The sequence below is a fragment of the Sphingobium chungangianum genome, from assembly GCF_977014255.1.
The window spans coordinates 688,754-746,129 of the sequence record NZ_CDRNIV010000002.1 but is presented as its reverse complement, the minus strand read 5'-3'; the positions used below and the strand labels follow the sequence as shown (position 1 = coordinate 746,129).

At 62.8% G+C, this 57,376-nt stretch carries 51 protein-coding genes (2 of these 51 cut by a window edge); 29 read left to right on the top strand and 22 right to left on the bottom strand.

The window, feature by feature from the left end; all coding sequences use genetic code 11:
- From ACWNC0_RS03435 to ccoS, 9 genes are all read left to right on the top strand, one after another.
- Window positions 1–746: the 3' portion of a Crp/Fnr family transcriptional regulator gene (locus ACWNC0_RS03435; RefSeq protein ID WP_449469607.1), read on the top strand. 22 nt of this gene lie to the left of the window's left edge; the window shows 746 of its 768 coding nt (coding positions 23–768); its start codon lies off the left edge, out of view; its stop codon occupies window positions 744–746.
- Between the two features lie 175 nt (window positions 747–921).
- Window positions 922–2,580, top strand: a complete 1,659-nt coding sequence (gene ccoN, locus ACWNC0_RS03430; protein ID WP_449469606.1) for a cytochrome-c oxidase, cbb3-type subunit I — start codon at window positions 922–924, stop codon at window positions 2,578–2,580.
- A gap of 13 nt (window positions 2,581–2,593) precedes the next feature.
- Entirely contained in the window at window positions 2,594–3,340 is a 747-nt protein-coding gene (gene ccoO / locus ACWNC0_RS03425) for a cytochrome-c oxidase, cbb3-type subunit II (RefSeq protein ID WP_449469604.1), read from the top strand.
- Window positions 3,337–3,507: a cbb3-type cytochrome c oxidase subunit 3 gene (locus ACWNC0_RS03420; RefSeq protein ID WP_449469602.1), complete on the top strand. Its 171-nt coding sequence runs from the start codon at window positions 3,337–3,339 to the stop codon at window positions 3,505–3,507. The genes ccoO and ACWNC0_RS03420 overlap by 4 nt, the downstream gene beginning before the upstream one ends.
- The gene (ccoP, locus tag ACWNC0_RS03415) at window positions 3,500–4,420 is read left to right on the top strand and encodes a cytochrome-c oxidase, cbb3-type subunit III (RefSeq protein ID WP_449469600.1); all 921 of its coding nucleotides are present in this window, start codon (window positions 3,500–3,502) and stop codon (window positions 4,418–4,420) included. Before ACWNC0_RS03420 ends, ccoP begins: the two co-directional genes overlap by 8 nt.
- Before the next feature lie 132 nt (window positions 4,421–4,552).
- Window positions 4,553–5,983, top strand: coding sequence for a cytochrome c oxidase accessory protein CcoG (ccoG, locus tag ACWNC0_RS03410; protein WP_449469599.1), 1,431 nt, complete (start codon window positions 4,553–4,555; stop codon window positions 5,981–5,983).
- A 2-nt stretch (window positions 5,984–5,985) separates the two neighbouring features.
- A complete protein-coding gene (locus ACWNC0_RS03405; protein ID WP_449469598.1) occupies window positions 5,986–6,432 on the top strand; it encodes a FixH family protein in 447 nt (148 codons plus the stop codon).
- Window positions 6,432–8,564: a heavy metal translocating P-type ATPase gene (locus ACWNC0_RS03400; protein ID WP_449469596.1), complete on the top strand. Its 2,133-nt coding sequence runs from the start codon at window positions 6,432–6,434 to the stop codon at window positions 8,562–8,564. Before ACWNC0_RS03405 ends, ACWNC0_RS03400 begins: the two co-directional genes overlap by 1 nt.
- Entirely contained in the window at window positions 8,561–8,701 is a 141-nt protein-coding gene (ccoS, locus tag ACWNC0_RS03395; RefSeq protein WP_196226890.1) for a cbb3-type cytochrome oxidase assembly protein CcoS, read from the top strand. Before ACWNC0_RS03400 ends, ccoS begins: the two co-directional genes overlap by 4 nt.
- A 224-nt stretch (window positions 8,702–8,925) precedes the next feature.
- On the opposite strand, the gene ACWNC0_RS03390 is transcribed toward ccoS, so the two are convergent.
- From ACWNC0_RS03390 to ACWNC0_RS03375, 4 genes are all read right to left on the bottom strand, one after another.
- Window positions 8,926–10,869: a flavin-containing monooxygenase gene (locus tag ACWNC0_RS03390; protein WP_449469594.1), complete on the bottom strand. Its 1,944-nt coding sequence runs from the start codon at window positions 10,867–10,869 to the stop codon at window positions 8,926–8,928.
- Window positions 10,870–11,037: 168 nt separating this feature from the next.
- On the bottom strand, window positions 11,038–12,117 hold the full coding sequence (locus tag ACWNC0_RS03385; RefSeq protein WP_449469593.1) for a Rieske 2Fe-2S domain-containing protein: 1,080 nt from the start codon (window positions 12,115–12,117) through the stop codon (window positions 11,038–11,040).
- Between the two features lie 17 nt (window positions 12,118–12,134).
- The gene (locus ACWNC0_RS03380) at window positions 12,135–13,328 is read right to left on the bottom strand and encodes a flavin-dependent monooxygenase (RefSeq protein WP_449469591.1); all 1,194 of its coding nucleotides are present in this window, start codon (window positions 13,326–13,328) and stop codon (window positions 12,135–12,137) included.
- 17 nt (window positions 13,329–13,345) lie between these two features.
- A complete protein-coding gene (locus ACWNC0_RS03375) occupies window positions 13,346–14,263 on the bottom strand; it encodes a VOC family protein (protein WP_449469590.1) in 918 nt (305 codons plus the stop codon).
- Between the two features lie 271 nt (window positions 14,264–14,534).
- Here ACWNC0_RS03375 and ACWNC0_RS03370 point away from each other — a divergent pair, with 271 nt between their 5' ends.
- Window positions 14,535–15,221, top strand: coding sequence for a hypothetical protein (locus ACWNC0_RS03370; RefSeq protein ID WP_449469589.1), 687 nt, complete (start codon window positions 14,535–14,537; stop codon window positions 15,219–15,221).
- A 42-nt stretch (window positions 15,222–15,263) separates the two neighbouring features.
- On the opposite strand, the gene ACWNC0_RS03365 is transcribed toward ACWNC0_RS03370, so the two are convergent.
- The 8 genes from ACWNC0_RS03365 to mgtA all read right to left on the bottom strand — a co-directional run bounded on the left by ACWNC0_RS03365 (window position 15,264) and on the right by mgtA (window position 23,401).
- Window positions 15,264–15,647, bottom strand: a complete 384-nt coding sequence (locus ACWNC0_RS03365) for a group II truncated hemoglobin (protein WP_449469587.1) — start codon at window positions 15,645–15,647, stop codon at window positions 15,264–15,266.
- Window positions 15,648–15,863: 216 nt separating this feature from the next.
- Entirely contained in the window at window positions 15,864–16,556 is a 693-nt protein-coding gene (locus ACWNC0_RS03360; RefSeq protein WP_449469586.1) for an ABC transporter ATP-binding protein, read from the bottom strand.
- Entirely contained in the window at window positions 16,553–17,803 is a 1,251-nt protein-coding gene (locus tag ACWNC0_RS03355) for an ABC transporter permease (RefSeq protein WP_449469585.1), read from the bottom strand. Before ACWNC0_RS03355 ends, ACWNC0_RS03360 begins: the two co-directional genes overlap by 4 nt.
- On the bottom strand, window positions 17,800–18,798 hold the full coding sequence (locus tag ACWNC0_RS03350) for an efflux RND transporter periplasmic adaptor subunit (protein ID WP_449469583.1): 999 nt from the start codon (window positions 18,796–18,798) through the stop codon (window positions 17,800–17,802). Before ACWNC0_RS03350 ends, ACWNC0_RS03355 begins: the two co-directional genes overlap by 4 nt.
- Window positions 18,799–18,859: 61 nt before the next feature.
- Window positions 18,860–19,354, bottom strand: coding sequence for an Hsp20/alpha crystallin family protein (locus ACWNC0_RS03345; protein WP_449469581.1), 495 nt, complete (start codon window positions 19,352–19,354; stop codon window positions 18,860–18,862).
- Window positions 19,355–19,394: 40 nt separating this feature from the next.
- Window positions 19,395–19,709 (bottom strand): hypothetical protein, encoded by a 315-nt coding sequence (locus ACWNC0_RS03340; RefSeq protein ID WP_449469579.1) that lies wholly within the window; start codon window positions 19,707–19,709, stop codon window positions 19,395–19,397.
- An 85-nt stretch (window positions 19,710–19,794) separates the two neighbouring features.
- On the bottom strand, window positions 19,795–20,784 hold the full coding sequence (locus tag ACWNC0_RS03335) for a zinc-dependent alcohol dehydrogenase family protein (protein WP_449469577.1): 990 nt from the start codon (window positions 20,782–20,784) through the stop codon (window positions 19,795–19,797).
- A gap of 10 nt (window positions 20,785–20,794) precedes the next feature.
- A complete protein-coding gene (mgtA, locus tag ACWNC0_RS03330) occupies window positions 20,795–23,401 on the bottom strand; it encodes a magnesium-translocating P-type ATPase (RefSeq protein ID WP_449469575.1) in 2,607 nt (868 codons plus the stop codon).
- A 163-nt stretch (window positions 23,402–23,564) separates the two neighbouring features.
- Between mgtA and ACWNC0_RS03325 the strand changes: the two genes are divergently transcribed.
- On the top strand, window positions 23,565–24,569 hold the full coding sequence (locus tag ACWNC0_RS03325; protein ID WP_449469573.1) for a lysylphosphatidylglycerol synthase transmembrane domain-containing protein: 1,005 nt from the start codon (window positions 23,565–23,567) through the stop codon (window positions 24,567–24,569).
- Between the two features lie 14 nt (window positions 24,570–24,583).
- On the opposite strand, the gene ACWNC0_RS03320 is transcribed toward ACWNC0_RS03325, so the two are convergent.
- A complete protein-coding gene (locus ACWNC0_RS03320) occupies window positions 24,584–27,265 on the bottom strand; it encodes a bifunctional acetate--CoA ligase family protein/GNAT family N-acetyltransferase (RefSeq protein ID WP_449469572.1) in 2,682 nt (893 codons plus the stop codon).
- Between the two features lie 197 nt (window positions 27,266–27,462).
- Here ACWNC0_RS03320 and ACWNC0_RS03315 point away from each other — a divergent pair, with 197 nt between their 5' ends.
- From ACWNC0_RS03315 to ACWNC0_RS03270, 10 genes are all read left to right on the top strand, one after another.
- Complete coding sequence (locus tag ACWNC0_RS03315; protein ID WP_449469571.1) at window positions 27,463–28,218, top strand: ATP-binding protein; 756 nt, start codon at window positions 27,463–27,465, stop codon at window positions 28,216–28,218.
- Window positions 28,190–28,843 carry a BON domain-containing protein gene (locus ACWNC0_RS03310; protein ID WP_196226904.1) on the top strand — a complete coding sequence of 218 codons (654 nt, stop codon included), beginning with the start codon at window positions 28,190–28,192 and terminating at the stop codon, window positions 28,841–28,843. The genes ACWNC0_RS03315 and ACWNC0_RS03310 overlap by 29 nt, the downstream gene beginning before the upstream one ends.
- Window positions 28,844–29,393: 550 nt before the next feature.
- Window positions 29,394–31,277 (top strand): PAS domain S-box protein, encoded by a 1,884-nt coding sequence (locus ACWNC0_RS03305; RefSeq protein ID WP_449469569.1) that lies wholly within the window; start codon window positions 29,394–29,396, stop codon window positions 31,275–31,277.
- Window positions 31,246–31,884 (top strand): response regulator transcription factor, encoded by a 639-nt coding sequence (locus tag ACWNC0_RS03300; protein ID WP_449469568.1) that lies wholly within the window; start codon window positions 31,246–31,248, stop codon window positions 31,882–31,884. The genes ACWNC0_RS03305 and ACWNC0_RS03300 overlap by 32 nt, the downstream gene beginning before the upstream one ends.
- Window positions 31,885–31,954: 70 nt before the next feature.
- The gene (locus tag ACWNC0_RS03295) at window positions 31,955–32,344 is read left to right on the top strand and encodes a response regulator (RefSeq protein WP_449469566.1); all 390 of its coding nucleotides are present in this window, start codon (window positions 31,955–31,957) and stop codon (window positions 32,342–32,344) included.
- Between the two features lie 2 nt (window positions 32,345–32,346).
- Entirely contained in the window at window positions 32,347–32,622 is a 276-nt protein-coding gene (locus tag ACWNC0_RS03290; protein WP_449469565.1) for a response regulator transcription factor, read from the top strand.
- 135 nt (window positions 32,623–32,757) lie between these two features.
- Window positions 32,758–33,180 (top strand): CBS domain-containing protein, encoded by a 423-nt coding sequence (locus tag ACWNC0_RS03285; protein ID WP_449469564.1) that lies wholly within the window; start codon window positions 32,758–32,760, stop codon window positions 33,178–33,180.
- A gap of 32 nt (window positions 33,181–33,212) precedes the next feature.
- The gene (locus tag ACWNC0_RS03280) at window positions 33,213–34,556 is read left to right on the top strand and encodes an erythromycin esterase family protein (protein ID WP_449469562.1); all 1,344 of its coding nucleotides are present in this window, start codon (window positions 33,213–33,215) and stop codon (window positions 34,554–34,556) included.
- A 2-nt stretch (window positions 34,557–34,558) separates the two neighbouring features.
- Entirely contained in the window at window positions 34,559–35,212 is a 654-nt protein-coding gene (locus tag ACWNC0_RS03275) for a dienelactone hydrolase family protein (RefSeq protein ID WP_449469561.1), read from the top strand.
- Window positions 35,212–35,889 carry a phosphoribosyltransferase gene (locus ACWNC0_RS03270; protein ID WP_449469560.1) on the top strand — a complete coding sequence of 226 codons (678 nt, stop codon included), beginning with the start codon at window positions 35,212–35,214 and terminating at the stop codon, window positions 35,887–35,889. Before ACWNC0_RS03275 ends, ACWNC0_RS03270 begins: the two co-directional genes overlap by 1 nt.
- Window positions 35,890–35,909: 20 nt before the next feature.
- Here ACWNC0_RS03270 and ACWNC0_RS03265 read toward each other — a convergent pair whose 3' ends face one another.
- The gene (locus tag ACWNC0_RS03265) at window positions 35,910–36,062 is read right to left on the bottom strand and encodes a hypothetical protein (protein ID WP_449469558.1); all 153 of its coding nucleotides are present in this window, start codon (window positions 36,060–36,062) and stop codon (window positions 35,910–35,912) included.
- Window positions 36,063–36,100: 38 nt separating this feature from the next.
- Window positions 36,101–36,433: a hypothetical protein gene (locus ACWNC0_RS03260; RefSeq protein WP_449469557.1), complete on the bottom strand. Its 333-nt coding sequence runs from the start codon at window positions 36,431–36,433 to the stop codon at window positions 36,101–36,103.
- Window positions 36,434–36,547: 114 nt separating this feature from the next.
- Between ACWNC0_RS03260 and ACWNC0_RS03255 the strand changes: the two genes are divergently transcribed.
- Both ACWNC0_RS03255 and ACWNC0_RS03250 read left to right on the top strand, forming a co-directional pair.
- A complete protein-coding gene (locus ACWNC0_RS03255) occupies window positions 36,548–37,516 on the top strand; it encodes a 1-phosphofructokinase family hexose kinase (protein WP_449469556.1) in 969 nt (322 codons plus the stop codon).
- 21 nt (window positions 37,517–37,537) lie between these two features.
- Entirely contained in the window at window positions 37,538–37,966 is a 429-nt protein-coding gene (locus ACWNC0_RS03250; RefSeq protein WP_449469555.1) for a CBS domain-containing protein, read from the top strand.
- Between the two features lies 1 nt (window position 37,967).
- Here ACWNC0_RS03250 and ACWNC0_RS03245 read toward each other — a convergent pair whose 3' ends face one another.
- From ACWNC0_RS03245 to ACWNC0_RS03230, 4 genes are read right to left on the bottom strand one after another with little or no spacing between them, the layout of a single operon-like run.
- The gene (locus ACWNC0_RS03245) at window positions 37,968–38,852 is read right to left on the bottom strand and encodes a ribose-phosphate diphosphokinase (RefSeq protein ID WP_449469553.1); all 885 of its coding nucleotides are present in this window, start codon (window positions 38,850–38,852) and stop codon (window positions 37,968–37,970) included.
- Entirely contained in the window at window positions 38,849–40,336 is a 1,488-nt protein-coding gene (locus ACWNC0_RS03240; RefSeq protein WP_449469551.1) for a thymidine phosphorylase family protein, read from the bottom strand. The genes ACWNC0_RS03245 and ACWNC0_RS03240 overlap by 4 nt, the downstream gene beginning before the upstream one ends.
- Window positions 40,337–40,380: 44 nt before the next feature.
- Complete coding sequence (locus ACWNC0_RS03235) at window positions 40,381–41,052, bottom strand: NAD(P)H-dependent oxidoreductase (protein WP_449469550.1); 672 nt, start codon at window positions 41,050–41,052, stop codon at window positions 40,381–40,383.
- Between the two features lie 14 nt (window positions 41,053–41,066).
- A complete protein-coding gene (locus tag ACWNC0_RS03230; RefSeq protein WP_449469549.1) occupies window positions 41,067–42,656 on the bottom strand; it encodes an MBL fold metallo-hydrolase in 1,590 nt (529 codons plus the stop codon).
- Between the two features lie 157 nt (window positions 42,657–42,813).
- Between ACWNC0_RS03230 and ppsA the strand changes: the two genes are divergently transcribed.
- Window positions 42,814–45,246 (top strand): phosphoenolpyruvate synthase, encoded by a 2,433-nt coding sequence (gene ppsA, locus ACWNC0_RS03225; RefSeq protein WP_449469858.1) that lies wholly within the window; start codon window positions 42,814–42,816, stop codon window positions 45,244–45,246.
- 124 nt (window positions 45,247–45,370) lie between these two features.
- Window positions 45,371–47,920 carry a cation-translocating P-type ATPase gene (locus ACWNC0_RS03220; RefSeq protein WP_449469548.1) on the top strand — a complete coding sequence of 850 codons (2,550 nt, stop codon included), beginning with the start codon at window positions 45,371–45,373 and terminating at the stop codon, window positions 47,918–47,920.
- Window positions 47,921–47,965: 45 nt separating this feature from the next.
- Here the strand turns inward: ACWNC0_RS03220 and ACWNC0_RS03215 are convergent, their stop codons facing one another.
- The 3 genes from ACWNC0_RS03215 to ACWNC0_RS03205 are packed head-to-tail and all read right to left on the bottom strand — an operon-like array spanning window position 47,966 to window position 50,310.
- A complete protein-coding gene (locus ACWNC0_RS03215) occupies window positions 47,966–48,274 on the bottom strand; it encodes an alkylphosphonate utilization protein (RefSeq protein WP_449469547.1) in 309 nt (102 codons plus the stop codon).
- A 22-nt stretch (window positions 48,275–48,296) separates the two neighbouring features.
- The gene (locus tag ACWNC0_RS03210) at window positions 48,297–50,003 is read right to left on the bottom strand and encodes a SulP family inorganic anion transporter (protein ID WP_449469546.1); all 1,707 of its coding nucleotides are present in this window, start codon (window positions 50,001–50,003) and stop codon (window positions 48,297–48,299) included.
- Entirely contained in the window at window positions 49,993–50,310 is a 318-nt protein-coding gene (locus ACWNC0_RS03205; RefSeq protein ID WP_449469544.1) for a helix-turn-helix domain-containing protein, read from the bottom strand. The genes ACWNC0_RS03210 and ACWNC0_RS03205 overlap by 11 nt, the downstream gene beginning before the upstream one ends.
- A gap of 415 nt (window positions 50,311–50,725) precedes the next feature.
- On the opposite strand from ACWNC0_RS03205, the gene ACWNC0_RS03200 reads away from it, so the two are divergent.
- The 4 genes from ACWNC0_RS03200 to ACWNC0_RS03185 form a co-directional block, all read left to right on the top strand.
- Window positions 50,726–53,794: a CHAT domain-containing protein gene (locus tag ACWNC0_RS03200; RefSeq protein ID WP_449469856.1), complete on the top strand. Its 3,069-nt coding sequence runs from the start codon at window positions 50,726–50,728 to the stop codon at window positions 53,792–53,794.
- A gap of 5 nt (window positions 53,795–53,799) precedes the next feature.
- Complete coding sequence (locus tag ACWNC0_RS03195) at window positions 53,800–55,842, top strand: CHASE2 domain-containing protein (RefSeq protein WP_449469543.1); 2,043 nt, start codon at window positions 53,800–53,802, stop codon at window positions 55,840–55,842.
- The gene (locus tag ACWNC0_RS03190) at window positions 55,829–56,545 is read left to right on the top strand and encodes a hypothetical protein (protein WP_449469542.1); all 717 of its coding nucleotides are present in this window, start codon (window positions 55,829–55,831) and stop codon (window positions 56,543–56,545) included. Before ACWNC0_RS03195 ends, ACWNC0_RS03190 begins: the two co-directional genes overlap by 14 nt.
- A gap of 144 nt (window positions 56,546–56,689) precedes the next feature.
- Window positions 56,690–57,376: the beginning of a ShlB/FhaC/HecB family hemolysin secretion/activation protein gene (locus tag ACWNC0_RS03185; protein ID WP_449469540.1), read on the top strand. The gene runs 1,071 nt beyond the window's last position; only the first 687 of its 1,758 coding nucleotides appear in the window; the start codon lies at window positions 56,690–56,692; its stop codon lies off the right edge, out of view.

Here is a 57,376-nt window from a genome sequence, read left to right as displayed (position 1 = left end):
CGCAAAAGGCGCCCGGCGGTGCCGAAATGGCGGCGGTGATGACCCCGGCTGCCGGAGGCTGCAGTGCGAGCTATTGCGATCGGTGCGAGGTGCGCGATCAGGCGATTTGCGCCGATCTGGACCCGCAGGAGCGCGCGGCGCTCAACCGGATCGGGCGACGGGTGACGTTGCAGGCCGGGCAGACTGTAATGTGGGAGGGCGATGACAGCATGGTCGTTGCCAATGTGATCGAAGGCACGCTGAAGCTCGCCACATCGACCGGCGACGGGCGCGAGCAGATTGTCGGCGTGGTCTATGCATCGGATTTCATCGGGCGGCCCTTCGGCGCGCGCACGCCGCATAGCGTAACGGCGCTCACCGACGCGCGGCTGTGCCTTTACCCACGCGGCGCTTTTGACGGCTTTGCGCGCCAGCATTCGGAGCTTGAGCATCGGCTGCTCCAGCGGACGCTGGACGACCTTGATCGGACGCGAGCCTGGATGCTCCTGCTGGGGCGAAAGAATGCGCGAGAGAAGGTTGCGTCCTTCCTGCTGGACATGAGCAGGCGGCTGCGCGCGGACCCGGACGGCGTGATTGACCTACCTCTGTCGCGCCAGCAGATCGCGGACATATTGGGGCTAACCATAGAAACCGTCTCGCGTCAGATCAGCGACATGAAGCGGCTGGGCGTGATCTCGCTGGCCGGGCGGCGCGGGGTGCGGATTTCCGATGTCGACCGGTTGGAGAGCATGGCCGAGGGCGAGTGATAGCCGGTCTTCGGTTCCGACACTTCCCCTCCCGTGAACGGGAGGGGGAGTATCAGCGACAATCTGTCTAAGGATATTCCCCTACATACCCGCCGCGTCGCCTTTGCCAGAGGTCAGAGCATAGGGGCGGCGACCGGACGAGGGGCGCTGCAAAGACCTTTCGCGGGGAAATCCGATGGATCGTTTGTTATTGAAATCGGGCGGCTGGTTCGCGCTTGCTATGCTGACCTTGTTGGCGGCGTTGATGGCGGTGGACAGCGGCTTTGCCGTCCATATGGCCATCGCTTGCGCGGCGGCGCTGCTGATGGTTGTGGTGACGATTGGTGGCGCAGATTATGCGGGTATCGCCCGCGGCCTGTTGAAAATGCCCGCCGATCAGGGGAAATATGATGACGATCCGATCCGCTGGGGCGTGATCGCGACGGTCTTCTGGGGATTGGCGGGGTTTCTTGCCGGGCTCTTCATAGCCTTGCAGCTTGCCTTTCCCGCGCTGAACCTCGGCATCGAATATACGAGCTTCGGGCGCTTGCGGCCGCTGCACACGTCGGCGGTGATCTTTGCATTCGGCGGCAATGCTCTGATCGCGACGAGCTTTTATGTCGTGCAGCGGACTTGCAGGGCGCGGCTCGCCTTTCCCTCGCTCGCACGGTTCGTGTTCTGGGGTTATCAGCTGTTCATCGTGCTGGCCGCGACCGGCTATGTCATGGGCATTACCGAGGCGCGCGAATATGCCGAGCCGGAATGGTATGTCGATATCTGGCTGACCATCGTCTGGGTCGCCTATCTGGTCGTCTTTGGCGGCACCATCCTGCGCCGCAGCGAGCCGCATATCTATGTGGCGAACTGGTTTTACCTGAGCTTCATCCTGACGATCGCGATGCTGCACATCGTCAACAACCTGTCGGTGCCGGTGAGCTTTCTCGGTTCCAAGAGCTACAGCGCTTTCGCAGGCGTGCAGGATGCGCTGACGCAATGGTGGTATGGGCATAATGCGGTCGGCTTCTTCCTGACTGCCGGTTTCCTCGCCATGATGTATTATTTCGTGCCCAAGCAGGCGGAGCGGCCGGTCTATAGCTATCGGCTTTCGATCATCCACTTCTGGTCGCTGATCTTCCTCTATATTTGGGCGGGTCCGCACCATCTTCACTATACCGCGCTGCCCGATTGGGCGCAGACTTTGGGCATGGTGTTTTCGGTCATGCTGTGGATGCCGAGCTGGGGCGGGATGATCAACGGCCTGATGACGCTGAATGGCGCATGGGACCGCATCCGCACCGATCCGATCATCCGCATGATGGTGATGGCGCTGGCCTTTTACGGCATGAGCACCTTTGAAGGGCCGATGATGTCGGTGAAGGCGGTCAACAGCCTGTCCCACTATACCGATTGGACGATTGGTCATGTGCATTCGGGCGCGTTGGGCTGGAATGGCCTCATCACCTTCGCCTGCCTCTATTATCTGACGCCGCGTCTGTGGAAGCGCGAGCGGCTCTATTCGCTACGGCTGGTGAACTGGCACTTCTGGCTCGCGACGCTGGGCATCGTTCTCTACGCCGCGTCGATGTGGGTGGCGGGCATCATGCAGGGGCTGATGTGGCGCGAATATGGCAGCGACGGCTACCTCGTCTACGCCTTTTCCGAAGTCGTGAGCGCCATGTTCCCCATGTATGTGATCCGGGCTGCCGGGGGCCTCATGTACCTCGCCGGGGCGATCATCATGGCCTGGAACATCGGCAAGACGATCGCGGGCAGCCCGCTGCGTGCGGAGAAGCCGATGAGCGATGCGGCCTATGATCCGGCGGCGGACCGGCCGCTTGTCGCCCAGCCTGCTTAAGGGACTCCAAGACATGACAAGCAAGACCAAAGCCAAGTTCTGGGACCATGGCAAGCTGGAGCGCAACGTCTCCCTGTTGGGCATCGCGTCTCTGATCGTAGTTGCCATCGGCGGCATCGTGGAGATCGCACCGCTCTTCTGGATCGACAACACGATCGAGAAGGTGGAGGGCATGCGTCCCTATACGCCGCTGGAGCTGGCGGGGCGGAACATTTACATCCGCGAGGGCTGCTACAATTGCCACAGCCAGATGATCCGGCCGTTCCGTGACGAGACGGAACGATATGGCCATTACAGCCTGGCGGCCGAGAGCATGTATGACCATCCGTTCCAATGGGGATCGAAGCGCACAGGCCCTGACCTGGCGCGCGTGGGCGGCAGATATTCGGATGAGTGGCATGTCCAGCATCTGAAGGACCCGCGCGCCGTGGTGCCGGAGTCCATCATGCCGGGCTATGCCTTCCTGGCGGAGCGGGAGTTGAAGTCCGGCGACATGGGCAAGGACCTGACGGCGCTGTCCAATGTCGGCGTGCCTTACAGCAAGGATGCCATCGCCAAGGCCAATGACGACCTGAAGGCGCAGGCCGATCCGGATGCGGACGTCACGGACCTTATCAAGCGCTATCCCAAAGCGCAGGCGCGGGACTTTGACGGCGATCCCGGCAAGGTGACGGAGATGGATGCGCTGGTCGCCTATCTCCAGATGCTGGGCACGCTGGTCGATGTGGAAAGCGCCAAGCCGCAGGAGGTTGAACGATGAGCTACGACGCCTTGCGGCATTTCGCCGATAGCTGGGGGCTGGTCTTCATGGGTGTGACCTATGCCGTCCTGATCGGCTGGCATTTCCGGCCCAAAGGGCGCGAGCGCAGTGCGCAGGCCGCGCGCGCCATTTTCGAGACTGAGCATGCGGAGGCGGATCATGGCTGATGACAAGCGGATCGACGCCGCCACCGGCACAGAGATCAAGCATCATGAATGGGACGGCATTCAGGAACTGGATACGCCGCTGCCGCGATGGTGGCTGTGGACATTCTACGCGACCATCCTGTTCGCGATCGGTTACGTGATCGCCTATCCCGCCCTGCCGATGATCGACCGGGCGACAGGCGGCGTGCTCGGCTGGTCGAGCCGGGGTGCGCTGGATAAGGAACTGGCCGTCCGCGAACAGCAGATTGCGCCGGTTCGGCAGGCGATCGCCGACACCTCCATCGACGTGCTGCCGACGCGGCCGCAACTGATGCAGGCGGCGGTCGAGGGTGGACGCGCTGCGTTTCGCGTGCATTGCGTGCAGTGCCATGGATCGGGCGCGGCGGGGTCAAAAGGCTATCCCAACCTGAATGATGACGATTGGTTGTGGGGCGGCGATCTGGCCGCGATCGAAAAGACCATCACCGATGGCGTGCGTAATCCCGATCATGCAGCAACCCGCCAGTCGCTGATGCCCGCTTTCGGCAAGGATCAGTTGCTCACCGCTGCGCAGGTCGACGACGTGGTCGCGCATGTGCGGGTGATCAGCGGGCAGGACCGGCCCAGCCCGGCGTCGCAGCGGGGGGCCAAGGTTTTTGCCGACAACTGCGCCGTCTGCCATGGACCTGCGGGGAAGGGGAACCGGGAGCTCGGCGCGCCGAACCTGACCGACGCGATCTGGCTCTATGGCGGCGACGCGGACACTATCCATGAGACTGTCTGGAACAGCCGCCATGGCGTGATGCCGCGCTGGGACGACAAGCTGGACAAGGCGACGATCCGCATGCTGGCCGCCTATGTGCACAGCCTTGGCGGGGGTGAGGCTGTGCCGGTGAAGGTTGCGGCCAAGGTGCCGGGCGATGCCGCGCAATAAAAACCCCGCCCTCTTCGTCGCCCCGGACTTGATCCGGGGTCCCGCTGCCCTTTGTCATGGGCGTGGGGAAGAAGCGGGATTCCGGGTCAAGCCCGGGATGGCGGGGAGTGTAGTTGTTCCGGGGAGCAGCCGATGCTGATGTCGGGCTCCCCCTCGCTCTACGAGAAGCGCAAGGGCGTCTATCCCAAGGCGGTGGACGGCTTCTATCGCCGCCTCAAATGGGCGATCATGGCGGTCACGCTCGCCATCTATTGGGGCACGCCATGGCTTCGGTGGGACCGGGGGCCCTATGCACCGGATCAGGCCGTGCTGGTCGACCTGGCGCATCGTCGCTTCTACATGTTCTCAATCGAAATCTGGCCGCACGAATTTTATTATGTGGCGGGACTGCTCATCATGGCGGGGATCGGCCTGTTCCTCGTTACTTCGGCGGTGGGGCGAGCGTGGTGCGGCTATGCCTGTCCGCAGACGGTGTGGACCGACCTTTATCAGCATGTCGAGCGCTTCATTGATGGCGACCGCAATGCGCAGCTGAAGCTCGCCAAGGCTCCCTGGAGCGTCGGCAAGCTGGCGCGACGGCTGGGGAAGTGGAGCCTGTGGCTGGCGATCGCCTTCATCACCGGAGGCGCATGGATTTTCTATTTTGCCGACGCGCCCACGCTGCAGCAGCAGTTCTGGAGTGGGACGGCGGCGCTGGTCGCTTATGCAACCGTGGGGGTGCTGACCGCCACGACCTTCATCCTGGGCGGGTTCATGCGGGAACAGGTGTGCATCTATATGTGCCCCTGGCCGCGCATCCAGACCGCGATGCTCGACGAGAAGTCGCTCGTCGTCACCTATAAGGACTGGCGCGGCGAAAAGCGTGGGAGCCTTAAAAAGGCGGAGGCGCATCCGGGAGAGTTTGGCGACTGCATCGATTGCAGCCAGTGCGTCGCGGTCTGCCCCACCGGCATCGATATTCGGGAAGGGCCGCAGATCGGCTGCATCACCTGCGCGCTGTGCATCGACGCCTGCGACAAGGTGATGGCGCAGGTCGGACGGCCGCGCGGGCTGATCGATTATTGCACCGAGGACGATGCGGAAGCGGAGAAGAAGGGTGCGGCGTCAAAACCGGTGCTGAAGACATTGCTGCGCCCGCGGACCATCGCCTATTTCGGCGTGTGGGCGAGCATTGGTGCGGCGATGCTGTTCACGCTGGGTGCGCGGACGCGGCTCGACATCAGCGCGCAGCAGGATCGCAATCCGATCTTCGTGCGCCTGTCGGACGGCGCGATCCGCAACGCTTATACGGTGAAGCTGCGCAATATGGAGGCGCGCCCGCGCGACGTGGAGGTGCGCGTTACGGGTCTGCCCGGCGCAAAGATCTGGACCGACGCCGGATCGCGGGAAAAGGCGAGTGATGCGGTGCGCGCAACGGTCGCTGCTGACAGCGTGACCAAGCTGCGCCTGTTCCTAACGATGCCCTCCGCAGGTCCGGCGCGGCAGGATCTCCGTTTCACCGTGCGCGCCCTGGACCGCGAAGGCGGCGGCGAAAGCGAAGACGCTCGTTTCGAAAGGCCCTGAACATGAAACATGCCCGTCCATTCACCGGCTGGCACATGACCGCGATACTCGTCGCGGGTTTTGCCGTCGTCATCGCCGTGAACATGCTGATGGCGACGATCGCCGTGCGATCCTTCGGCGGGACAGTGGTGGAGAATAGCTATGTCGCCAGCCAGAAGTTCAACGGCTGGCTGGCGCAGGCGCGGGCGCAGGAAAAGCTGGGCTGGCGCGACCGGGTGACGCTGGACCCCGCGCGCCATGTGCGGATGGAGCTGAACGTGCAGGGTGCGCAGATGAGCGCGGTGGCGCAACATCCGCTTGGGCGCGCGCCGGATATCATGTTGCGCCTGCATGAGGCCGCGCCGGGACTTTATGTGAGCGATCGCGCCTTGCCCGGTGGCCGGTGGCAGCTGCGCTTCGACATTCGCCATGGCGGCGGAGAAGAACATTTGCTGCGGGAGATCGACTGATGGCCAGCCAGCCTGTTCTCAACGAGGAAGCTTCGGCTGAAGCGAAGGAAAGCCTGTTCGCGGTGCCGGGCATTCATTGCGCGGGGTGCATCTCGAAGATCGAGAATGGCCTGCCACTGACGCCCGGCATCCACTCCGCGCGGGTCAATATGAGCGCCAAGCGGGTCGCGATCAGCCATGATCCTGCACTGACCCCGCCGGAAATGAAGGCGGCGATCGTCGCGCTCGGGTTCGACGCGGAGCCGCTCGCTGATCCGGGTCAGGATGTCGCGGCGGCAGAGAGCAAGGCGCTGGTGCGCGCGCTTGCCGTGGCGGGCTTCGCGGCGATGAACATCATGCTGCTGTCGGTGTCGATCTGGTCAGGCGCGGAAGGGGCCACGCGGACGATGTTCCACTGGCTATCGGCGCTGATCGCTTTGCCGACCGTCGCTTATGCCGGCCAGCCTTTCTTCCGTTCCGCCTGGGCGGCGTTGCGACAACGGCGCACGAACATGGACGTGCCGATCAGCATCGGCGTGCTGCTGACCACCGCCATGAGCCTTTTCGAAACCATCAGTGGCGGCAAACATGCCTGGTTTGATGGCGCGGTGATGCTGCTGTTCTTCCTGCTCGCGGGGCGCTGCCTCGACAGCATGATGCGGGGGCGGGCTCGGGCTGGCGTGGCGGCTTTGCTGAAGCAGACGGCGCCTGGCGCGCTGGTGCTGGCCGAAGGCGGCCGCAGCCAGTGGACAGCGGCCAGTGCGCTGCGTCCCGGCATGCGCATGATCGTCGCGGCGGGCGAAAGGCTGGCCGCCGACGGCCGGGTCGTGGAAGGAGAAAGCGGCATCGACATCGCCTTCCTGACCGGCGAAAGCGCGCCGGTTCGCGTCCGCGCTGGCGACATTGTGCAGGCCGGGGCGATGAATGTCGAAGGGCCGATCACTGTGGAGGTGACGGCGGCCGGGGCCGATACGGTCATTGCCGACATAGCGCGGCTGATGGAGGAAGCGGGGCAGGGGAAGTCCCGCTATGTCCAGATCGCCGATCGTGCGGCGCGCTATTATGCGCCCTGCGTCCATTTGCTTGCAGCGCTGTCTTTCGCAGGGTGGATGATTGCGGGTGCAGGCGCGCATCAAGCGCTGTTGATCGCGGTGGCGGTGCTGCTGATCACCTGTCCCTGCGCGCTCGGCCTTGCGGTCCCGGCGGCGCAGATCGTTGCATGCGGCGCGTTGATGCGGCGCGGCGTGCTGGTGAAGGACGGGTCGGCGCTGGAGCGGCTGTCGGAAGTGAGCGAGGCGCTGTTCGACAAGACGGGCACGCTGACGCTGGGCCGTCCGGTGCCGCAGGCGCTCGACCGGCTGGAGTGTGAGGATCAGTCGATCCTGCTGGCGCTGGCAAGGGGCTCTCGTCATCCGTTGAGCGACGCGCTGCGGCAGGCGCTGGAGGCCCGCCAAGTCGCTCCGGCGTCCCTCGACCGTATCCGCGAAGTTCCGGGAGAGGGCATCTTCGCCGATCATGCTGGTGTGGCGGTGGCGCTGGCCCGGCCACGCAGCGTCGTCAGCCTGTTCGGCCTTGCGAGCGAATATCGGTTCGGGGAGCGGTCGGCGCTGCTGCATTTTTCCGACGCCCTGCGCCCGGATGCGGCGGAAACGCTGAGCGAGATGCGCTCGATGGACCTCAAGACGCTGATCGCCAGCGGGGATCGTCCCGAAGCTCTGGAAGAGATCGCGCGTGCGACCGGCACGACGGCGATCGGCCATCTGCGCCCGGCGGATAAGCTGGCGCTGATCGGACGGTTACAGGCGCGCGGCGAGAAGGTGTTGATGGTGGGCGACGGGCTGAATGACGGCCCTGCTCTGGCGGCGGGTCATGCCAGCATGGCTCCGGCTTCTGCCAGCGACGCGAGCCAGTTGACGGCCGACGCCGTGTTCCTGGGCGACAGGCTGGCGCCCGTGGCGGTGACGGTTCGCGCGGCGCGCCGGACGATCGCCGTGGTGAAGCAGAATTTTGCGCTGGCGATCGGTTATAATGTGCTGGCCGTGCCGCTGGCCGTTGCGGGCAAGGTGACGCCGCTTGTCGCGGCGATCGCCATGTCCACATCTTCGCTGATTGTGATCGCCAACGCCCTCCGCCTGAAGGGAGCCGCGAAATGACCGGCCTTGGATTGTTGATCCCGATCGCCCTGTTCCTCGGCCTGCTGGGCCTTGCCGCCTTTTTCTGGGCGCTGCGCAATGGGCAGTTCGATGACAGCGAAGGCGCAGCGGCGCGGATATTGATTGACGAAGATTGACCGCGGGGTGCTTTGGTGCCTTGTCGACCTTTGGCCAAACCGTAGCTTCAAAGTCTGCGTTCCGTCACCCCGGGCTTGACCCGGGGTCCCGCTACTTTTGAAAATATCACAAAGAGAGCGGGATCCCGGATCAAGTCCGGGATGACGACCCCTGAACATGGCGGGTGCGACAAAGGGACCTGGTCCGAATGGATCAGGCCCCTCTTGCTGCCTTCTGTTGAAGCTCAGGAAATGACCATCGCTTCCGGATCAGGATTGCGTGTCCAGTTCCAGTACTCGGCGAGTTTGAACGGGCAGGACACATAGTTGCGGCCCTTGCTGTTCAGATAATAGCTTTTGGCCTTGGGGTGGGTCCAGACCATCTGCTTCATTTGCTCATCGACCTTCTCGTTCCAGTCGAGATACGCCCGCTCCGTCGGCTCGATCGCTTTGCCGCCAGCGGCCACGATCCTGTCGAGCGCTTCGACGATATAGTGGATCTGCGCTTCCAGAACCATGTTGACGCCCGCCGCATGGTTGGGCGCGCTGTTCGGCCCAAGCGTCATGAAGAAGTTGGGATAGGCGGGAGCCATCACGCCCAGATAGGCGCGCGCCTCGTCCTTGCCCCATGCCGCCGCCAGATCGCAGCCGCCCCGGCCATAAACCTTGAGCGGGCCGAGCGCGGGGGCCAGTTCAAAGCCGGTGGCGAGCGCGATCACATCGACTTCGTAGCGCTGGCCGCTCTTGGTGACGATCGCATTTTCCTCGACATGATCGATGGGGTCGGTTTCCAGCGTGACATTGGGCTTCAGCAAAGTGTCGAGCCAGCCGCCGTCGGCGTCCAGAACGATGCGCTTGCCAAAGATCGGATAGTCGGGAACGACCTTTTCAATGAGGTCGGGACGGCCCGCCAGCTTGCGATGGATATATTGCAGCGCATAGCTGCGCGCGCCGTCATTCTGAGCAGAGATCGAGACGTCCTGGTTGGGCCAGTTCGGGTCCCTCTTCACATTGCCATAGAGACCGTCGCCGGTGAACCAGTAAACGCGAAAGCGGAACCATTCCTTGTAATGGGGAATGTTGCGCAGCGCGAAGCGGATATTGTCATTCACCGGGGCGGTGATTTCCGGGTTATTGAGCACCCAATGTTTGGAGCGCTGAAAGATGACGAGGCTGGAGACCTTGTCAGCGATTGCGGGCGCGAGCTGGGCGGCGCTGGCGCCCGTGCCGATCACCGCCACGCGCTTTCCGGTAAGGTCCATGTCCGGGTCCCATCCGGCGGTGTGCATCTTGGTGCCCTTGAAGCTGTCCAGGCCGGGGATATTGGGGAAGGACCAGCGGTTCAGAACGCCATGGGCGAGCAGGACCGCATTGACCACTTCCACCCGTTCCGCGCCGGTCTTCACATCCTGCAAGGTGACTTGCCAGTTGCTGTCCGCATCGCTCCAGCGGGTGGCGAGCACCTTCGTCCCGAACTGGACATGATCGCGGATGCCATATTTGTCGGCGACGCCGGTCAGATAGCTGTGAATCTCCGGCCCCTTCGGATGGTAGCTGCTCCAATCGGGGTTCAGTTCGAAGGAATAGGAGTAGAAGTGGCTGGGCGTATCGACGCCGACGCCGGGATAGCGGTTTTCCAGCCATGTGCCGCCAAGGTCAGGGTTCTTCTCGATGATCGTATAGTCATAGCCCGCCTCGCCCAACTTGATGCCCGCGGCGATGCCGGTCATGCCGCCGCCGATCACCAGCACGCGGAAGCCGGCGGGCGGATGGATGCGGCCGGGCATGTCCTTGCGCGGCACCGGGCGTTCAAAGCCCATCTGGTCGTAAAGCACCGGCATGATCGTGGGATCGACATCTTCGCCGACGCTGACGCCCATCATCCGGCGTAGCAGTTCAGGATCGATCGGGCGTTCCACCGGCGGCGTCGGGTTGGTCAACAGCGTGAAGAGGCGATCCCGCAGATCCTGCGCCATTTCCTCCGGCACGTTCGACGGCGCTTCTGCCGTGTAGATGCCGGTCAAGTATGGCGCGAAACTGTCCAGATATTCGCGGTCCTGCGCATAGGTCGTGTAAACCATCAGCAGGCTAGGCAGGTTGGCGTCCTGCAGCGCCCAGCGAAGTCCATCGCGGTCGGCGATGGGCAGGGGGCATGTGGTCGCCGGATGTGGCTGGCTATGCGCGTTCATCTTCGCTCCTCTCTTGGTGCGCGGCGGCAGAAATGCCGGTTCGCTCAAGATGTGAGTATATACTTACTTGCCGCGAACAAATTGACGTGCGTCAAATCGGGCAGTGCATATGGCAGCGGCGGAGCGGCCTGAGAGAAGCTCCGCCGCCAATCACTCAGCTATGGGATTTCAGGCCGCAGCCTTGCTGCCGCGCAGGTCCACGGTGGTATGGACGCCGTTGACCCTCTTCTGGAACTCGGCCGCGCGGGCGCGCGGATTGTAAAATTGGCGATACCATAGCCGCCCCTTGTGAAACGGCCCGTCGTCTGGCACCTGAAGGATGTTGATGGCCGGTTCCTTATATTTCCACAGCTCGAAATCCTGTGAGAAGGCGGCGAGCCCGGCTTCATGATAGGCGCGGGCGGCGGTGCGTTCCTCTGCCGTAGCTTCGCCGTTCGCAGCGGTCTGCGCCATCACCGCGAACCAGACCCGGACCTCCCCATCTTCGACCGGCGTGTTGCAGATCATCATGAGCGAGGGATGCTTGCCCTCCATGCGGGACAGCAGGATGCCCGGGCCGGTGTACCAGGTGTCGGTTTCCAGCATTGCGCTGCCATCCACCAGCGTCCGGTGGCCCGACGCAAAGCGCTGGCGCATGATGGGACCGTCAAATTCATTTTCGAAAAAGACATTGCCCGATGAACCATGGACCGGCGCGAAATGCGCATAATCGGTCATGTTGTCGAGGATTTCCTGCGGGTGGATCGGCAATGTGCCCAGAGGGTCCACCTGCCAGCGGACCCATCCTTCGCCGGTGCGGTCCCATTCCGTGAAGTCGGGCAGGTCATAGTCGGGCTCGCCCCCTTCCATGTCATGCCACATCCAGATGCAACCTGCCTTTTCCACGACCTTGTGCGACTTGATGCAGGCGGCTTTGGGGATGCTGCGCGTGGAATAGGGGATGTCGTCGCATTGGCCTTCCGGCGTGAAGCGCCAGCCATGGGCGGGGCAGCGGATGGAATCCCCCTCCACCTGATTGCCGTCGCGCACGACATAGGATGTGCTGTTGCGCGCGATATTGACGCGCATGTGCGGGCAATAAGCGTTCAGCAGCACGACGCGCCCGCTCTTGCCGCGATAGAGCGCCATGTCCTGCCCGAAGAAGCGGACGGGTTGCGGCTGCTGCGTCACCTCATCTGCGGTCGCGACCATGAACCAGCCACGGGGGAAGGTCAGTTCGCCCAGGCCATATTCGGCTGTCTTTGCCATGATCTCTGCCCTTCCTATTAGATGAAGCTGTCGCTGTTCGGTGCGCCGAGCATGACGCCGCCGAAGTTGCGGCCGACCACGCCGGGATTATTGGCGACATGGGCTCGCCCAGCATGAATGTCGCAGAAGGCGCGGGCGATCGGATTGCCGCGATAAATGGCCTCCGCGCCGCTGGCCGCGAAGATGCGGCCGATCAGCGCGCAGCAGCGGCCAGAAATCTGCGCCGACTGGAAGCGGTAATGGAGACGGGTTTCAAGGTCCGCCTGCTCGCCCGCGCGCGCCTTCTCTGTTAGGTGGGCGAAGTTGCGGAACAGGATGGTCTTCATCTCGTCGATCGCCACGCGGGTTTCGGCAATCACCATCTGCACATCGGGGTCGGCCGTGGCGCTCGCCCCGCTATTGGCGCTCCTGCGCTTCGCGCCCTTCTCGACGAAGCAGTCGAGCGCGCCTTGCAGCGCTCCTATGGACGAGGAGGATACGGCGCGGACAAAGACCTGCCCGAACGGCAGCTTGTAGAGCGGGCCGGGGTTGACCTTTGCGCCGGGGTTGGTGGAGGCGAAGCCATCCTTCGACCGATGGGTGCGGTAGGCGGGGACATAGGCGTCCTCCACGGTCACGTCATGGCTGCCCGTGCCGCCAAGCCCGATCGTGTCCCAGATCGGCAGCACCTTGAAATCGCCGCGGGGTACGAGGAAGGTCCAGAAGTCGGGCTCGCCCGTCTCGGGATCGTTGACGAGGCCGCCCAGAAACGCCCAGTCGCAATGATCGACGCCACTGGAAAAGCCCCAGCGCCCGCTGATGCGGTATCCGCCCTCGACCGGCGTGACCTGCGCGCGCGGCATGTAGGAGGAGGAGATGAGCGTGCTGTTATCCTTGCCCCACACATCCTCCTGCGCCTGCGCGTCGAAAAGGGCGAGCTGCCAGTTATGCACGGCGACGACGCCCAGCACCCAGGCGGAAGACATGCAGCCTTCGGCGAGCTTCATCTGCACCGCGTAAAAGGTCTCGATGTCCATCTCATATCCGCCGGACCGGCGAGGCTGGAGTATCTTGAAGAAGCCAGCATCCTGGAAATCGCGGATGGTTTCGTCCGGCACCTTGTTGCCCGCTTCGCAGGCGTCGGCGCGTGCGCGCAGGACCGGCACGAGCGCCGCAGCCCGATCAACAAGATCGGCCATGGCGGGCGAAGTGGTCGCATTGGCAAGCGTCATATTCCCTCTCCTTATGATCAGGCCGCGTCGGCCAGTTTCGCCTGTTCGTCGGCACCGAAGCCGACACTGAAATCATGGCCCCACAGGCTGGCCGATGTGCTTTCGAAAACGGTGTGACGGTCCCAGTCCATGACCCGCCCGCCGCAGCCATATTCCAACGCGAAGCCGCCGGGCGTTTCGACGTAGAAGCTGATCATGTGATCATTGGTGTGGCGGCCGAGCGTCGCCATCAGCCGCGCTCCGGCGGCCAGCATGCGGTCATAGGCGTGGCCGACCTCGTCGATCGTCGCGACTTCGACCATCAGATGAACGCAGCCCGATGGCACCTCGCCTTCGAATAGGGCCAGACTATGATGACGGCCATTGGCGCAATGCAGGAAGTCGATCCGCATCTCGGGGCCACCGTCTCCTGCGGGGCGGTGCACCATGAAATCGGACAGGCCAAGGCCGAGTAGCTCTGCCAGGAAGCGACGCGTCTCGACGATGTTGGGGGCGGGCAGTACCGCATGGCCATAGCCAAGGTCGCCCGTGACGAAGCGCACGCCTTGCGGGGAGCAGAAAGGCGCGAAGCTGCTGACATAGCCATAGCTGATTTCGTGGCGATTGCCCGAAGGATCGCGGAACCAGACCATGTCGGTCACATGGCGCAGCGCCCGCTCCGCTGGCGTCGAGTGGGTATAGGCGATCCCGCGTGCGTCCAAGGCCTCCAAGGCCGCGACATATTGCTGTTCGTTGCGCACTTCCCAGCCGCTGGCGCAATAGCCGTCGCGATCGCCTTCGATGATGAACAGCCGCCCAGCGCGCTCGTCTATGCGCAAGGCGAGGCCGCCGGGAAGCCCGTCAACGGAAAATCCCGCGATGTCCTCGGCGAAGCGGACCCATTGCTGAAGATCGCGGGACGTAATGATGCTGTAGGCAAGAGCCGCGACTTCCATGTCGTCCTCCAGTCGGTTGTGGGGCCATGATGAACCGGGACGACCAGGAGGGAATTGATCACCATCAAATTTCAGGAATTTTCGTTTTCGTGAAGCGGTGGCTCTCCGATTATTCGCGGTTCATGCGCTAATTAAGCGACAATTTTCGTTACAAATAGAGCAAAATTCTACGCGCGAGTTTGAAATTTGACCTGCCTCAAGGCGCGTGAGGCGACTTCGCCTTCCTATCTGGGGGCCGGGCGTGTTCGAGGCTGCGGCAGGGAGGAACAGTATGAACGTCCAATCGACCATGCGCGCAAAGGCGGCGCACACAATCAGCCACGTTAACCTGCACTATCCCCGGCCCGAAGATGGTCCGGCGGCTGCGTTGCTGCTGGAAACCGCCGGGCTCATGAAGACCCAGCAAATGGAACTGCCGCAAGGCGGCATATTTTATCGCTTCACCACCAATGTCCTTGCCCCCAACGGTGGGGACAACATCGTCTATCTCAGCCCGCTACCGGCGGCGACAGCGGCGCTGCTGACCGCGGCGCGCGAAGCGCTGGGGTTGGGCACCGATAGCGAGCATCCCGCTGTTTCAGCCTATCGGGCAGCACAGGCAGCCGATCCCGAATATGATTTTCATGTTGGGTTTCTGCATGCATCGCTTGAGCAGCTGGAAGATCGCTATCTGGCGCTCCAGGCGCTGGAGGCCAATAATCCGTGCTTTGCCGGGCGATTGAAGTTTTTGGTCAATCGCGCTCAACCGGGCGACGCGGAGATCGACGCCCGGCTTGATGCATCACCAGTCTATAGAGGCATCACGCGCTACACCTACGGGCGCAATGGCGTGCAAGCTTTTTGCGAGACAGACCTGATCGTCGATGGCCCTTTGGGCGGCGGCGTGGTTCTGGAGTTCGATTACATCTTCCCCGGCCGTGCGGACCACATCCTTGCGGTTTCGGATGCCAGCCGGTGACGCAAGAACTGCCCCCGGCGACATGCACGGGGGCAGTCAGAATCAGGCGCGAACCATGGCCGACGCCATCGCGTCGAAGGCGCCGCCAATGCGCGCCGCCAGATGCTCTTCGACGCCGCAATCCTCCATCGCCTTCCGCATCGCCGACGTCCATTGAACGGCAACGACATCGGTGATGGGAAAGCGGGCGTGCAGCGTCATCATGCACTTACCGGGGTTGGCCGCGAACCAGTCGCTGTCGCCCCCCAGCCAGCCGCACAGAAAACCGCTCAACGAACGCCGCATAGGCGTCAGGTCATCGGCATGCATCGCCCGCAGGTCGCGATAGGTGGGGACGGAGTCGATGAGGTCATAGAATCGATCCACGATCCTGCTGACCCCTTCGCGTCCGCCCACGGCGTGGAAGGGCGGCTGCTCTTCGCTCAATTCCGGTCGCCGCGCATGGCGTCCTGGATGCTGAGGCCGCCCAGAACGAGCATGAACACTATCATCAGGCCAGCGACGAAATGCGGGAAGTAAAGGCCAAACAACTGATCCATTTAATGTCTCCTTTCCAAAGACATTAAATCTTCAGTCCCAGCGACGAATTGACGTGCGTCAAAAATCAGGGATTTCAGCGGGACGGAGGGTTTGAGTTCTCGTTCATCGCGATCGAATGTCGGTTCCGCTGATACGGCCGTCCAGCATCGATATCTGCACATCGGCTGCGGCAGCGACGTCGGGATCGTGGGTCACGCACACAACTGCGCGGCCCTGATCATGGGCGAGTGCGCGAAACATTTCGACCACGTGGGCGCTGTTCTGGCTGTCGAGATTGCCGGTGGGCTCGTCACAGAGCACCAGCGCGGGATCGTTCGCGATCGCTCGGGCGATCGCCACGCGCTGCCTTTCGCCGCCCGACAGGCGGTTGGGCGTCTTGTCCATCTTCTTGGCCAAGCCGACGGTGGCCATCAGGCTCTGCGCCTTCTCCCGCGCCTGTGCTGGCGACAGTCGGCCCAACCTGCGCATCGGCAGCATCACATTTTCGAGTGCGGTGAACTCGGGCAGCAGGAAGTGAAACTGGAACACGAAGCCGAAATGCGTGAGTCGGATCTGCGCGCGCTCGTCGCCGTCCAGCGCGTTCATGTCGCGCCCTTCAAACAGTAGGGACCCTTCGGTCGGGCGGTCCAGCAGCCCCAATAGATAGAGGAGGGAGGATTTGCCACAGCCCGACGGCCCGACGATGGCGACGAAGCTGCCCGGATCAATCGTCAGCGAAACATCGGCAACCAGCGTTACTGGGGGTGTTCCGGCCAGTTCGCGGGAAAGGCCCTGCGCCTGCATGATCGCGCTCATACCGCGCCCCGCAATATGTCGACGGGATCGACCCGTGCCGCTTTCCGCGCGGGAAGCCAGGCCGCGATCACACCCGAAAACAGCGATGCCGCAGCGGCGATCACATATTGCCGGGCCGATCGATCGAGCGGCAGACGTTCGTTGTCCCCACCGATGGGAAAGTGGAGGGAACCCAGTATCGCCAGCAATCCATATCCGAGCAGCCATCCGACAAAGATTCCGACCAGCGCCAGCGCCAACCCTTCGAACACGAAAATCAGTTGGAGGTCGCCTTCGGAAAAGCCGATGGAGCGCATGATCGCAATGTCGCGTCTCTTGTCCGACACGCTGTTCGACACGACGGTGTAGATGCCGAAGCTGGCGACCAGCAGGATCGCCGAGACGACACTGTACATGATGACATTGCGGGTCACGAGTAGCGAGAGAAAGTCTGCGGATCGCTCCTCCCAGCTTTCGGCCTTGTAGGCAAAGCCCTCTTCCAGGCGTCGGCTGATGAGCTGCGCGCCATAGGGATCGTCCAGATGCACGCCGATGCGGTTGATGATGAAGGGGCGGCCGAGCAGAGATTGCGCCTCGCGCAGAAGCACATAGCCGAGCGAAGAGGACAGCTGTGTCTGGCCGCGCTTGAACAGGCCGACGATGCGGAGCGAACGGTTGTTGCCCGATGCCGAGGTTGCACCCACGACATCGCCCATGGCAAGGCCGAGCCGCCGCGCCATTTCCTCGCCGATGATGATGCCGCCTTGCGTGCTTTCCAGATCGCGGAGGCGTCCCGTGCGCAGCTTGTCTTCGATGGCGCTGACCTTCTCCTCGACCGCCGGATCGACGCCAACGATCGTCAACGCCTCCTCCCGCCCGCCGCTGCGCAGGGTGATCGCGCCCGTCAGGCTGGGTGAGCCGACCGCGCCGGGCAGCGCATTGACGGCCCGCAGTATCTCCGGCCAGCCTTTCAGCCCGCGCACTTCGTTGCGGACCTTATAATGGCGTAGGTCTATCGCCGCACCTTTATATAATCTGACGCCCGGTTGCGGCGGCGGGCTTCGCAGCTCGTCGGAAATGATGATGTGCGGCGCGGCGTCGATCAGCGTCTTGATGAAATCATTCTGGCTGCCGATCATCATCGCGGAGACGGCCAGGAAGAAGCCGACGCCTACCGCAACGCCGCTCACGGCAACCAAAGTCTGTCGGCGCCGACCTACCAGATGCCGGGCGGCGACGCTTGCTAACAGCCGCAGTTGCCCGCTCATCGCGTTACCCGCACCCGCATATTGTCCGAAAGTTTGCCCTCGGGCGCTCTCACGACCGTTTCGCCCCGCGATAGACCTGAAAGGATCTGGACATCGCCGGACCCTGCGATGCCCGTCCGCGCCGCTCGCGCATGAGCGCGTCCGTCGCGGATGACCCAGACCTTGCCGTCCTCTATTGCACTCGTCGGCACCAGCAGCGCGCGATCCGCGCGCCGGGTGACGATGTTGACTTCCAACGTCAGCCCGAGCGGCAGCGCCAGACGCTGGTCGGTAACGATATACACGCGGAAGGCGCGCTGTTCAGGATCGCCGCCGGGCGTCACTTCGCGGACCTGGCCATGCAGCACCCGACCGGGCCAGGCGTCGCTCGACATTAGCGCGGCCTGGCCTGCGCGAATCCTCGGCACGTCGCGTTCATCGACCGTTGTGGTAATTCGGACGCTGGCGGGATCGCCCAGCGTCATGAGCGCGCGGCCGGGCGTTGCGAGATCGCCCGGTTCCACATCGCGGCGCAGGACGATGCCGTTGATGCCTGACCGCACCACCATCTGATCGAGGCGGGCACGCGCGCCTTCCTCCGCCGCCTTTGCACTGTCGGCTGCGGCAACGGCGGAATCACGAGCGGCCCGCGTGACCCATCCTTTGGTGAACAGCGCGAGCGCGCGCCGCTCCTCCTGCAAGGCAACGCGGCGCTGCGCCGTCGCCTGTTGCACCGCATGGCGCTGTTCCTCGTCATCCAGCAGGACGAGCGGCTGGCCGCGTCCCACGCGCTGCGCTTCCTCCACCAGCACCTGACGGACAGGCGCGGTGAGGCGCGCGGATATGGTGACAGGATGTTCTGCCTCGACAAAGCCGGTGGCATAGACCAGTTCGACCGCATCGCCGACACGAACGGGCATGAGCCTGACGTCGTGCGCTCGCCCGGCGAGCAGCCAATAAACTGCCGCCGCCGCCAGCAGCGCCAGCGGCAACAGCCAGAGCGCAATGCGTTTCATGCCCCCTCTATAGCATCATGCTGAAATCATTGCGTCCCCGTATCGGTTCAGCAGTCGTGTTCTACTTCGATCCGATCGGAATCTGGTGTGGCTTGCGTGCCTCAGTCGCGAGACGCGGGACGATGACCTTCAGAAGCCCTTTTTCCAGATGCGCACTGGCTTTGTCGGCATCCGCTTCGAAGGGCAGGGCGACCCGCCGCAAGAAGCTTCCCCGGCTGCGCTCGATCAGATGATAATGCTTCTTTTCGTCCTTCTCTTCGCGATCTTCCTTATGCTCGGCCTTGATGGTGAGTATGCCGTCATGAACATCCAGGGACACATCCTTCTCGTCAAAACCAGGCAGTTCGGCGGTCAATTCAAGTCCGCCGTCCGTCTCGGCAACGTCCACCTTGGGCAGGAGAAAGCCCTTGCGGTCGCCAGCATCGCTGGTGATCCAGCCGCGGCCGAAGTCATCGGTCAGGCGATCCATTTCCTTGCGCAGATCGGCGAGCGGATCAAATCCGCTGCGAAACATGCCGGTGCGTCCAAAGGGAATCAGCGAACGAAAGTCGGTCATTGTCTTTCTCCTGCTTTTTTGTGCGCGGCGGTTCGCCCCGTCATTGTCTGGGCTGTTGCGGATTTTCGGAAGCCACCGGGCTGTGCATCTCGCTGCAATGTTGCATGCCGTCGGGCATCTGCTGAGCTGACCCCATGGCCCCCGATGGCGGGTGCATGCCATCGGAGTGCATCCTGTGGCCGTCTTCATCCTTCATCATGGGGCAATCATGCTGGGGCTCCGCTACCGCAGACGGGGCGCTCTCCGCTGCTTCGGCCGGGTGGTGCCCGGCGTGCGGCTGTGCAGTCTGTGCCGATACACCGGCAATGAACATCAGGTTCAAGAAACCGGCACCGGCGATGAAAAGGCGGCGCATGAACAGTCCTCCGTAACAAGACTCCGGGTGGGAGTGTCGCCCTGCGCGCGAAGTGGCGCCATAAGTAGAGTCACGAACTCATGGATCAGGGCACGAGTACTGCGGCGCCCTTGATCTTGCCTGTTCGCAACCGTTGCAGCGCGTCATTCGCATCTTCGAGCCGGAAGGTTTCCGTGACGGTGTGAAGGGGGATGTCGCCTGCCAGTTCGAAAAAGGAGGTGCCGTCTTCTCGCGTCAGATTGGCGACCGAGCATATCTGCCTTTCCTCCCACAAGTCGGCATAGGGGAATGAAGGAATGTCGCTCATGTGGATACCGGCACAGATGACGCGGCCGCCTTTCCTGACCGCTTGCAGGGCACGCGGCACCAACTCTCCTGCGGGTGCGAAGATCAGTGCTGCATCAAGTGGCGCTGGCGGATCGTCGGAAGAACCGCCTGCCCATTCGCAGCCCAGCGAACGCGCGAACGCCTGTCCATCCTCATCGCCATCCTTGGTGAAGGCATAGACAGTGCGTCCCTGATGCCGGGCGACCTGTGCGAGAATATGCGCCGCGGCGCCAAATCCATACAGACCTATGACCGGCGCAGGGCCGGCCAGCCGCAGCGCTCTCCAGCCGATCAGGCCGGCGCAAAGGAGCGGCGCTGCTTCCACGTCGGAAAAACGATCGGGCAGGTCGAAGCAGTAATGGGCGTCGGCAATCACATGGCTGGCATAGCCGCCGTCTCGCGTGGCGCCGGTGAAGAGCGGTGCGTCGCAGAGATTTTCCTTTCCTGCCCGGCAGTAGGGACATCGACCGCATGTATGTCCCAGCCATGGAACACCCACCCGCTGGCCTATTGCAAAACCTTCCACGCCGACCCCGATCGCTGCGACGCGACCGACGATTTCGTGTCCGGGTATGATCGGGTAACGCGCGGGGATCTCGCCATCGAGTACATGCAGATCGGTTCGGCAAACCCCGCAGGCAGCCACTTCGATCAGCAATTCGCCGGGACCCGGATGGGGCACGGGACGCTCGATCCGGATCAGGGGAGTCCGGACGGTTCTGATCTGCATGGCAATCATTGCGCTCATGCACGGCCTCCTAACGCATCGCCACGCGCTTGAGCGCTTCGGCGGACAGCAGGTAAGCGGCAACCAATATGGTCGTGATGGCGACGATGGGTAGGCCTGGCGCGACGAAGCCCAATGCTGGGGCGATCGGTAGAAAGGGTATCGCGATCGCTGTGCACAGGCAAAGCCCGGCGGTCGTCACCAGCAGTCGATGGGGCCGTTGCCGCCATAGTGGCACTGCCGTGCGAATGACAAAAACCACTAATATCTGGGTTGCCATGGACTCGATGAACCATGCGGTGCGAAATGTTGGCACATCGACATGGAAAAGCGCGATCAGCGCGGCAAAGGTCGCGATGTCGAACAGCGACGACAAAGGCCCCATGATCAGTGTGAAGCGGACGATGGCCCGCATGTCCCAGCCATGGGGCGCCGCAAGATCGCTTTTCTCCGCACGGTCGAACGGGATGCCCGTTTGGGAGAGATCATAGAGCATGTTGTTGAGCAGGACCTGCACTGGCGTCAGCGGCAGGAAGGGCAGGAACAGGGACGCGAGCGCCATTGTCAGCATGTTGCCGAAATTGGAGCTGGTGCCCATGCGGATATATTTGAGGATATTGGCATAGGTGCGGCGTCCTTCCGCCACGCCGTCGGTGAGAACGGACAAATCAGGCGCCAGCAGGATCATGTCCGCAGCCTCGCGAGCCACGTCGGTGGCGCCATCCACCGAAAGGCCGACGTCCGCTGCCCTGATCGCGGGCGCGTCGTTGATGCCGTCGCCGAGGAATCCGACAATATGTCCGCGCGCTTGAAGCGCATGCACAATCCTCAATTTCTGGTCGGGGGTGATGCGGGCGAAAAGGTCCGTCTCCACAACACGCACTGCCAGCGCCTCGTCATCGAGCGCGGCGATCTGATCGCCGGTGAGGAGGCCCGAAACCGGCCGTCCAAGCGCGGCCATAAGATGCTGCACGGCAGCGGCGGAGTCGCCTGAGATGACCTTGGTGGCGACGCCCGCCGCCTCCAGCCGTCCGATCGCGGCGGCAGCCGAGCCTTTGGGCGGATCAAGGAAAAGGCAGAAGCCCACAAATATCAGATGGTCGTCATCGTCCGTTTCGATGCGCTCACGGCCCGCCGCCGCTTTCCAGGCGATGCCCAGCAGACGAAGGCCCTGGCTGGCATTATCGTCATGCAGTGCCATGAGCCGCCCCTTCAACGCGGGGTCCAGCGGCACGATCCTGCCATCTGCCGCTTCGGCCTGATCGCAAAGGGCAAGGATCGTTTCCGGCGCGCCCTTTACGATCTCGACCCTCTCGCTCTCCCATTGCGCCAGCACCGAAACCCGCCGCCGTTCGAAATCGAACGGACGCTCGTCGAGCTTGCGCCATCCGGTGAGCGGATGATGTCCCGTGTGCGCGAGCAGTGCATCGTCCAGTGGGCTCCGCAGGCCGCTTTCGAACCGGGCATTGACCGCGGCCAGTTCGAACACGCGTTCACTGTCGGCGCCGTCTATCCCCGGATGGCCGGTCATCATGATCCGTGCCTCCGTGAGCGTACCCGTCTTGTCGGTACATAATATGTCCATCTCACCCAGGTCGTGGATTGCCGAAAGCCGTTTCACCACCACCTTCGCCGCAGCCATGCGCTGCGCTCCGCGCGCCAGACCGATTGTCATGATCATCGGCAGCAGTTCGGGCGTAAGACCAACCGCCAGCGCCATCGCGAACAGGAAGGATTCCACCGGTGGTCGGCCGAGCGCCAGATGAGCCAGGATGACGAACAGGACGAGGAAGATCGTCATCCGCACGATCAGCAGCCCCAGCCGGTGGATTCCTCGCTCAAAGGCGGTCGGTGGCTGTTCATCGCCGAGCGACCGGGCGATCCCGCCGAAATGGGTGCGATCGCCCGTCTGGACGACCAGCATCTGTGCGCTGCCCCCGATCATCGAACTGCCGTGCAGCAGAAGGTTTCTTGCCACGGCCATGGAAGCGTCGGGTTCCACAATCGGCGACTTTTCGACCGGGAAGGGCTCTCCGGTCAGCGCGGCCTGATTGACCTGAGCCGAGTTGGCTGACAGCACGAGTCCATCGGCGGGTATCAGATCCCCCGCCGCGAGCATGACAACGTCCCCCGGCACCAGATCGCGCACGGGCAGAGTGACAGCGGCCCCATTCCGCAGTGTTCGCACGGTGAGAGCGATCGCCTCCCTGAGCGCTGCGGCGGTAGCTTCGGCGCGTCGTTCCTGCACCGTGTCGAGGATCGTGGACAGCAAGACCATGGCGAGGATCAGCAGGAAGCTCGCCATGTCGCCCATCACCCCCGCGACGGCAGCGGCGGCAAGAAGCATCAGCACCAACGGGTTGCCAAGCCTTCGCGCCAGATCTGCGGCAACGTGGCGCCGGGATCGTTCGAACAGGATGTTGGGGCCAGCGACCGCCAATCTGCGTCCGGCTTCCTCGGAGGAGAGGCCGCCTTTTTTTGCGACGAGCGCGACAAGACTTTGCTCAACGGGCATCCGCCAATATTCGGCGGCGACCTGGTTCATTGCGCTGTCAGGATTGATGGCGGCGGAAGAAGGATCGCTGCCCGGCCTTTGATGAGCCGCTTGTCGGAACGGCAAGGGAATGGAAAAAGCCATCGCAGCTCCAAAAAACCAGCGGATCGAGCAGGATGACATGACCCATGCTGATCCCGGCTCTAATCCGTTAAGCTACGTAGCTGTCCGAGGTTCGCCCGGTCGAAGGCTCCCGTAAAGTCGACGGGTCTTTCGGACCACGCTGTTCGCAGTCAGGAGCGCGTGGGTGTCGTCGGGACTGGAGGAGGGTATGGCGTCTGCTCGATGGCGAAGCTGGTTTCTTGCGATCCTTATCGCCGCGGGTCTTATCGCCGCCGTCGCCCACTGGGGAGAGGTGAGGCGGTTCGCGGCCCTGCTGCGTGAAGCCGAGCCGGGCTGGATCGGCCTAGCGCTTGTGCTTCAACTGACAACCTATGCAAGCGTGGCAGGCGGATGGGCGGCAGTGTTGCGGCGTGCGCGGACGCCCCAGCCTTTGCGGCCCCTGATGCGAATCGCCCTGACCAAGCTGTTTGCCGATCAGGTTCTGCCCAGCGCTGGCATGGGTGGGAACATCCTGCTGGTAGATCAACTGAGGGCGCTTGGCGTGCCGAAGGGAACGGCGGTGGCCGCTCTCCTCTTGTCCATGATCGGCTTCTATGCGGCCTATGCCTTCTTCGCGCTCGTGACCCTGATCCTGCTCTGGCTTCACGACCGCGCCACACCGCTGATGGCGGGGGTCGTCACGATCTTTCTCCTCGTTGCCCTCGCGATCCCTTCGCTCGCCTTGTGGCTTCGCCGCCGGGGGAGCAGGCCATTGCCGGATCGGATCGAACATATCGACTTCGTGCGCCGGTTGCTCGAAACCGTCGCGCAGGCGCCAGCCGCGCTCTTGCGAGACACGCGGCTCACCCTGACCGTCACGGCGTGCAATGCGATGATCTTCCTGGCCGATGCCGGGACGCTGTTCGCGTGCTTGCACAGCCTCAATCAGCAGGCGGCGTTCGGGACGGCGTTCATTGCCCTGATCATGGCGTCGGTCATCGCAACGCTGGGGCCAATCCCGCTGGGCCTTGGCAGCTTCGAAGCGACATCGGTCGCGATGCTGCATCTCCTTGGTGTGGAGTTGGAGGCAGCCTTCGCCGCGACCATGCTGCTGCGGCTGTTCACGCTCTGGCTGCCGCTCATGCCCGGCATTGTGATGATCCGTGGCGTCGCGAAAAAGCGGTCTGCACGGAGCAGGCAATTTCGATAGCGATGCTGCGGCCTTCAGCCAGGATTGGCCGCCGCCATGCCTTTTCTGGCGATGCGAATGGTTGGATCGTCGGGATCCACGATCGTGACGAAGCCCAGCTCACGCTCCATGCGCAGCGCCGCGTCATGATCGGCACACTCGACCGATTCAACCATGCCGATACCTTCTGACTTTGCATAGCGCAGCACATGTTCGAACAATGTCCAGCTTATCCCCTTGCCTTTACTGTCAGTCCGTGTGGTGAGCGCGATTTCCGCCCGGCTGCGGTCGGGGTCCGTCGCCAGCATGGCGATCGCAATGACCTCTCCACCCTCTTCACCGAAGGCCAGGAAGCTGATCGTCCGGACATAGTCCACCCGTGTCATCATGGTGATCTGCTCATGCCGCACCTTGGGGAGGCCCGACATGAAGCGGAAGCGCAGATCTTCGGCTGAAACATGATCGAAGAAGCTTGCTACAGCCGCCTCGTCGTCCGCCCGTACCGGCCGTACATGAAAACGGACGCCATGCTCCGTCACAAGGTCGGAAGCCCAGCCTCCCGGCGGCGCGCGCAGCACGAGGCGCGATTGAGGCGCTGGTTCAGCGGTGATACGCGCCCGCGCATCCAGCGCGATGACGCCTGCGGCGCTTACCAACAGGGGGTTGATGTCGAGTTCGAGCAGGTCGGGCAGATCGACCGCCATCGCCGACACGGCGTCCAGCACATTGGCGAGGCTGTCCACATCGGCGGGCGGCACCTTACGGTATCCGGCAAGCATGGCCGAGATGCGTGTTCGCGCGATCAGGGCACGTGCGCCCGCATGGTCGAGTGGAAGAAGGTCGATAGCCTTGTCGCGCAGAAGCTCCGTAGCGGTGCCGCCCGCGCCCGTCATGATGATCGGGCCGAATGTCGGATCGGTCGCGATGCCGACTATCATCTCGGTGCTGCTCTCGGCCTTGATCATGTCTTCCACGGCAAAGCCCTGGATTCGCGCGTCCGGGAAATCGCGCTGGATTCGTCGTTCCATGTCTTGTGCGGCCGCAACTGCCGCGTGAGCATCGGGCAGGTTGAGCGCCACGCCGCCCACATCCGATTTGTGCGGTAGATCGCGAGAGACGATCTTGACGGCATAGGGCGCGCTCAGCCAGCAGCAGGCTTCCTCCACTGCTTGCGCGGACGCGGCAAAGCGGGTTGGCGCGATGGGGACACCATAGGCTTCCAGCAGCTGCTTCACCTTTAGCTCGGACAGCAGCGTGCATTTGTCCGCCTGTGCGCTGGCGATAATGGCGCGGGCAGCGGCGCGGTCGGCCTTCACCTCGCGCGTTTGCACGGGTGCATCGGTCAGGCTTCTGCGAATGCGGCGCGCCTGCGCTAGATAGCCAAAGGCGCGCACGGCGTCATCTGGCGTGGAAAAGACGGGGATGCCTGCCGCCGTGAATATAGACCTTACGGCATTGGCGTTTGCGTCGCCGAGCCAGCAGGCAAGGACGGGCTTGCATATGCGCTCTTGTGCCGCCGTGGCGACTTCCCGGCATATCGCCAGCGCCGTCTCGCCTGCTTCGCTGCGTGCCGTGGGGCAGTTCATGACCAGCACTGCGTCGCTTGCCTCGTCCCGCAAGATGGCTCGCAACGCGACGCTGTATCTGGTCGCGTCGGCATCGCCCAGCACATCAACGGGATTGCTGCGCGACCAATCGGCGGGCATGTCCTTCTCAAACATTGCCTGCGTTTCCGGGGTCAGCTCGGCGAGCTGAGCGCCGGTTCGTGCAAGCGCATCGACCGCCAATATACCCGCTCCCCCGCCATTGGTGAGGATCGCCAGCCTGTTGTCAGCGATGGGCTTGCAGGTGCAGAGGATTTCGGCGGCGTCGAAAAGCTCGGCGAGGCTGTCGACCAACAGGATGCCCGCCCTGGCAAAGGCCGCCTCATAGACATCATAGGCGCCGACCATGGCGCCGGTGTGAGACAGCGTTGCCCGGGCTGCGAGCTCGCTCTTTCCGGCCTTGATCGCGATGATGGGCTTGGTGAGCGCCGCTGCCCGTGCCGCCACCATGAATTCAGCCGCCTGGGTTACGCCCTCGACGTAGAGAAGAATGGCATGGGTGTGCGGGTCGGTTGCAAGCAGGTCGATGAGGTCGCCGAGGTCTGCGTCGGCCATGTCTCCGGCCGAGATGATGGCGGAAAACCCTACGCTGCGGGTCTGCGCCCAATCGAGCACGGCGGTAATCAGCGCGCCGCTTTGAGATATGAGGCCCAGATGGCCGGGCTTTGCCGGGGTGCGTGCGAAGGTGGCGTTGATCCTGGTATGGGGAGACATGATGCCGAGACAATTGGGGCCGACGATCCGTAGGTCATGCCGCTTCGCTGCGTCCAGCACCTCGCCGCGAAGGCCGCCAGCATCGGTCAGCCCGGCTGAAAGGATCACGGCGCAGCGCGTGCCGAGCCTCCCCAGCTGATCGATGATCGGAGCTACCGTCGATGCTGGTGTCATGACGATCGCTAGTTCAGGCGCCTCCGGGAGGCTGTCGATGGTCGCGAACCATGTCGCGCCTTGTCGGGCGACCGGATGCGGATTGACGACATAGACTTTGCCCTCAAATCCGTCCGCAAGCAGATTGTCGAGCACCAGGGTTCCGACGGCTCCCTTGCGCTCCGATGCTCCGACCAGAACTATGCTTTTGGCATGAAGAAGGGGCGACAGGTTGCGGATCGTCATGGCTCGTACAGCCTTTCACTCAAATGCGCCGCTGGCGCTTGCCTGAGTGATCCTAGGGGATGCGCTGCTCTGGCCGACATTCGTAAATGCCGCAGGCCAATCCCCCGAACGAGATTTGAAGAAAGGCTACTTACGGGAAGTTGCGAATAGGGAGGCAGCACGCATTTCCTAAAATCGTCTCGAACAGTGTGGAGGCGATGATGCGGGACTCGAGCGACTTAAAGGCTGGCCTATCGAGCCAGGATCTTGCGCGAGAGATCGTTCACGATCTTCGCAACCTGTTCGCCGTGATCACCTCCATCCAGCATCTGCTAATCAAGAAGCTTTCCGGATCGGAACGAGACAAGCTGCTGCGCGCCCTGGGCGCCGCCGCCGTGCGGGGTGGTGAACTGACTTCCCGGTTGCTCTCGAAGAAGGTTCGGGAGGAGCCTCGCCTGTTGGATGTCGGTGCGCAAGTGGCCGATGCTGCTCCCCTTCTCCAGGCCGTCGTTCGCCCTTCCGCCTGTTTGGAGATCGACACGCAGGTAGCCGTACCAGCCGCTCTTGTGAGCGCCGACCCCGCCGACCTTGAAGCGGTGGTGCTGGAGCTTGTCGCGAACGCACGATCTGCTGGCGCGCGCCGAATAGTGCTTCGATGCCGCAGGATCGGCGATTGGATTTGGCTGGTGGTCGCCGACGATGGCCCTGGACTCCTGATGAATGGCAGCATGCCAGAGGCCGGTGCCAGGCAACCGGGCCGCGGAATGGGACTAAACCGAATTCGGCGGGCAATCCGCGACATGGATGGCAGATTGTTGATCCGCGGCAGTGCCGAGGCAGGAGTCGGTACGGTAGTCGCCATGCTTTTGCCGGTGGCGTTCCGCGCCGTCAGCAAATCACGCGCCCGAGAATGGCGCGCATTCCCCCGGGACAAGGAGAGTTGTGATGAAAACCGACGGACAGTTGCAGCGTGACGTCATGGACGAACTTGAATGGGATCCCAGCGTCGATCACGCAGACATCGGCGTGGCGGTGAACGATGGGGTCGTGACCCTGTCGGGCTATGTGACCAACTATGTTGAAAAGATTGCTGCCGAAAAGGCGACGAGGCGCGTCAGCGGCGTCAAGGCCATCGCCGAGGAAATCCAGGTCCGCTTCAAGTCCGAGCCGCACACGGCCGACCATGAAATCGCCAAGCGTATCCTCGACATGTTTTCCTGGAACGTCGCCATCCCTCACGAGAAAATCAATGTGAAGGTGGAGAAAGGCTGGGTCACGCTTTCCGGCACGGTGGACTTCCATTATCAAAGCGACGAGGCGAGGAAGGCGACCGCTAGAATTTCGGGTGTAACAGGGGTCAGCAACCTGATCGAGGTAAAGAAGCTGCCCGTTACTTCGGACATCCGTGAACGGATCATTGCTGCATTCAAGCGCCAGGCGGATCTGGATGCCGCAGGTGTCACCATTTTTACAGACGGCAATACGGTTCGCCTGGGTGGCCGGGTGAAGGCCTGGCATGAACGTGGCGTCGCCGAGCGGGCGGCCTGGGCTGCTCCTGGCGTGACCAAGGTCGAGGATAATATCTTGGTCAGCTACTGATCGGATAGCCCCCGGTGAACCCAATGGCACTATCGATGACGTTCATCGGGGGCTTGTCCATTTTATCCTGCCTTTTGGCTGTCGGCCGAGTTGATGGAGAACATCATGTCTTTCGTGGATCGCTTGCGGCAATCGGTTGACGCCATCTTCCTCACGGCGCTTTTCTTCGGACTCATGATAGCAATCGTTGCCATGATCGTCGCCAAACTGCCGGGATGACAGGCGACTGCAGCGACGCGCGATCCACCCTCAGAAATATGCTTGGCGCGTGCGTGTCGATCCTCCACCGAACTCACATTATGGAGCGCGCGACCCGGCCTCCTTTGGAAACTTGCCTAAGTCGAGCAACGCTCATCTGCCGTGAACGGTAGTGAGTCGATGAGAAGTACAGCCGTCAGTACGAATCCTATTGGAGCAGAAACTTAGAACTGAAAAATAATCATGTTGATTTTCATAATTTTAAATCGGCATTTATCAGTTCGTATTTCTTGGCGAGCCTGGAAGAGATAGCGTCGTATAAGCGAAGTGAATTCCTTCGACAGGTGAGGCAGTGTTCAAACGGATAACCGCGCCCTTGGCTGGCTTTGCGGCGATTGTCCTCGCTGTTGCAATCGCATCGGCGGTGCGGGCGTTATTAGACCCCTGGCTGGGCGACAGGTCGGCCTATATGCCATTTATCGTCGCCGTCATGGCCGTCGCGCTGTGGGTGGGTGAAGGGCCGGCAATCCTTGCCACATTGCTCGGCATCGCCGCGAACTTCCTTTTCATGGGCAGGCCCGCAGTCCAAGTGCGCGACATATTCGAAGTGGTCATGTTTGGCGCCACTGCCGCCATCATCATTCTTGTGATCCGTTTCGTTCATAAGGCCAACCTGCGTTTGGAGCGGGCTGAATTGGCGGCGAAGGCCAGCGAACAGATGGCCATGGAACTGAACCTGTTGATCGACGGTGCTCAAGGCCTGGCCATCTACATGCTTGATCCGATCGGTCAGGTCACGATCTGGAACCGCGGGGCCGAGCGGCTCAAGGGATGGACTGAGGAAGAAATCCTGGGCCAGCCAAGCGCCCTCTTCTATCCCGGCGAAGCCGTTGCCGTCGGCAAGCCGCAAGCTGACATCGAGCGTGCACGCAAAGAAGGGAGATTCGAGGAGGAGGATTGGCGTCTTCGCAAGGATGGGTCGGAATTCCTTGCTGCCGTCAGCTGGACGGCTCTTTACGGCGAAGGCGGGGAACTGCGGGGCTTTGCGAAGATCATTTCCGATATCACCGAAAAGCGTTCCGCCGAAGACCGGTTGCGTGCCCACGAAAGCCAATTAACCGCCATCTTGTCTACTGTCCCCGATGCCATGGTGGTCATTGACGAAAGCGGCAAGATGCTTTCGTTCAGCGCCGCAGCAGAGGCGCTCTTCGGTTTCAAGGAATCTGAGGTGTTGGGCAGGAATGTGAGGATGCTCATGCCGTCGCCGGATCGAGAGCGTCATGACAGCTATATCCACCGTTATCTGGAAACCGGTGAAAGGCGTATCATTGGCAAGGGACGGGTGGTCTTTGGCCAGCGGGCCGATGGATCGCTCTTTCCGATGGAATTGTACATCGGGGAAGCGCTGCGGGGAAATGAGCGGATATTCACCGGCTTCGTCCGCGATCTTACCGAGCGGCGTATGATTGAGCAGCAGATGGCGACCTTGCAGGCCGAAATCATCCACGTCACGCGGGTCAGTGCGATGGGCACCATGGCCTCAACGCTGGCGCATGAGCTTAATCAACCGATCGCGGCGGTCGCAAATTATGTCGAGGCGGTCCGCGATCAGATGGCCAGCCCCGACAAAAGCGAATGGCCCATGATGCGGGAAGCGCTGGGGGAAGCCGCCAGCGAAGCTTTGAGGGCAGGGCAGATCGTGCGTCGACTTCGGGAATTTGTTTCGCGAGGCGAAGTGGAAAAGACCATCGAAAGCCTCCCTGACCTTGTGAATGAAGCCTCCGTGCTAGGACTCGCGGGATCGAGGGAGATGGGGATTGAGGCGCATTTCGATCTCGATCCCGGTGCGTCACCCGTGCTGGTCGATAAGGTTCAGATCCAGCAAGTTCTGATCAATCTTATTCGGAATGCGTGCGAAGCGATGGCCGATAGCCCGATTAAAAGGCTCACCATTTCGAGCCGTGCCGAAAAGGAAGGTGACATCCAGGTCACCGTATCGGACACCGGTTGCGGCATGGCGCCAGGCGTCGCCAAGCAGTTGTTTACCGCATTTGTCAGCACCAAACCGGAAGGGATGGGCCTGGGTCTGTCCATATGCCGGACGATCGTGGAAGTGAATGGCGGCAAGATATGGATGGATACGCACAAGGGGAAGGGCACCGATTTCCATTTCACCCTCATTCGAGCGCAGGCGGAGGATGTCTATGACCGACAGGAAGCTCATTCACATCGTTGATGACGATGATTCCATCCGGCGATCGGTCGGCTACATGCTCAGGACCTCGGGCTATGCGGTCGAGACGTGGCGTTCCGGGGCCGCATTTTTGAAGGATTTGCGATCGGTGGAGGCGGGTTGTGTCCTGCTGGATGTCCGCATGCCCCAGATCGACGGTCTGGAGGTACAGCGGACCATGGCGGAGCGCGGGATCACGATGCCTGTCATCATCATGACCGGCCACGGCGAGGTATCGGTCGCTGTGCAGGCGATGAAGGCGGGTGCGGTCGATTTTCTGGAAAAGCCGTTTGAAAAGACCGTATTGATCGACGCGATCGGGCGCGCCTTCGGCCGCGTCCGCTTTGCCCAAGGTGCAGCGGCACAGGCCGCCAGTGCCGACGTAATCATCGGCGCCCTGACGGCACGCGAGCGGGAAGTGCTGGAAGGACTTGCTCAGGGCCTTCCCAACAAGACGATCGCCTATGATCTTGGCATATCTTCGCGAACGGTGGAGGTGCATAGGGCTAACCTCATGACAAAACTGCATGTCCACAGCCTGTCAGATGCGCTGCGGATCGCCTTTGCCGCGAGGATGGGACAGAAGGGCCTGACTGGGATCAATACTTAAAGACGTAGCGACGCCGCCGTGCCACCACTTGGGCATGTTGTTGAATCCTGCGGCGCAAGGCGCGAAGACAATGGCCGACCTACCAATCCCCATAGTCATATTGGACGACGACGCGGGATCGAGGAGGTCGATGCAACTCCTGTTGCAGGGACGAGGGTTTAACGTCCGCTCCTTCGCGATACCGGAATTGCTGATCGCCGAGGTGAAAGCGAATAATCCGGCTTGTCTGGTGACCGATTACCTGATGGCGGGGCATGACGGCCTTCAGGTATTGGCTGCGCTCCGCTCGGCGGGATGGAAGGGGCGGGCCATAATGGTGACCGCCTTCGGTTCGACCGCATTGATGCAGAAGGCAATCGCGCACGGCTTTGATGCAGTGCTCGACAAGCCTTGCAAGGAGTCTTCGCTCGTCAATGCGGTTATCGATGCGACGACGCGTGACGTGGGTTCGCAGGTGTGACCATGACGGGCATAACCAAGAAGCAGCCACAGCGACGCTCTTCCGCTGTCGCCCTGGACCTTTTGACGCGGCGCGAGCGTGAAGTGCTTGTGGCGGTCGCCAATGGCCTTACCAATCGGCAGACCGGCGAGTTGCTGGGCATCAGCCACAGGACCGTCGAAGTCCATCGCGCGAGGTTGATGCGCAAGCTGGAAGTGCGATCGGTTGCCCAGCTTGTTGCGCTTTATCTTCTCAAGGGCTTGCCACGCCCAAGCGTCGACAACGCCCTGACCCCATAGCTGTTCTCAAAGGCAGCCGTCTGCTACCATGCCCGGCCCGCCTGACACTTCGTATATTCCCCAATACCTATTGCCACCGATTTCGCGATCATGGTGCCTGAGTCCATTTGATGGCGTCATGGATTGGAGAAAATCATGACCTATGTGTCGGAAGTCATGCATCCCGGAGTCGATCGGGTGGCGCCGGACACCGGCCTCGCCGAACTGGCCCGGATCATGAGGGAAAAGGATATAGGCGCGATCCCGGTGAGCGATGGCGACACGCCGTTGGGGATCGTGACGGATCGGGACATCGCCTTGCGCGGCTTTGCCGGGAACGGACAGGCGAGAGCGATGACAGCCGCAGACATCATGTCGAAACCGGTCGTCTTCTGTCATGCCGAAGACAGCATCGAGGATGCGATCAGGTTGATGGAAAGCCAACAGGTCCGCCGTCTGCCGGTTGTGGATGATCGATCCAACATGGTCGGCATCCTGTCGCTGGGTGACGTCTCGCACTGTGGTCACCGCGATCTTGCGATTGAAGTCATGGCGGCGGTGAGCAGCCATCACGCCTGAGGGAATGACATCCTGACGATGTGAGGAAGAAGATGACCCAGGCAACGATGTTTGACCGCTCGACCACTCAAGCGCCCGATGAGCTTGTCCAGGCTCTCAGGCACCATGCTGAGCCATTGCCCTCGCCTGACAAGGTGGAGGATTTCGGTGCCTGTTTCGATCGGTTCGGAAATGCCAGGGTCATCCTTCTGGGCGAGGCGACACATGGAAGTTCTGAATTTTATCGTGCGCGCGCCGCGATTACCCGTCGGCTGATAGAACGGCACGGCTTCACGGTCGTGGCGGTAGAAGCAGACTGGCCCGATGCCGCGCGCATTGACGATTATGTGCGGCACCAGGCGCCGCGTCCCAGGCGGGGGGATGTATTCATACGCTTCCCGACATGGATGTGGCGCAACCAGGAAGTGCTGGCCTTCGCCGATTGGCTGCGGGGACATAATCAGGGCTTGGCGGAAGCGCGCCAGGCATCATTCCATGGCCTGGATGTCTACAGCCTCAGCGAATCCATCCATGCCGTGCTTGCCTATCTCGACAAGGCCGATCCGGACGAGGCGGAGGACGCGCGCCGCCGCTATGGATGTCTGACGCCATGGCAGGATGAACCCGCGCACTATGGACGGGCAGTCACTCTTTCCGGCGGCAAAGGATGTGAAGATGGCGTGGTGGCGCAGCTTCGCCAGCTTCTTGACCAGCGGCTGGACCTGCTCAAACAGGATGGCGAGGCGTGGTTCGATGCCTATCAGAACGCCCGCATAGTTCGCGCCGCGGAACGCTATTATCGCGCCATGTACCGCAGCTCGACCGAAAGCTGGAACCTGCGCGACCGGCACATGTTCGAAACGCTCCAGGCGTTGATGGCGCATCGCGGCAGCGGAACCAAAGCGGTCATCTGGGCGCATAACAGCCATGTCGGCAATGCAGCTGCAACGGCGATGGGTTGGCAGGGTGAATTCAACATCGGCCAGCTTTGCCGCCTCGCTTATGGCGACGATGCCGTGTCGATCGGCTTTGGGACTGACACCGGACTTGTCGCGGCGGCCAGCGACTGGGGCGGGGCGATGGAGATCAAGTCCGTCCGTCCCGCACGCCCGGACAGTTATGAACATGCGTTCCGGCGCACAGGCGTCGTCCGCAGCCTGACTGACTGGCGGGGACCGGGCAAGGAAGCGCTGCGGGATTTGCTCGGCCACACGCTTCTGGAGCGCGCGATCGGCGTCGTTTATCGGCCCGAAACGGAGCGGCTCAGCCATTATTTCGAGGCTGTGCTGGCGGAGCAATTCGATGCCTGGGTCTGGTTCGAACAGACCTCGGCGGTAACGCCATTGGGTCCGGAACGCCCTTCAGGCGCGCCGGAAACCTGGCCTTTCGGATTATGACCATGACGCAGATATTGGTGAACCGGCAGGATGTGACAATCGGCAGGCATGGGCTGCGGGCCTTCCTCGACATGCCGGATGGCGCGACGGGGTTGGTGATATTCGCTCATGGCAGCGGCAGCGGGCGGCATAGCCCGCGCAACCAATATGTCGCCGCTGGTCTGCATCGATCCCAGCTCGCGACTTTGCTGGTCGACCTGTTGACGCCGCAGGAAGAGCTGGACCGACGCAATGTTTTCGACGTGCAGTTGCTTGCGCGCCGGTTGAGGGAGGCTGCTGACTGGGCCGACGGCATGGCGCCGCTCGCCACGCTGCCGCTGGGCTATTTCGGGGCGAGTACAGGCGCGGCAGCCGCGATCATTGCCGCTTCGATGCCGGATGACAGGGCGGCTGCGGTTGTGTCTCGCGGCGGCAGGCCGGACCTCGCGGGGGCTGAAGCTCTGGGCCGGGTTCGTGCCGCGACGCTCCTGATCGTCGGCAGTCTGGACCGTGATGTGCTGAGCCTGAATCATGACGCAAAGGCGCTCATGACGGCGCCCGCGGAACTGGTCATCGTGCCCGGAGCGAGCCATTTGTTCGAGGAACCCGGAACGCTCGATCAGGTCATCAGCCTGGCTAGGCGATGGTTCAATTCTCACCTGAAGGGGGAGACCTGATGAAACCCCAATCCATGCTGTTTCACGATCGTCGTGATGCAGGCGTCCATTTGGCCAAGGCGCTGGCACGTTTTGCGCCGAGCCATCCGTTGGTGCTTGCCTTGCCGCGAGGAGGCGTGCCAGTCGCCTTCGAGGTGGCAAGAGCGCTTGATGCGGATTTGGATCTTCTCTTCGTGCGCAAGCTCGGCGCGCCGGGCTACGAGGAACTGGGCATCGGCGCGGTGGTCGATGGGGCAGAACCGCAACTTGTCCTCAATGAGGAAATCGTGCGGCAGCTGGCACCCACGCCGGAGTATATCCGTACCGAGATGCGCAAGCAGTTGGCTGAAATCGATCGGCGTCGGCGCGTCTATCTGGGGAATAATGAACCCATTCCGGTAGCAGGCCGTACCGTGATCGTGGTGGATGACGGCATAGCAACCGGAGGCACGATCAAGGCGGCGCTGAAGGGCATGAGCAAGGCGCATCCCGCGCGGCTCATTCTGGCGGTTCCGGTAGCGCCTGCGGCGGTGATCGCAGGTCTGCGGGAGGAATGCGACGACATCATCTGCCTTTACGAACCCCATCCCTTCTATGCGGTCGGGGCGCACTATGTGGTATTCGATCAGACGAGCGATGCCGAAGTGGTCAAGCTGTTGGCTGATGCGCGTCGGCAACGAAATACCCAATCAGCGTGATTGTGACCTCTACGACAAATTCAGCCCAGTTCGTGCTGCAATAGCCCGTTCAGGATGATCCATAGCCATTCTCCGCTGATCAATTGAGCGGCCAGGAGGGTAAGGATCAACGCGGCTGCGACTATGGCCAATATCAGCCATAGACGTGTCGCGGGTCTGTCCCGTTGCGTCATGGTTACTCTCCGGTGGGCCTGGAGCGCATGATCCGGCCTCAAGGACTGGTCCGGCTGGCGACCACGGCCGATCCGTCGGGCTGGATCTGGATAAGATGATAAGCCTTATCCTCGCATTGCGCCCTCCAGGCGGCGGACGGCGCGGTGGTTCCGGGCATCGGGCCGCTGTCGATTACTTGCTGGCAAGGCAGGCCAGCATCCCGGATGGCACGGAAAAACGCCGCATCCCGGGCCTCTTTGGGCAATGCCGCGATCTCCTCGACATAGTTCATCGTCGAACCATTCGTCTGGGGCGCGGGCGCTTCCGTCTCGTTCGCCGGTTTACACGCGCTGATGATCAGCACAGCGGCCAATAGCGGAAGTGTTCGCATTGCGATGCTCCTGAACAGACATCATGGAGATGCCTTTTCCCATGTCCCGGATGCGTCGCCCATCGGGACATATACTTATTCCAGCCGTCGGGAGGGGCGCATAGCCTCACGGGCATGAAGAGGATCGTCACGCTCACGATGAATCCGGCCATCGATGTCGCCTATGAGGCGGATCGGGTCTTTCACACCCGCAAGATGCGGGCGCGCCAGGAACATTATGATCCGGGCGGGGGTGGCATCAACGTGGCTCGGGTGATTGCGCGGCTGGGCGGCACGGCGCGCGCTTATTATCTGTCCGGTGGAGCAACCGGACCTACGCTCGACGGGCTGCTGGATCAGCATGGGCTGGTCCGGTTCCGCATACCCATTGCAGGCGACACCCGCATCAGCACATCCATCTATGAGCGGGAGACGGGTAAGGAATATCGTGTCGTGCCACAGGGGCCAGAGCTGACGGCCGAGGAATGGCAAGCCGCCCTGCATCATCTCGATGGTCCGCAGGCTGACTTCCTTGTCGCCAGCGGATCGCTGCCTCCCGGCGTGCCGGACGATTTCTACAGTCGAGTGTGTCAGCTGGCGCAACGCCACGGCATGCGCCTCATCCTCGACACTTCAGGCAAGGCGCTGCAAGAGGCGGTCAGCGGCGGGGGCCTCTATCTTGTCAAACCGAGCATCGGTGAGTTGCGGCAACTGGTTGGCCGAGCGTTGATGGAGGAAAGCGAAATCTGCGCCGCCGCGCAGGAGATCGTGGATAGCGGCAAGGCGGAATATGTCGCCGTGACGATGGGTCGCGACGGCGCGATACTGGCTAGTCGCTCAGGGACCTGGCGATTGCCTGCCGTCCCTGTGGAAACCAGGAGCGCGGTGGGGGCTGGCGACAGTTTCCTGGCGGCAATGGTTTTCGCACTCGGCTGTGAGCGTGATCCCGTCGAGGCATTCCGTTACGGAATTGCCGCGGGCGGAGCGGCGGTCCTGACGCCCGGCACTGACCTCTGCCATCGCGAGGATGTCGAGCGCTTGTTCGCCCTTGTGCCATCCATTGCGCCATCACAGGAAACATGTCGGGCCGACGCACAAGCGTAATCCCTGCCATAAGGAAGAAGGATGACTGCCATGAAGGCCAGCGACATCATGACTTTGGGAGCGGCCACGACCACGGCTACAAGTTCCTTGGCGGCTGCCATCAAGTGCATGTCCGATCACCGGATCAGCGCTCTCCCGGTCCTTGACGAGGAGGAACGTCTGGTGGGCATCGTCACGGAGGGAGATTTTTTCCGGCAAGACCTTGGGCCTTTCCGGCTCGATGCCCTGGTTAGCGCCGAGGCGGAGGAGCGGGGACGCTCGCTGGCCTCCATGACAGTTGCCGAGATCATGTCGACGCAGCCGATCACCGTTGATGGAGCTGAATCGCTGGAAGAAGCGATTGCGATCATGGAAGGGCGGGCAGTGAAGCGTCTGCCAGTCACATCGAACGGCAAGCTGGTCGGCCTGCTCAGCCGCGCCGACATTCTGCGCTTTCTGGTGGATAGATGATCTAGATCAGCCTGTTGTCGCGCAGCGCGGCGCCGATCAGGGGCGCCAGATGGGCCTTATTCGTAGGTCCATCGATGCTGTCGCTGCTGAAGATGGGTGCGATGCCCGCTGCCTTCATGATGGCAAGATCCTCGGCGCTCGCCAGGCAATGTGTCACGATCGCTTCAACCGATGACGCGCCAGTGTCGTGCAGAAGCCGCGCCGCCTCAATCAACGTCCGCCCGCTGGCAATCATGTCGTCCACCAATATGGCGCGGCGGCCGCGAACCTTATCGATATCGGGGATGGCAAGCCTGACCTGCCTGTCGCCCAGCCTTTGCTTTGTCGCCACCAGCATGCTGAGGCCCAGCGGTGCTGCGATAGCCTTGGTCCACTGACGGGATTCACTGTCCGGCCCGATGATGACGGGATCATCCCGCGCGTCGATCAGGGTAGCGAGAAGGGGCGCGGCGGATAGGCTGATCGCAGGGATATCGGGAATGACCTCGCTCAGGGCGGCTATGCGATGGAGATGAGGGTCTACCGTCACCAGCCCGTCGAAATGGTCGGCTATCAGGCCGCCGATGACTTTCTGGCTGACCGCTTCTCCGGCGCGGAAGGCTTTGTCCTGCCGCATATAGGCAAGATACGGCGCGACAAGGATGACCCGTTCCGCGCCCTGATCGCGCGCCGCCGAGGCCGCCAGCAGCAGTTCGATGATCTTGTGGTCGGGATCGTCGAATGAGCGATAGAAGATGGCGGTTCGAGCGGGCGTCGGTACACGGATCAGGCATTCCCGGTCGGGAAATCGGTGAACCTCGACGGCGATCGTCGGCGTGTCCAACAGTGACCCCAGCCTGCGGGCCGGTGCCATGCCATCGTCGAAGGCGAAGAGGACCGCGCTCATCGAGCGACCTCATATCCTGAATCTTCCATCGCCAGATCGCGCGCGAAGCCAAGACCGGTTCGCGACTGGGCATGGATACGGTAAAGCGCTTGTCCCTTCCGGACATCGCTGCCCACCTTGTGCAGCAGGTCGATGCCCGCGCCCTTGTCCATCGGCGCACCGGCAAGCCGGGCGATGCGCGCTATGCGATGGCAATCAATCGCTTGCACTCGTCCGTCATGGGGGGCCTGAATCTCGTGAACATGCTCGCCCGGCGCATGTTTGGCCGTCTGCCGCCCCTGCGCCTCGATCAGCCGTTCCATCGCCGCAAGTGCTTCGCCCGAGGCGAGCAGTTCCATCGCCCGTGCATAGCCCCTGCCACCTCGCAGCGCGGGATCGAAATCGAGCACTCGTCCGGCCAGAAACAGGGCATGCTCGCGAAGGTCCGGCGGAGCATCGCCGTCGTTGCGCAGCACGGCCATGACATCGCGTGCCTCAAGCACCGGGCCGACTCCGCGCCCGACAGGCTGTGATCCGTCCGTGGTCACGATATCGATCACGAGGCCGATCTTGTCGGCGACATGTTCGAACAGTTTGCGCAGCCTGACTGCATCATCCTGTGTGCGGACCTTGGCGGTCGGGCCGACGGGTATGTCGAGCACCAGATGCGTGGAACCCGCCGCCAGTTTCTTGGACAGGATGGACGCGACCATCTGGTCGAACGTGTCGATCCGCAAAGGCCGCTCGACAGAGATCAGCACATCGTCCGCGGGCGACAGGTTCACCCGGCCGCCCCAGGCCAGCACCGCCTTTTCTCGGGCGACGATAGCCCGCATGTCCGCTTCGCACATGTCGACATTGGCGAGCACTTCCATGGTGTCGGCCGTGCCGGATGGGGAGGTGATCGCGCGGGACGAGGTTTTGGGCATGATGAGGCCGTGGGCCGCTACGATCGGCACGACGATCATCGATGTGCGGTTGCCCGGAATGCCGCCGATGCAGTGCTTGTCCACCACGAGCGGGGCTTTCCAGTCGAAACGGTTGCCGACATCGGCCATCGCGCAGGTGACCGCCAACGTTTCCTGCGTGCTCATGAAGCTGGCGCAGGCGACCAGAAACGCGCCGATTTCCATAGGGGAATAGCGATGCGCGGCGATGTCCCGGATGATGGCTGAAATTTCGTCATCCTGCAGGGTGTCGCCGTCGATTTTGCGGCGGACAAATTCCAGGCTGGCCGGGGGCATTGCCTGCGCGATCGCTACGGGCGAACCTTCGGGCAGGCCGAGCCGCCTGAACGCCTGCTCGCCCAGGCCAATTTCTCCCGGTTCCAGCAGGGCCGGCTCATCGACGAGCGCCAGCGTCGCGAGGATTTCGGCACTGTCTCCGCTCACCCGTATCTTGCGCAGCGCCTGAAATTGCTCCGCAGAATAGCCGTTGCTTTGGCGCAGGAGAAAGGCGGTGTTTTCCGGATAAGTGTCGATTGCCAGACGCTTGATCGTCAGCATGGCCTGCCCACCTCATGTCGTTGCCGTTCGCCCATCGGGAATCTTCAGCTTCCGTCGCTCGTGCGTGGGGGCAGGGGCGTTCCAAAGAGTTCCTCGGCCACGCGCGCACAGATGCTGGCGGCGCGATCGCGGACCCGCTGGAGTTGGCCCTCGAAAAAGGCGGCGTCCGCGCTGTCCACCACGTCCCCAATATGCAGCGCCTCGGATGATTGCATCGCAAAGGCGCGAAAGAGGTAGGTGCCCGAAAGCGCGCGAAGCGCCTCTGTCTGACCCTGGGCGTCGAGCCAGTCCTCCGAAGCACCAGAGGTCGTGATAGCGCAGAGATGACCTCTGCCGAGCAGTCCTTCACCCGACTTGTTCTGAACCTGACGCACAGTGGTTCCCGCGCCCAGAACGCGATCGATATAACCGACTAGCATGGCTGGCGGCATGCCGAACCAGATCGGAAAGACGAAGACGACCACATTGGCGCCGCGCAATATGTCCAGTTCCGCCGTTACGTCGGGAGACAGGTGATAGCCCTTGCGATCAGGCCGTTCGCCATTCTTCAGCACCGGGTCGAAATTCATGGCGTAGAGGTCGCGCAGGATAGACTGTTGCCCCGCAGCCTCCACAGCCTGGCAATAGGCATGGGCGATGGCGGCGTTGAAGCTGTGGGGATCAGGGTGCGCGAGCACCACTGCATGGCGAATAGGAGAAGGAGTAGCTCGGGGCATCGGAACCTCCATCTTCACGAATGGCGATGTCTCGCCTCCTCATATTCATCAAGTATGCGCCGCATCTGGGCGAGGGCCTCGCGGCGTGCCCGCTCGTTCTTGATGCGGCCGAGATGCTGTTTGAGATGGGTGATAAAGTCGGCATAGTCATTCTGCCAATCCGGCCCGCTAAGCTGTTCCATGTCCACGCGACCTGTCTGGATGCGCTTCGCCTGCGTTCCCGGCTCAAGCGCATAGACCTCGCCGATCTGCGGCGCGATGATATTTGTGGCGGGATCGTCTGCCTGAACAAGGGTCCGCAACGATGCCACCGCTTCGGGTTCGCCATGATCGAGGAAAAGGCTGCCGGTTATCGGTCGGCGCGCGCTGATCCAGCTGTGCAGTTCGTCGCGGTCGGCATGGGCGGAATAGCTGTCGATCCGCCGAATGCGCGCGCGTACGTTAACATCCTCGCCGGAAATACGCACACGCTGCGCGCCGTCGAGAAGGACCCGGCCAAGCGTGCCCTTCGCCTGAAAGCCCACGAACAGGACAGTCGATTCCCGCCGGAAGAGATTATGCTTCAGATGATGGCGGATGCGGCCTGCCTCGCACATGCCCGATGCCGCCATGATGATCGCGCCCGACATGGTGTTGAGCCGAACGGATTCCGCGACATCCTCGACATAATGGATCGAGGGATGACGGAAAATATCTTCGCCGCCCGTATCCTCCAGCTCCGAGGCATGAGCCGCGAACACCTTGGTCGCCCGGCTGGCGAGCGGCGAGTCCACGAAGATCGGGACGTTAGGAATCCGGTTGGCATCGGCCAGCTTGGCAAGGTCGAGGAGCATTTCCTGCGTTCGCTCGAGCGCAAAGCTGGGGATCACGAGATTGCCGCCGCGGCTTAAGGCATCCTTGATCTCGGCCTCAAGTTGACTGCGGCGCTGCTCGATCGTGAATTTTTCCCGCGCGCGATCGCCATAGGTCGCTTCGCAGACGACATGATCGACGCCGGTCGGCGCTTGCGGGTCGGGATGGAAGGCTTTGTTGACCGGCCCCAGGTCTCCCGACATCAGCAGGCGCACGCCCGCTGCCTCGATTTCCACGGACGCCGCGCCCAATATATGCCCCGCATTCCAGAAGCGCGCGCGAAATCCGGGCGCCGGATCGAACCAGTCGCCCAGCGGCACGGGACGGCTGAGCCGCCAGGCGTCCAGCGCATCCTCTTCGGTGTAGAGGGGCACAAACAGGCTCTCGCCCGCGCGGTCGCGGCGTCGGTTACGGCGGTCCGCCTCGCTTTCCTGGATCCTGCCAGCATCCGCCAGCATATATTCCAGCAGGTCAGACGTCGCGGGCGTGCACCAGATTGGCCTCTTATAACCCTGCGCGGCCATTTTGGGCAGAAGACCGCAATGATCGATATGGGCATGGGTCAGCACGACCGTGTCGATCTTGGCGGGGTCGAAGCTGAAGGCGCCGTGGTTCAAGGTTTCAAGCGTGCGCGATCCCTGGAACAGCCCGCAGTCGACAAGGATGGCTCGATCGCCCAGCCGCAATTCCATGCAAGAGCCCGTGACCGTGCCTGCCGCGCCGTGGAATGTCAGAGTCAACGCTGAACTCACGCGAACCTCTCCCGCTCATCTTTTTCCCGATCATACCTCAATAGGCCAAAGAAGGAGAGAGGCAGTCCGTAGTTATACGGATGAGGCGGCCCCCATGCCTGTCATCCGTATCATTCCCAATGTTCCTTATGGCATGGCCTCTGCAAACTCCCGCCCCATGACCACCGAAACGCTAGCTGCGCCCCCGCCCGTCAAGGATGACGTGATCGTCTGGTTCGATGCGCTCGGACGCGCCGATGTCGGGCGCGTGGGTGGCAAGAACGCCTCTCTTGGCGAGATGGTCGCCATACTCGGCAAGGCAGGCGTGCAGGTTCCGCCGGGCTTTGCAACAACGGCGTGGGCCTATTGGGCGTTCATCGACCATAACCGCATTGGGGATCGACTCGCTGCCATCGTGGCGCAGTATCGGAACGGGACGATGCCGCTTCATGAAGCGGGTGAGGCAGCCCGCCGCCTGTTTCTGGATGCGGAACTGCCGCCGCAAATCGCCGAACCCATTATCTCCGCTTATCGCGATTTATCGCGCAATGCCTGCAAGCACGAAGTCGCTGTCGCAGTGCGATCCAGCGCGACAGCCGAGGACCTGCCGGACGCCAGTTTTGCTGGGCAACAGGAGAGTTTTCTCAACGTCGTTGGCGAGCGCGCCTTGCTCGACGCATGTCGGCGTTGTTTCGCCTCGCTCTTCACCGACCGGGCGATTGCCTACCGCGAGGCCAAGGGTTTCGACCATCTGCGGATCGCGCTTTCCATCGGCATCCAGATCATGGTGCGATCCGATCTGGCCGGGTCGGGCGTCATGTTCTCGATCGACACGGAGACCGGATTTCCGCGCGTCGCCGTCATCAGCGCGGCCTGGGGCCTGGGCGAGACCGTGGTGCAGGGCCGCGTCGATCCCGACAGCTATCTGGTCTTCAAGCCTTTCCTCTCGGACGGGCGACTGAAACCGATCGTGGAGAAGCGGATCGGTGCCAAGGCGCAGAAGCTGATCTACGCGACGGGCGGCAGCGCGCGTACCGAACTGGTCGATTGCAGCCATCACGAGCGCGAGCATTATGTCCTGGAAGACGAGGAGATACTGGAATTGGCGCGCTGGGCTGTGCTGATCGAGCAGCATTATGGCTGCGCGATGGACATGGAATGGGCCAAGGATGGAGAGAGCGGCAAGCTCTTCATCGTGCAGGCGCGACCGGAAACCGTGCATGGCGCGCGATCCGCCACCGCGCTCAAAACCTGGCGGCTGACGGCCAAGGCGCCCGCGCCGCTCGCCACGGGCGCAGCTGTCGGCGACGCGATCGCTGCCGGGGCAGCCTGCATCATTCGCAGCACCGATGACATAGCGAGCTTTGTCGATGGAGCCATCCTCGTCACCGACAACACCGACCCCGATTGGGTGCCGGTCATGCGTCGCGCGGCGGGCATCGTCACGGATCATGGTGGCCCGACCAGCCATGCGGCCATTGTCAGCCGCGAACTGGGCGTCCCTGCGGTCGTGGGCACCGGCGACGCGACGAGCCGCATTGCGGCGGGCCAGGAAATAACGCTCTCCTGCGCCGAAGGCGACCGGGGTCAGGTCTATCCCGGCCGGTTGCCTTTCACAGGCGAAGAGGTGGATACGGCCAGGCTGCCTGCATCGCGGACGCAGTTGATGCTGAACGTCGCCAGTCCCGCCAAAGCCTTCCGCTGGTGGCGGCTTCCCTCCCATGGCGTAGGCTTGGCCCGGATGGAATTCATCATCAGCAACCTCATTCGTGTGCATCCGATGGCGCTTGCCCACCCCGATCAGGTGACCGACATCGCCGAGCGTCGGGAGATTGAAAGTCTGACCCGCAGCTACGCCAATCCCCGCGATTATTTCATCGAGACTTTGGGTCGGGGCATTGGGAAAATCGCGGCCGCGCACCATCCGCATCCGGTGATCGTGCGCCTATCCGACTTCAAAACCAATGAATATGCCCATCTGCTGGGCGGCGCCGCGTTCGAGCCGCATGAAGAAAATCCCATGCTCGGTTTCCGGGGTGCGTCGCGTTATTATCATGAACGCTATCGCGACGGCTTCGCGCTGGAATGCCGCGCCATCCGCTTCGTGCGGGAAACGATCGGCTTTGAGAATGTCATTGTCATGATCCCCTTCTGCCGGACGCTGGCCGAAGCGGACAAGGTCATCACCGAAATGTCGCGCCATGGACTGATGCGCGGCGAGCGAGGGTTGCAGCTCTACATGATGGCGGAAATCCCTGCGAATGTGGTGCTCGCTGAACAGTTTGCCGCCCGCTTCGACGGCTTTTCGATCGGCTCCAATGATCTGACGCAACTCGTTCTCGGCGTCGATCGTGATTCCGATCTGCTCGCCCCGCTGTTTGACGAGCGCGATCCTGCGGTAATGCAGATGATCGCCGACCTCATTGCTCGCGCGCGAAAGGCTGGCGTAAAGGTAGGAATATGCGGGCAGGCGCCGAGCAACTATCCCGAATTCGCCGAGTTCCTTGTGCGCGAGGGCATCGATAGCATCTCCCTCAACCCCGATAGCTTCGTTGCCACCCTGAAGACCGTTGCCCTAGCGGAGGCCGGACTGATATCGTCGGCCGGGTAAAGTTGCCAGTTGCAGCAGCTTTCTTCAGCATAAGCACAAACTCTGCATTGAGAGACTATCGTGCGGCGGCCTTAATCGTCACCGTGGTTTACCTGTCGTCCTTCGATGGGAGATGAGAATAGAGATGGTAGGTGGGCATCTTGGTCTTGTCGGCCTCTCCACGTCACAGGCGCGCGAGCGGCTGGCGGAGGATGGCCCCAACGAACTGCCCCGGCCAAACCGACGGACGCCCCTGCGCATCGCGATGGAGGTACTTCGGGAGCCGATGTTCGCCATGCTGTTGGCGGCGGGCGTCGTCTATTTGCTGCTCGGCGACCGCACTGAGGCGCTGGTCCTGCTCGGCTTTGCTGGCTTGTCGATCATTATCACGATCGTGCAGGAGGCGCGCACGGAACGCACGCTTGAGGCACTGCGAGACCTCTCGGCACCGCGCGCCCTGGTGGTTCGTGACGGCGAAACCCTGCGCATCCCCGGTCGTGAGGTCGTAAATGGCGACATCCTGGTGTTGGAAGCGGGGGACCGGATCGCAGCGGACGCACTGGTGGTCGAGGCACGGGAGCTTGAAGCAGACGAGTCGCTGCTGACCGGCGAGGCGGTGCCGGTTCGCAAGCGGCCTGGGCTCGCCGGGGATGCTGAATGGGCGGAGCCGGGGGGCGACGATACCCCTCATCTCTTTTCGGGAGCGATCGTGACGCATGGCGGGGGCATCGCACGGGTAACAGCTACCGGCGGGCACAGCCGCATTGGCCAGATCGGACGGTTTCTCGAAACATTGGAGACAGAAGCGCCGCATCTTCACAAGGAAACCACCCGAATGGTGAGCCTGTGCGCGGTCGGCGGTGTCGCTGTCGCACTGCTAGTGGTCCTGCTGTACGGATGGCTGAGGGGCGACTGGATGGCCGCGCTGCTGGCCGGGATCGCGACGGCGATGTCGTTGCTGCCTGAAGAGTTTCCAGTGGTCCTCACCATATTCCTGGCCATGGGCGCATGGCGTATTGCACAGGTCGGCGTGCTCACCCGACGGGCCTCCGCGATAGAGGCTCTGGGTGCGGCCACGGTCCTGTGCACGGACAAGACCGGGACGCTGACTCAGAACCGGATGACCGTCACTGAATTGTGGCTGCCGTCAGGTGAGGCGGCGGTCCTTGGCGAGGGATTACCGCAAGCGCAATTCCATGACCTGATCAGCGCGGCCGCCCTGGCGAGCGCTCCCGTGCCGGTCGATCCGATGGAGGTGGCATTCCACACCGCTGCTCGGGATGTCCGGGTTCCCGCCCGCGAAGACTGGCTTCTGGTCCACACCAATGGTCTTCAGCCAGACCTCCTGGCGATGTCCAATGTCTGGCGGCCTGCGAACGCCGGGGAGCCATTGCTGGTCGCCGCGAAGGGCGCGCCGGAAGCGATAGCGCGTCTTTGCCGGCTGGACGACAAAGCTTTTTTGGCCCTCGAGCAGGCGGTTCAGGTCATGGCGGCTCGCGGGATGCGCGTTCTGGGTGTGGCTTCTGCCAATATAGCGGAGCCCAATGTCGGGATAGGGCATGAAGCGCACGCGTTCAGTCTTCTCGGGCTGATCGGCTTGTCCGATCCGCTGCGGGCGGGGGTTCCGGAAGCCGTGGCCCAATGCCACACGGCCGGGATCCGGGTGGTCATGATCACCGGCGACTACCCCGCCACCGCGCAGGCTATTGCGCTACAGGCGGGGATCGGCGCAGGCGCGCTCATGACCGGCGGCGACGTCGCGGCAATGTCCGACGCGGAGCTTTGCGCGCGGGTGAAAGACGTGGCTATTTTCGCGCGCACCATGCCGGAACAGAAGTTGCGCATTGTCTTGGCGCTCAAATCGGCGGGAGAAGTGGTCGCTATGACCGGCGACGGCGTCAACGACGCACCGGCGCTCAAGGCCGCCCATATCGGCATCGCCATGGGCAAGCGTGGCACGGATGTAGCACGGGAGGCTGCGGCCATCGTCCTGGTTGAGGATGATTTCGGTGCCATCGTCGTCGCCATTCGGCTCGGCCGCCGCATCTATGACAATATCCGCAAAGCCATAGGTTTCATCTTCGCGGTCCATGTGCCGATCGCAGGGCTTGCCGTATCCCCACTTCTGCTGGACCTTCCGCTGGTGCTGGGGCCAATCCAGATAGCCCTTCTCGAAATGATCATCGATCCGGTTTGCGCGCTCGTCTTCGAAGCCGAACGGGAAGAAAACCGTATCATGCGCAGGCCGCCGCGCAATCCGGAAGAACGCCTCTTTTCCGGACGTCTGGTCCTGCCAAGCATCGCTTATGGCGGGATAGCCTTTGCGCTGCTCCTTGCTCTCCATATCGGCGCGACCCTCTGGGGCTATGACCCCGGTCGCGTGCGGGCGCTCCTCTTCTTCGGGCTGGTGACGTCCATCATGGCGTTGGTGCTGGTCAATCGGTCCTTCAGTACGTCGCTGACGAGCGCCGTCTGGCGACACAATGTTTCGCTGCGCTATGTCGCGCTGCTCGTCCTACTGGCTTGCGCGCTGATATTCATGTTGGAACCTCTGCGCCGGGTTCTGGACTTTGCTCCGTTGAAGCTGACGGATTTGGCCCTCCTGATCCTGATGCCAGCCTGCGTTCTGCTTCTGTGCGAACTGCTCAAGGGCCGCATGGGATGGAGCGCACATCGCGCCGCGCGCGCGGATTGACGTACGGTCCATCTTCAAGTCAGCTTTTTTGGACCCCGCCGCAGATCAATGCTTACGCACAAACTCGGCTCGCAGGACCAGGCCTTTGATGCCTTCATAACGGCAGTCGATTTCCTGAGGATCGCCGGTCAACCTGATCGACTTGATCACGGTGCCCTTGCGCAGCGTCTGCCCGGCGCCCTTCACCTTCAGATCCTTGATCGTGATGACGCTGTCGCCGTCCGCCAGAAGGTTGCCGGCGGAATCATGCACTTCAACCCGGTCTGCGAGCTGGTCCTTGGCCGCAGCCTCCGCCGCGGAGATCCACTCGCCCGAAGCTTCGTCATAAACATATTCATCATTTGTATCGGTCATTTCAAATCCCCGGATCTGGTGGTTAGTTGAGCCGCTGGGCTGCGGAAGTTGGTGCGAGAATGATTGCCCTTGCGAGGCGGAGGGCATCGGGAAAATCATCGCTGAAGATGACGCGCCGATCCGCCGGTCCCAGGGATACCCGCTTGAGCATCGCCATGGGTTGGGCCTGAACACCTGAAACTATGATCTGCGTCCCGGCGGAGGCCGCTTGCCGGACGATTTCCTCGATCGCCGTCACGCCGCTCGCATCAAGCAGGGGCACCTGCCGCAGCCGAAGGATGATGACCTTCGGTGTGGGGCCGACCCGCCGCAGCGTATCGAGCAATTCATTTGCGACGCCAAAGAAGACCGGTCCATCGACACGGAACACCTCGACACCCGGCGGAAGGGCATCGCGCTGGTGGATGTCCTCCCTTTCTTCGGGTGGCGGCGTTCCATCACCGCTGTCGTTCGCAATCTCCACCGTGCGGCTCATGCGCATCATGAACAGCAGCGAAGCCAGTGTCACCCCTACGCCGATCGCCACGGTGAGATCGACCAGAACAGTAAGGCCGAAGGTCAGCAGCAACAGGCCCCGGTCGCCATTGGGCATTCGCAGCAACTGGATGAAGCGATGATGTTCGCTCATGCCCCAGGCGACCATGAACAGGATGGCGGCGAGCGCTGCCAGCGGCACGAAGGCCATGAGATCCGAGGCGAACAGGATGAACAGCAACAGGAACAGCGCGTGCATCATGCCCGCGATGGGCGTGATGGCGCCCGCCTTGATGTTGGTCGCCGTGCGGGCGATGGCGCCCGTCGCTGGCAGGCCACCGAACAATGCGGATGCGATGTTGGCGACGCCCTGGCCGACAAGCTCCTGATTGGATCGATGCCTTGATCCGATCATGCCATCGGCCACGACCGCAGACAGAAGTGCCTCGATTCCCGCCAGAAAGGCGATCGTGAACGCCGAGGGGACGATTGCCTGAAGCTTGGCAAGAGAGAAATCTGGCAAAGCAGGTACAGGAATTCCGGTGGGCAGGTTCGGAAAGCGCGATCCGATCGTTTCCACCGGCAACTGGAGCAGCGCCGCCGACGCTGCTGCCAATATGACTGCGATCAGGAATCCCGGCGCCCGTGGCGCCCATTTGCGCAGTGCGATGATCAGCGCCAACGATCCGGCGCCGATCGCTAAGCTCAATATCTGGATGCTGCCCAGCGCAGAGAAATAGGCCTGCCATTTAGGGATGAAATCGGCAGGGACACCGCCGTCTATCCGCAGGCCGAGAAAATCCTTCACCTGGCTCGACGCGATAATGACGGCGATGCCTGCGGTGAAGCCGATGACGACGGGTTGGGGAATGAAGCGGACGAGACTGCCCAGGCCCGAATATCCCGCTATGATCAGCATCAGCCCAGCCATCAGCGTCGCCAGAAGCAGTCCGTCATAACCATGCTGCGCGATGACCCCGAAAACGACGACGACAAAAGCGCCGGTCGGCCCACCGACCTGAACCCGCGATCCGCCGAGCGCCGAAATCAGGAAGCCGGCTATAACGGCCGTGATGAGCCCCTTGTCAGGAGACGCTCCACTCGCGATCGCCAGCGCCATGGCAAGGGGCAGGGCGACAATCGCGACCGTGAGCCCGGCAATGCAATCGCGTCGCAGGCGATCGGCCGAATAGCCCTCGCGCAGGACCGTGATCAGCTTGGGCGTGAAGGCGAGAAGCCGCGCGTTACGATCCATTATCTTCGGCCGTCTGATCGAATAGCACGGAGGGCACGCGCCTGGGTTGCTGGCCGGACGCTGTTTCCCTCAGGCGGACACCACGTCCCGCGCCGCTACTCGGGGCATTCTCGCCGATAATCTCGATCCCTGCCGTTTCGAGCGCGCTGATCACCTTCACCAATGTATCAACGACGCTTCGCACCTGCCCATCGGAAGCTTCCATGCGCTGAATCGTCGGCAGCGACACGCTCGCCAAAGCGGCCAGCTGGCGCTGATCGATACCGAGCAACGCTCGCGCGGCTCGCATTTGCTGAGAAGTGATCATTGGCCCTCGAATGATGTATAAAACATCAAATTACATTCTTTGAATGTATATATGCAATGCGATAGGTTAAATCTAGATTTCTTTTATCGAATGGCGAGAGCAGACCCACGTCGCAATCAAGACAAACTTAACAGTCCGGACGACTGTCGTCCTTACGCACCATTTTCGTCCGCATCAGTTTCTCACACGGGAGGATGAGCAACCCGAAGCCTCACCTCCCACGAAATGCTGGATTAAACGCCGCATCGGATCGGCGCGACAGCCCTCTTTTACCTTGCGGCAAGCTGGGGCGGCGCTATGAAGAGCGCGCTGGATCGCGCCACAGGGGGCTTGCACGGACAGATCCGGCGAGGCTGGGGGGATAGCCTTGAGCGCTATAGGGAATTTCTGTCGGATCTTGGCCGGGCTGGGCGCTTTGGGCCTGTCATCTGCGCTGGCCGCGCAACCGGAGCTTGACCGGCCGCTGTTGCAGGACAGCTTTCGCATCGGCAGTGGTGGCGGAGCGCTCTGTCAGGCGCAGAGCGTCAACGGCGACCCGGCAAGCCGCACCATGTTCGATCGCGCCTGGGCCGTTGTATGTCGTGACGCCGCGCGTCCGGTAGGCCGCATCTATGCGCTCCGGCGGAGCGGGGCCGATAGCGAAGCGGCGCTGCTTGAAAGACTGTCGGCATCGCGACGATCTTCCGTGAACTGCGGCGCGCCGGGCGGCATGACCTTGCCCGATATTGGCGCGGTAACAGTCCGCAATTGCTCCAGCGAAGCGGGCGCTTACCGCATCCTGTCCGTCGAACGGGGCAAGACGCTTTATGTAACGCAGGGCTTCGCGCCCTATGACACGGTCCTGGACCTTGGCCTGCGCACCGTCACGTTGGGCCGCACCGTGCCGGGCAAGATAGACATCGTTACGACCGGTGGCAGCAATGCGGCGGCCTTTGCCCGGATGCAGGCGGCGACCCTCGATCCGCAGACCGTGATGGCGGAGGGCTATCGTCGCAACGCTTCCGGCAACTATGCGGAGGCTGCGGAATTTTTCGACAGCCTGACCGATCGCCTTGCCCGTAATCCCGATACGCAAGCCTTAAGCCCCGCGGAACGGGCCAACCGACAACACGAATATCTCGTGAACCACGGTTTGCAATTGTCCAACCTTGGCCTGTTCGATCAGGCCGATGCCGCTTTTGCCCAGGCTCGCGCCGTGCCGACGGCCGACGCTGTCCAGCTCCGCCTGCGCCGTAATTTCGAAGCGGTGCATCACCTAAATCAGCGCGATCTTCAAGGCGCGCTCGCCTTGCTCGACCAGCCAGTGGAAGGCGGGACGGCGCTTGCCGCTGGCACGGATGGCGCAGTGACCTTGCCGAGCGACGTGGCGGCGGAATTGAGCAGTGGCGCGCCTGAAACGCGGGCACTGGGTGTACGACAGGATACGGCGCTTACGCCGCGTGAGCGGGCGGCCATACTCGATGCGCAAGCACAGCAATTGCGCGGCACCATCTTGCGCCTGTCGGGCAAGCCTCGGGAGGCGCGCACCGTGCTCACCCGGGCGCTCAACGACGTGCAGCGGGTGCGCGATGGCCGTGTGACCTCGATCACCCGGCTGCGCGCGCAACTGCTGGGCGAGATCGCGCTGACGCACGAAGCGGAGCAGGATTATGGCGGTGCCGAGGCGCGGCTCAATCAGGCCGTCAGCCTGATCGCCGCGCAATATCCCGAAACGATGGCCCTCAACGGCGCGCGTGCTCGTTTGGGCGCGTTCCTCGTGCGGCGCGGGCGGACTGATGAGGCGTTGAAGACCTATCGCGCGATCATGACGTCCACCGTGGCCAATCGCGGCACGCTGACGGCGATGGCGAACCAGTTGCAGCCCTATTTCACGCTGCTCACGTCCGAAATGCCCCGGCGCCCCGAACTTGCGGCGGACCTGTTCGAAGCGTCGCAATTGCTGGTGCGTCCCGGTGCGGCCGAGACGCTGGAATTGCTGAGCCGCGAATTGTCGGCGGGCGACGGAGAGGCCGCGCGCCTGTTCCGCCAGTCGACATCCCTCTCGCGCGATATAGAGCGCGGCCTCATCGCCCTCGCCCAATTGCGTGAAGCGGGCAGGGATGACAGCGCGACCCAGGATGAGATCGCGCGGCGGCAGGCGGAGATCGACGCGCTGGCGACCGATCAGGCCGCGACGCTGACGGCACTGGCCGCCTACCCCCAATATCGCGCCGTCAGCCCGCAAGCGCTGACCCTTGGCGAAATGCGCGGTACGTTGAAAGCGGGGGAGGGCTATTACAAGCTCGCGCAGCTTGGCGATGCCCTTTACGCCCTGTGGATAGACGGGCAGGGGGCAACGGGCTTCCGCTTGCCTGTCAACGCTGGCGAGGTGGCGCGCAAGGTCGCGGCGTTGCGCGACACGATTTCGATTGATGTCGCAGGCGTGCAATCCACCTATGCGCTCGACCTGCCGGTGGCTCGCAGCCTCTATCTCGACCTGTTCGGCCCGATCGATGAGCGGCTGAAGGCCGCGCGCCATCTGATCTTCGAGCCGGACGGCGCGATGCTGCAACTGCCGGTCAACCTGCTGGTCGCCAGTCAACCTGGCGTCGATGCCTATGCCGCGCGGCTGGAGAGGGGCGGCGACGAGTTCGACTTTCGTGGCGTTGATTGGCTCGGCCGCGATCATGCGGTGAGCACCGCCTTGTCGGCCCGCGCTTTCCGCGACGCCCGGCTGACGCCGCCCTCGGGCGCACCGCAAAGCTATATCGGCTTTGGCGACAATGCGCCGATCGCCGGGCCAAGGCTGGCCGCGCTGACGCGTGGCGCGCTGCCCGGTCAGGCTGACGATTGCAGCTGGTCGCCTGCCCAATGGAACCACCCCATTCCGGCGGCCGAGTTGCGTCAGGCGGCGCAGGCGGTTGGAACATCGGGCAGCGAACTCGTAACCGGCGCGGCCTTCACCGATGAGGCGGTCAAGGCGCGCAATGACCTCAACCATTTCCGTATCCTGCATTTCGCGACCCACGGCCTTGTCACGCCGCCGCGCGCGGGATGCCCGGCCCGTCCTGCCTTGCTGACCAGTTTCGCGTCAAAGACCGGGTCGGATGGCCTGCTGCAATTTGGCGAAATCTTCGACCTGCGGCTGGATGCGGACCTTGTCATATTGTCGGCCTGCGACACGGCAGGGGCGGCGGGGGCCGAAACGACCCGCGCGGCCGGGCTTTCCGGCAGGGGCGGAGCGCTCGACGGACTGGTGCGCGCCTTCATCGGTGCGGGCGGCCGTTCCATCATCGCGAGCCATTGGCCCGCTCCCGAAGAATATCGCGCGACCGAAAGACTGATGGCCGGGCTGTTCGCGGCTGCTCCCGACCAACCAGTGGCTGAGGCGCTGCGTCTGGCTCAGATTCAGCTGATGGACGACGCGGACACCTCGCATCCCTTCTACTGGTCCGGCTTTGCCGTCATAGGCGATGGCGCCCGTCCGTTGATCGCCCGGCGCTGATCCCGATGGTGGCGCAAGGCCTGTTGCGCCGGGGCGGGCGCGTCATGCAGGACGCGGGGCGATGGCGGCTTGCCGGGACGGCGCTGTTATTGCTGCTGGCGTTGTTCGTCGCGGGGTGGAACTGGACCAAGCCATTGGGCGCCGCCGGTTCAGAGCGGGAGATACCGACCGCCGACGCGGAGCGTGGCCTGTATGATTGGCGCGCGGCCACTTTCGCGCCCCGTGTCGAGCAGGACAAGCGCATCCTGATGGTCGTCTATGACGATCAGACATTGATCGCCACGCGCAAACGCTCACCACTGGACCGCGGTCTTTTGGCGCGGGCGCTGCGCAATCTGGACGCGATGGGCGCAACCTCCATCGGCATCGATATATTGTTCGATCAGCCGCAGGATGAAGACGCGCAGCTATTGTCGGCGCTGCATGCGATGCGCTCGCCGGTCTGGCTCGGCTATGCCAATTTCGGCGATAACCGCGAACAGATCATCTTCGAACAGCAGCAATATCTGGACCGGTTCATCGCTGAGGCGCGGACCTCCAGGGTCAGGCCCGCGAGCATCCGGTTGGAAACGGATTCCGACAATGTCGCGCGCAGCTGGCCAAAGCCAGTGCCGGGCCAGCCACCGCTGCTGTCGCTGGCGATGCACCCGTCGGCACCCTTTGCGCATTATGGCGGCGCTATCCGTTTTCGCATGCCGAACGCCCAGGCGGACGGATCGGAAGAACCCGTGATTCCGAGCCTTCAGATCGACTTGCTCGCCGATCCCTCCATGGCCGCTGCTCTCGCGCCGATGGTGCGCGGTCGGCATGTGCTGATCGGCGGCGACATCGTCGATATCGATCAGTTCGAAACACCGCTGTCCGGACGGCAGGCGAAGTCCACGATGATCGGGCTGGAAGTTCATGCGACCATGCTGGCGCAGTTGCTTGATCGCGCTCTGTTGCCTGCGGTGCCAGGCTGGGTAATGTGGATCGCGGCGGCGCTGATCATACTGGCCGCAGCGCTCACTAGCCTCGCGGATTTGCGTTGGTTCTGGCTGGTGCCCGCACTTGGACTTCAGGCCGTGGCCATAGCGGGCTTGCCGCTTTGGTTGCAGGCGAGCGGCTGGGATACCAAGGAGCTGCCCGCCGCCGGGTGGGCGCTGGGCTGGGTCGTCACCTTTGCGGCCGTCAGCGCCGCAGCAAGGGCGGTGAATTCGCAACAGCGCCGTTTCGCGCAAGCGGCGCTGGGCAAATATCTGCCCCGCGACATCGCCGCGCAGATTCTGGCGGAACCCGAGAAGTTGGCGCTGCACGGCGAAAAGCGGCCCATCTTCACCCTCTTCACCGATCTGGAGGGCTTCACCAAACTCAGCCACGCGATCGCGCCGGAAATGGTGGCGCAGTTGCTGAACCGCTATCTCGACATGTTAAGCGACGTCGTCCTGGCGCATGGCGGGACCATCGACAAATTCGTCGGCGATGCGGTCGTCGCATTCTGGGGCGCGCCGATCGCGCGAGAGGATGACGGGCGCAACGCCGCACTCGCCGCCTATGCCATGTGGCAGGCGGGGGAGGAATTCCGCCGAGACCTGCCGCCCGGCGTCCCGCCGATCGGTCGGACGCGGGTGGGGCTGCACCATGGTGATGCAATCGTCGGGAATTTCGGCGGCGAAGGGCGCATCCAATATACGGCTCTGGGCGACAGCATGAACACGGCGGCGCGGCTTGAAGCGGCGAACAAGGCGCTGGAAACGTCAGTGCTGGTTTCGCGAGAAGCAATGGAGCGGTCGGGCCTCGACTGGTGGCGGCCAATGGGCCGGGTCCGCCTTCGCGGTCGGTCGACGCCCGTCGACCTGTTTGAACCAGCGCCGGATTTCGTGACCGCCGATCGCGCTCGACTGAGCGCCGCGCTTGCCGCCTTCGACACCGAAGATGCGGAGAAGCGGGCGACAGGGCTGGCCGATCTCAAGGCAGTGGCGCAGGAGCATCCGGATGATGCGGCTCTCGCCAATCTGGTGTATCGCTATGAATATATTGGGGACGGAGGAACTTATGGTCTGGGCTAAGGGGGCGGTGGCGCTCGGGATAGCGGTGGCCGTGGGCGCTGGGACGCCTGCATGGGCCGACAGCCTGGTGGTGCGGTCTTCGGGACCCTCGGCGGGCAGCTATGCGCCGGGCAAGAAGCTCGCGGATGGCGGCGCACTGCTGCTCAAGGCGGGGGATGTTGTGACGTTGCTCGATGCGAAGGGCACGCGGACGCTGCGCGGGCCGGGTCGTTTCAACGTGACGGCGGCGGCGACAGTGGCGGCTTCCAATGTGACCATGGCGGCGCTGCTTGATACGAAAAGGGTTCGCCGGGCACGCACCGGGGCCGTGCGCGGTGCCTTGGGGGATGCGTCAGCGGTAGCGAAGCGGCCCAATCTGTGGCTGGTCGATGTTGCGCAGCCGGGGCCGCTATGCGTGTCCGATCCCGCCGCCGTGCGTCTGTGGCGTGCCGATGCCAAAAAGTCGGCAACCGTCCGCATCAGCGGCGGTGGCGCGCAGGGTACGGCCAGCTTCGCCGCTGGGGAGGCGATGGCGGCATGGCCCGCAGCGCTCCCCGTCAAGGATGGCGCAACCTATCGGGTGGATGCCGATGGGCCTTCCACCGACATTCGCTTCGCACTGCTGGGGGCGCCCGCTGGCGGGATCGGCAGCACGGCATCCGCGCTGATCGCGCATGGATGCCAGGCGCAGCTTGATCTGTTGATCGATACGGCGGCACGCTAGGGACTTGATAAGCCGACGGGCGGCGGGCAGAGCGCTTTCACCCGGACGGTCGCAGCGACAGGGACGACAGGCCATATGGCCGCTCCCGTCGCACTTTGGGGGAATGAGACGGCTATGGGGTTTCAGGGGGCAGCAACATCCCGCATGACGGGGCGTGCGCAATGGCGGATGGCGTTGGCACTGACCGCCTTGGCGCCAATGCCCGCCATGGCGCAGGTCGCGCCGCGCGCACCGACGCGGGAGGAACTGTCCCCGGGGCAGCAGGCCGCCGACGTCGCGGGCGAAGGAAGCCGTCTGACCGTCGAGGGCGGCGTCGAGCGCGCGCCTTGCCCCCTGGCCGATCCGCGCTTTGCCAATGTCACCGTGAACTTTGCCGATGTGCAGTTTGACGGCCTTCGCGGCGTGGACGCGGCCATCCTGAAGGACAGCTGGGGCGATCTGGCCGGGCGGGATGTGCCGATCGCCAGCCTGTGCGAAGTCCGCGACCGGGCCGCGACGGCGCTGCGGCAGCTGGGCTATCTGGCGGCGGTGCAGGTCCCGCCGCAACGCATCGAGAAAGGCGGCACCGTCCGTTTCGACATATTGATGGCGCGGCTGGTCGCTATCGAGGTGCGGGGCGATGCGGGCCGGAGCGAACGGCTGATTGCCGCGCATATGGAAGCGCTCAAGGGGCAACCGCTGTTCAATGTGCATGAGGCGGAACGGCACCTGCTGCTGGCGCGCGATCTGCCGGGCTATGACGTGCGGCTGGCGTTGCGGCCCGCCGGGACGGCGCCGGGCGAGGTCATCGGCGAAGTGCAGGTGGTGCGCCGCCGGGTGGAGATGGACGTC

Excerpts from the sequence above, each read along its gene's own strand:
- ccoN (WP_449469606.1), top strand. The coding sequence starts at position 922 with ATGGATCGTTTGTTATTGAAATCGGGCGGCTGGTTCGCGCTTGCTATG.
- ccoO (WP_449469604.1), top strand. The coding sequence starts at position 2,594 with ATGACAAGCAAGACCAAAGCCAAGTTCTGGGACCATGGCAAGCTGGAG.
- ACWNC0_RS03420 (WP_449469602.1), top strand. The coding sequence starts at position 3,337 with ATGAGCTACGACGCCTTGCGGCATTTCGCCGATAGCTGGGGGCTGGTC.
- ccoP (WP_449469600.1), top strand. The coding sequence starts at position 3,500 with ATGGCTGATGACAAGCGGATCGACGCCGCCACCGGCACAGAGATCAAG.
- ccoG (WP_449469599.1), top strand. The coding sequence starts at position 4,553 with ATGCTGATGTCGGGCTCCCCCTCGCTCTACGAGAAGCGCAAGGGCGTC.
- ACWNC0_RS03405 (WP_449469598.1), top strand. The coding sequence starts at position 5,986 with ATGAAACATGCCCGTCCATTCACCGGCTGGCACATGACCGCGATACTC.
- ACWNC0_RS03400 (WP_449469596.1), top strand. The coding sequence starts at position 6,432 with ATGGCCAGCCAGCCTGTTCTCAACGAGGAAGCTTCGGCTGAAGCGAAG.
- ccoS (WP_196226890.1), top strand. The coding sequence starts at position 8,561 with ATGACCGGCCTTGGATTGTTGATCCCGATCGCCCTGTTCCTCGGCCTG.
- ACWNC0_RS03390 (WP_449469594.1), bottom strand. The coding sequence starts at position 10,869 with ATGAACGCGCATAGCCAGCCACATCCGGCGACCACATGCCCCCTGCCC.
- ACWNC0_RS03385 (WP_449469593.1), bottom strand. The coding sequence starts at position 12,117 with ATGGCAAAGACAGCCGAATATGGCCTGGGCGAACTGACCTTCCCCCGT.
- ACWNC0_RS03380 (WP_449469591.1), bottom strand. The coding sequence starts at position 13,328 with ATGACGCTTGCCAATGCGACCACTTCGCCCGCCATGGCCGATCTTGTT.
- ACWNC0_RS03375 (WP_449469590.1), bottom strand. The coding sequence starts at position 14,263 with ATGGAAGTCGCGGCTCTTGCCTACAGCATCATTACGTCCCGCGATCTT.
- ACWNC0_RS03370 (WP_449469589.1), top strand. The coding sequence starts at position 14,535 with ATGAACGTCCAATCGACCATGCGCGCAAAGGCGGCGCACACAATCAGC.
- ACWNC0_RS03360 (WP_449469586.1), bottom strand. The coding sequence starts at position 16,556 with ATGAGCGCGATCATGCAGGCGCAGGGCCTTTCCCGCGAACTGGCCGGA.
- ACWNC0_RS03355 (WP_449469585.1), bottom strand. The coding sequence starts at position 17,803 with ATGAGCGGGCAACTGCGGCTGTTAGCAAGCGTCGCCGCCCGGCATCTG.
- ACWNC0_RS03350 (WP_449469583.1), bottom strand. The coding sequence starts at position 18,798 with ATGAAACGCATTGCGCTCTGGCTGTTGCCGCTGGCGCTGCTGGCGGCG.
- ACWNC0_RS03345 (WP_449469581.1), bottom strand. The coding sequence starts at position 19,354 with ATGACCGACTTTCGTTCGCTGATTCCCTTTGGACGCACCGGCATGTTT.
- ACWNC0_RS03340 (WP_449469579.1), bottom strand. The coding sequence starts at position 19,709 with ATGCGCCGCCTTTTCATCGCCGGTGCCGGTTTCTTGAACCTGATGTTC.
- ACWNC0_RS03335 (WP_449469577.1), bottom strand. The coding sequence starts at position 20,784 with ATGAGCGCAATGATTGCCATGCAGATCAGAACCGTCCGGACTCCCCTG.
- mgtA (WP_449469575.1), bottom strand. The coding sequence starts at position 23,401 with ATGGCTTTTTCCATTCCCTTGCCGTTCCGACAAGCGGCTCATCAAAGG.
- ACWNC0_RS03320 (WP_449469572.1), bottom strand. The coding sequence starts at position 27,265 with ATGACGATCCGCAACCTGTCGCCCCTTCTTCATGCCAAAAGCATAGTT.
- ACWNC0_RS03315 (WP_449469571.1), top strand. The coding sequence starts at position 27,463 with ATGATGCGGGACTCGAGCGACTTAAAGGCTGGCCTATCGAGCCAGGAT.
- ACWNC0_RS03310 (WP_196226904.1), top strand. The coding sequence starts at position 28,190 with ATGAAAACCGACGGACAGTTGCAGCGTGACGTCATGGACGAACTTGAA.
- ACWNC0_RS03300 (WP_449469568.1), top strand. The coding sequence starts at position 31,246 with ATGACCGACAGGAAGCTCATTCACATCGTTGATGACGATGATTCCATC.
- ACWNC0_RS03295 (WP_449469566.1), top strand. The coding sequence starts at position 31,955 with ATGGCCGACCTACCAATCCCCATAGTCATATTGGACGACGACGCGGGA.
- ACWNC0_RS03290 (WP_449469565.1), top strand. The coding sequence starts at position 32,347 with ATGACGGGCATAACCAAGAAGCAGCCACAGCGACGCTCTTCCGCTGTC.
- ACWNC0_RS03285 (WP_449469564.1), top strand. The coding sequence starts at position 32,758 with ATGACCTATGTGTCGGAAGTCATGCATCCCGGAGTCGATCGGGTGGCG.
- ACWNC0_RS03280 (WP_449469562.1), top strand. The coding sequence starts at position 33,213 with ATGACCCAGGCAACGATGTTTGACCGCTCGACCACTCAAGCGCCCGAT.
- ACWNC0_RS03275 (WP_449469561.1), top strand. The coding sequence starts at position 34,559 with ATGACGCAGATATTGGTGAACCGGCAGGATGTGACAATCGGCAGGCAT.
- ACWNC0_RS03270 (WP_449469560.1), top strand. The coding sequence starts at position 35,212 with ATGAAACCCCAATCCATGCTGTTTCACGATCGTCGTGATGCAGGCGTC.
- ACWNC0_RS03265 (WP_449469558.1), bottom strand. The coding sequence starts at position 36,062 with ATGACGCAACGGGACAGACCCGCGACACGTCTATGGCTGATATTGGCC.
- ACWNC0_RS03260 (WP_449469557.1), bottom strand. The coding sequence starts at position 36,433 with ATGCGAACACTTCCGCTATTGGCCGCTGTGCTGATCATCAGCGCGTGT.
- ACWNC0_RS03255 (WP_449469556.1), top strand. The coding sequence starts at position 36,548 with ATGAAGAGGATCGTCACGCTCACGATGAATCCGGCCATCGATGTCGCC.
- ACWNC0_RS03250 (WP_449469555.1), top strand. The coding sequence starts at position 37,538 with ATGACTGCCATGAAGGCCAGCGACATCATGACTTTGGGAGCGGCCACG.
- ACWNC0_RS03245 (WP_449469553.1), bottom strand. The coding sequence starts at position 38,852 with ATGAGCGCGGTCCTCTTCGCCTTCGACGATGGCATGGCACCGGCCCGC.
- ACWNC0_RS03240 (WP_449469551.1), bottom strand. The coding sequence starts at position 40,336 with ATGCTGACGATCAAGCGTCTGGCAATCGACACTTATCCGGAAAACACC.
- ACWNC0_RS03235 (WP_449469550.1), bottom strand. The coding sequence starts at position 41,052 with ATGCCCCGAGCTACTCCTTCTCCTATTCGCCATGCAGTGGTGCTCGCG.
- ppsA (WP_449469858.1), top strand. The coding sequence starts at position 42,814 with ATGACCACCGAAACGCTAGCTGCGCCCCCGCCCGTCAAGGATGACGTG.
- ACWNC0_RS03220 (WP_449469548.1), top strand. The coding sequence starts at position 45,371 with ATGGTAGGTGGGCATCTTGGTCTTGTCGGCCTCTCCACGTCACAGGCG.
- ACWNC0_RS03215 (WP_449469547.1), bottom strand. The coding sequence starts at position 48,274 with ATGACCGATACAAATGATGAATATGTTTATGACGAAGCTTCGGGCGAG.
- ACWNC0_RS03210 (WP_449469546.1), bottom strand. The coding sequence starts at position 50,003 with ATGGATCGTAACGCGCGGCTTCTCGCCTTCACGCCCAAGCTGATCACG.
- ACWNC0_RS03205 (WP_449469544.1), bottom strand. The coding sequence starts at position 50,310 with ATGATCACTTCTCAGCAAATGCGAGCCGCGCGAGCGTTGCTCGGTATC.
- ACWNC0_RS03195 (WP_449469543.1), top strand. The coding sequence starts at position 53,800 with ATGGTGGCGCAAGGCCTGTTGCGCCGGGGCGGGCGCGTCATGCAGGAC.
- ACWNC0_RS03190 (WP_449469542.1), top strand. The coding sequence starts at position 55,829 with ATGGTCTGGGCTAAGGGGGCGGTGGCGCTCGGGATAGCGGTGGCCGTG.